This window comes from Erythrobacter westpacificensis, from assembly GCF_039542285.1.
GTDB classification, from domain to species: Bacteria; Pseudomonadota; Alphaproteobacteria; order Sphingomonadales; family Sphingomonadaceae; genus Alteraurantiacibacter; species Alteraurantiacibacter westpacificensis.
The window spans coordinates 224,124-278,682 of sequence record NZ_BAABHV010000021.1; the positions used below are offsets into that span (position 1 = coordinate 224,124).

General features: G+C 65.0%; 57 protein-coding genes (2 of these 57 only partly in view). 40 read left to right on the top strand and 17 right to left on the bottom strand.

From position 1 onward, the window contains the following. From ABFX23_RS13930 to ABFX23_RS13940, 3 genes are all read left to right on the top strand, one after another. On the top strand, window positions 1–1,007 hold the 3' portion of the coding sequence (locus ABFX23_RS13930) for a DUF885 domain-containing protein (protein WP_346033605.1). The gene continues 838 nt to the left of window position 1, outside the view; 1,007 of the gene's 1,845 nt are visible here — the last part of the coding sequence; the start codon falls outside the window, past its left edge; the stop codon is at window positions 1,005–1,007. A 242-nt stretch (window positions 1,008–1,249) separates the two neighbouring features. Next, window positions 1,250–2,197, top strand: a complete 948-nt coding sequence (locus ABFX23_RS13935) for a polysaccharide deacetylase family protein (protein WP_346033606.1) — start codon at window positions 1,250–1,252, stop codon at window positions 2,195–2,197. 139 nt (window positions 2,198–2,336) lie between these two features. Continuing rightward, window positions 2,337–2,495, top strand: coding sequence for a hypothetical protein (locus ABFX23_RS13940; protein ID WP_346033607.1), 159 nt, complete (start codon window positions 2,337–2,339; stop codon window positions 2,493–2,495). Window positions 2,496–2,518: 23 nt separating this feature from the next. On the opposite strand, the gene ABFX23_RS13945 is transcribed toward ABFX23_RS13940, so the two are convergent. Further along, a complete protein-coding gene (locus tag ABFX23_RS13945; protein WP_346033608.1) occupies window positions 2,519–2,839 on the bottom strand; it encodes a hypothetical protein in 321 nt (106 codons plus the stop codon). Window positions 2,840–2,958: 119 nt separating this feature from the next. After that, entirely contained in the window at window positions 2,959–4,569 is a 1,611-nt protein-coding gene (locus tag ABFX23_RS13950) for a phosphoenolpyruvate carboxykinase (RefSeq protein ID WP_346033609.1), read from the bottom strand. A gap of 220 nt (window positions 4,570–4,789) precedes the next feature. On the opposite strand from ABFX23_RS13950, the gene ABFX23_RS13955 reads away from it, so the two are divergent. From ABFX23_RS13955 to ABFX23_RS13985, 7 genes are all read left to right on the top strand, one after another. Further along, window positions 4,790–5,560 carry a response regulator transcription factor gene (locus ABFX23_RS13955; protein WP_346033610.1) on the top strand — a complete coding sequence of 257 codons (771 nt, stop codon included), beginning with the start codon at window positions 4,790–4,792 and terminating at the stop codon, window positions 5,558–5,560. Beyond that, window positions 5,553–7,121 carry a stimulus-sensing domain-containing protein gene (locus ABFX23_RS13960; protein WP_346033611.1) on the top strand — a complete coding sequence of 523 codons (1,569 nt, stop codon included), beginning with the start codon at window positions 5,553–5,555 and terminating at the stop codon, window positions 7,119–7,121. Before ABFX23_RS13955 ends, ABFX23_RS13960 begins: the two co-directional genes overlap by 8 nt. Window positions 7,122–7,132: 11 nt before the next feature. Continuing rightward, window positions 7,133–7,552 carry an HPr kinase/phosphorylase gene (locus ABFX23_RS13965; RefSeq protein WP_346033612.1) on the top strand — a complete coding sequence of 140 codons (420 nt, stop codon included), beginning with the start codon at window positions 7,133–7,135 and terminating at the stop codon, window positions 7,550–7,552. Window positions 7,553–7,620: 68 nt separating this feature from the next. After that, the gene (rapZ, locus tag ABFX23_RS13970; RefSeq protein WP_346033825.1) at window positions 7,621–8,544 is read left to right on the top strand and encodes an RNase adapter RapZ; all 924 of its coding nucleotides are present in this window, start codon (window positions 7,621–7,623) and stop codon (window positions 8,542–8,544) included. A 55-nt stretch (window positions 8,545–8,599) separates the two neighbouring features. Continuing rightward, window positions 8,600–9,004, top strand: coding sequence for a PTS sugar transporter subunit IIA (locus tag ABFX23_RS13975; RefSeq protein WP_346033613.1), 405 nt, complete (start codon window positions 8,600–8,602; stop codon window positions 9,002–9,004). A 13-nt stretch (window positions 9,005–9,017) separates the two neighbouring features. Beyond that, entirely contained in the window at window positions 9,018–9,293 is a 276-nt protein-coding gene (locus tag ABFX23_RS13980) for an HPr family phosphocarrier protein (protein ID WP_346033826.1), read from the top strand. Between the two features lie 18 nt (window positions 9,294–9,311). Continuing rightward, window positions 9,312–10,127, top strand: coding sequence for a TrmH family RNA methyltransferase (locus ABFX23_RS13985; protein ID WP_346033614.1), 816 nt, complete (start codon window positions 9,312–9,314; stop codon window positions 10,125–10,127). 31 nt (window positions 10,128–10,158) lie between these two features. Here ABFX23_RS13985 and ABFX23_RS13990 read toward each other — a convergent pair whose 3' ends face one another. From ABFX23_RS13990 to ABFX23_RS14000, 3 genes are all read right to left on the bottom strand, one after another. Beyond that, the gene (locus ABFX23_RS13990) at window positions 10,159–10,575 is read right to left on the bottom strand and encodes a hypothetical protein (RefSeq protein ID WP_346033615.1); all 417 of its coding nucleotides are present in this window, start codon (window positions 10,573–10,575) and stop codon (window positions 10,159–10,161) included. A 74-nt stretch (window positions 10,576–10,649) separates the two neighbouring features. Then, entirely contained in the window at window positions 10,650–11,375 is a 726-nt protein-coding gene (locus ABFX23_RS13995; RefSeq protein ID WP_346033616.1) for a hypothetical protein, read from the bottom strand. 28 nt (window positions 11,376–11,403) lie between these two features. Then, on the bottom strand, window positions 11,404–12,879 hold the full coding sequence (locus ABFX23_RS14000; protein ID WP_346033617.1) for a DNA recombination protein RmuC: 1,476 nt from the start codon (window positions 12,877–12,879) through the stop codon (window positions 11,404–11,406). A gap of 221 nt (window positions 12,880–13,100) precedes the next feature. Here ABFX23_RS14000 and ABFX23_RS14005 point away from each other — a divergent pair, with 221 nt between their 5' ends. The 3 genes from ABFX23_RS14005 (at window position 13,101) to ABFX23_RS14015 (ending at window position 15,546) form a co-directional block, all read left to right on the top strand. Next, window positions 13,101–14,765, top strand: a complete 1,665-nt coding sequence (locus ABFX23_RS14005) for a formate--tetrahydrofolate ligase (RefSeq protein WP_346033618.1) — start codon at window positions 13,101–13,103, stop codon at window positions 14,763–14,765. 144 nt (window positions 14,766–14,909) lie between these two features. Beyond that, window positions 14,910–15,314, top strand: coding sequence for a four-helix bundle copper-binding protein (locus ABFX23_RS14010; RefSeq protein ID WP_346033619.1), 405 nt, complete (start codon window positions 14,910–14,912; stop codon window positions 15,312–15,314). Window positions 15,315–15,411: 97 nt separating this feature from the next. Then, window positions 15,412–15,546 (top strand): Entericidin EcnA/B family protein, encoded by a 135-nt coding sequence (locus ABFX23_RS14015; RefSeq protein WP_346033620.1) that lies wholly within the window; start codon window positions 15,412–15,414, stop codon window positions 15,544–15,546. Between the two features lie 146 nt (window positions 15,547–15,692). Here ABFX23_RS14015 and def read toward each other — a convergent pair whose 3' ends face one another. Then, a complete protein-coding gene (gene def, locus ABFX23_RS14020; RefSeq protein WP_120076669.1) occupies window positions 15,693–16,256 on the bottom strand; it encodes a peptide deformylase in 564 nt (187 codons plus the stop codon). A 56-nt stretch (window positions 16,257–16,312) separates the two neighbouring features. Further along, complete coding sequence (gene recR / locus ABFX23_RS14025; RefSeq protein ID WP_346033621.1) at window positions 16,313–16,909, bottom strand: recombination mediator RecR; 597 nt, start codon at window positions 16,907–16,909, stop codon at window positions 16,313–16,315. A 44-nt stretch (window positions 16,910–16,953) separates the two neighbouring features. Between recR and fmt the strand changes: the two genes are divergently transcribed. Genes fmt through ABFX23_RS14040 form a run of 3 tightly spaced genes read left to right on the top strand, consistent with a single transcriptional unit; the run spans window position 16,954 to window position 19,723 of the window. Continuing rightward, window positions 16,954–17,859, top strand: coding sequence for a methionyl-tRNA formyltransferase (fmt, locus tag ABFX23_RS14030; RefSeq protein ID WP_346033622.1), 906 nt, complete (start codon window positions 16,954–16,956; stop codon window positions 17,857–17,859). Then, window positions 17,856–18,614, top strand: coding sequence for a tRNA pseudouridine(38-40) synthase TruA (gene truA / locus ABFX23_RS14035; RefSeq protein WP_346033623.1), 759 nt, complete (start codon window positions 17,856–17,858; stop codon window positions 18,612–18,614). The genes fmt and truA overlap by 4 nt, the downstream gene beginning before the upstream one ends. Beyond that, window positions 18,611–19,723: an alcohol dehydrogenase catalytic domain-containing protein gene (locus ABFX23_RS14040; protein WP_346033624.1), complete on the top strand. Its 1,113-nt coding sequence runs from the start codon at window positions 18,611–18,613 to the stop codon at window positions 19,721–19,723. The genes truA and ABFX23_RS14040 overlap by 4 nt, the downstream gene beginning before the upstream one ends. Window positions 19,724–19,735: 12 nt before the next feature. Here ABFX23_RS14040 and ABFX23_RS14045 read toward each other — a convergent pair whose 3' ends face one another. The 3 genes from ABFX23_RS14045 to ABFX23_RS14055 form a co-directional block, all read right to left on the bottom strand. Beyond that, complete coding sequence (locus ABFX23_RS14045; RefSeq protein ID WP_346033625.1) at window positions 19,736–21,901, bottom strand: transglycosylase domain-containing protein; 2,166 nt, start codon at window positions 21,899–21,901, stop codon at window positions 19,736–19,738. Between the two features lie 74 nt (window positions 21,902–21,975). Continuing rightward, a complete protein-coding gene (locus ABFX23_RS14050; RefSeq protein ID WP_346033626.1) occupies window positions 21,976–23,598 on the bottom strand; it encodes a M28 family peptidase in 1,623 nt (540 codons plus the stop codon). A 93-nt stretch (window positions 23,599–23,691) separates the two neighbouring features. Beyond that, complete coding sequence (locus ABFX23_RS14055) at window positions 23,692–24,675, bottom strand: AAA family ATPase (RefSeq protein ID WP_346033627.1); 984 nt, start codon at window positions 24,673–24,675, stop codon at window positions 23,692–23,694. 139 nt (window positions 24,676–24,814) lie between these two features. Here ABFX23_RS14055 and ABFX23_RS14060 point away from each other — a divergent pair, with 139 nt between their 5' ends. The 3 genes from ABFX23_RS14060 to ABFX23_RS14070 all read left to right on the top strand — a co-directional run bounded on the left by ABFX23_RS14060 (window position 24,815) and on the right by ABFX23_RS14070 (window position 26,749). Beyond that, window positions 24,815–25,171, top strand: a complete 357-nt coding sequence (locus ABFX23_RS14060) for a DUF1428 domain-containing protein (RefSeq protein WP_346033628.1) — start codon at window positions 24,815–24,817, stop codon at window positions 25,169–25,171. Window positions 25,172–25,245: 74 nt separating this feature from the next. Then, a complete protein-coding gene (locus ABFX23_RS14065) occupies window positions 25,246–25,848 on the top strand; it encodes a glutathione S-transferase family protein (protein ID WP_346033629.1) in 603 nt (200 codons plus the stop codon). A gap of 40 nt (window positions 25,849–25,888) precedes the next feature. Further along, window positions 25,889–26,749 (top strand): oxygenase MpaB family protein, encoded by an 861-nt coding sequence (locus tag ABFX23_RS14070; RefSeq protein WP_346033630.1) that lies wholly within the window; start codon window positions 25,889–25,891, stop codon window positions 26,747–26,749. Here the strand turns inward: ABFX23_RS14070 and ABFX23_RS14075 are convergent. Further along, window positions 26,746–27,336 (bottom strand): J domain-containing protein, encoded by a 591-nt coding sequence (locus ABFX23_RS14075; RefSeq protein WP_346033631.1) that lies wholly within the window; start codon window positions 27,334–27,336, stop codon window positions 26,746–26,748. The two genes, ABFX23_RS14070 and ABFX23_RS14075, sit on opposite strands and share 4 nt — an antisense overlap. A gap of 54 nt (window positions 27,337–27,390) precedes the next feature. Here ABFX23_RS14075 and ABFX23_RS14080 point away from each other — a divergent pair, with 54 nt between their 5' ends. From ABFX23_RS14080 to ABFX23_RS14090, 3 genes are read left to right on the top strand one after another with little or no spacing between them, the layout of a single operon-like run. After that, window positions 27,391–27,669, top strand: coding sequence for a BolA family protein (locus tag ABFX23_RS14080; RefSeq protein WP_346033632.1), 279 nt, complete (start codon window positions 27,391–27,393; stop codon window positions 27,667–27,669). Further along, a complete protein-coding gene (locus ABFX23_RS14085) occupies window positions 27,666–28,373 on the top strand; it encodes a glutathione S-transferase (protein WP_346033633.1) in 708 nt (235 codons plus the stop codon). The genes ABFX23_RS14080 and ABFX23_RS14085 overlap by 4 nt, the downstream gene beginning before the upstream one ends. 15 nt (window positions 28,374–28,388) lie before the next feature. Beyond that, window positions 28,389–29,291 (top strand): pirin family protein, encoded by a 903-nt coding sequence (locus tag ABFX23_RS14090; RefSeq protein ID WP_346033634.1) that lies wholly within the window; start codon window positions 28,389–28,391, stop codon window positions 29,289–29,291. Window positions 29,292–29,306: 15 nt separating this feature from the next. On the opposite strand, the gene ABFX23_RS14095 is transcribed toward ABFX23_RS14090, so the two are convergent. Continuing rightward, window positions 29,307–29,681, bottom strand: a complete 375-nt coding sequence (locus tag ABFX23_RS14095; RefSeq protein WP_346033635.1) for a DUF4168 domain-containing protein — start codon at window positions 29,679–29,681, stop codon at window positions 29,307–29,309. Between the two features lie 149 nt (window positions 29,682–29,830). Here ABFX23_RS14095 and ABFX23_RS14100 point away from each other — a divergent pair, with 149 nt between their 5' ends. Both ABFX23_RS14100 and ABFX23_RS14105 read left to right on the top strand, forming a co-directional pair. Beyond that, window positions 29,831–30,331 (top strand): FKBP-type peptidyl-prolyl cis-trans isomerase, encoded by a 501-nt coding sequence (locus tag ABFX23_RS14100; RefSeq protein WP_346033636.1) that lies wholly within the window; start codon window positions 29,831–29,833, stop codon window positions 30,329–30,331. Window positions 30,332–30,333: 2 nt separating this feature from the next. Next, a complete protein-coding gene (locus tag ABFX23_RS14105; RefSeq protein WP_346033637.1) occupies window positions 30,334–31,233 on the top strand; it encodes an alpha/beta fold hydrolase in 900 nt (299 codons plus the stop codon). Here ABFX23_RS14105 and ABFX23_RS14110 read toward each other — a convergent pair. Then, window positions 31,230–32,309, bottom strand: a complete 1,080-nt coding sequence (locus ABFX23_RS14110) for a DUF2332 domain-containing protein (protein ID WP_346033638.1) — start codon at window positions 32,307–32,309, stop codon at window positions 31,230–31,232. The genes ABFX23_RS14105 and ABFX23_RS14110 overlap by 4 nt on opposite strands. 42 nt (window positions 32,310–32,351) lie before the next feature. Here ABFX23_RS14110 and hisG point away from each other — a divergent pair, with 42 nt between their 5' ends. The 8 genes from hisG to ABFX23_RS14150 all read left to right on the top strand — a co-directional run bounded on the left by hisG (window position 32,352) and on the right by ABFX23_RS14150 (window position 41,114). Continuing rightward, on the top strand, window positions 32,352–33,032 hold the full coding sequence (gene hisG, locus ABFX23_RS14115) for an ATP phosphoribosyltransferase (protein ID WP_346033639.1): 681 nt from the start codon (window positions 32,352–32,354) through the stop codon (window positions 33,030–33,032). Next, window positions 33,032–34,324: a histidinol dehydrogenase gene (gene hisD / locus ABFX23_RS14120; protein ID WP_346033640.1), complete on the top strand. Its 1,293-nt coding sequence runs from the start codon at window positions 33,032–33,034 to the stop codon at window positions 34,322–34,324. The genes hisG and hisD overlap by 1 nt, the downstream gene beginning before the upstream one ends. Beyond that, window positions 34,324–34,776 (top strand): transcription antitermination factor NusB, encoded by a 453-nt coding sequence (nusB, locus tag ABFX23_RS14125; protein ID WP_346033641.1) that lies wholly within the window; start codon window positions 34,324–34,326, stop codon window positions 34,774–34,776. Before hisD ends, nusB begins: the two co-directional genes overlap by 1 nt. Window positions 34,777–34,797: 21 nt before the next feature. Next, entirely contained in the window at window positions 34,798–35,691 is an 894-nt protein-coding gene (gene thiL / locus ABFX23_RS14130; protein WP_346033642.1) for a thiamine-phosphate kinase, read from the top strand. 107 nt (window positions 35,692–35,798) lie between these two features. Beyond that, on the top strand, window positions 35,799–37,952 hold the full coding sequence (locus ABFX23_RS14135; protein ID WP_346033643.1) for a sodium-translocating pyrophosphatase: 2,154 nt from the start codon (window positions 35,799–35,801) through the stop codon (window positions 37,950–37,952). 161 nt (window positions 37,953–38,113) lie between these two features. Next, window positions 38,114–39,298 carry a GNAT family N-acetyltransferase gene (locus ABFX23_RS14140; protein WP_346033644.1) on the top strand — a complete coding sequence of 395 codons (1,185 nt, stop codon included), beginning with the start codon at window positions 38,114–38,116 and terminating at the stop codon, window positions 39,296–39,298. Next, a complete protein-coding gene (locus tag ABFX23_RS14145) occupies window positions 39,295–40,179 on the top strand; it encodes a cupin-like domain-containing protein (RefSeq protein WP_346033645.1) in 885 nt (294 codons plus the stop codon). The genes ABFX23_RS14140 and ABFX23_RS14145 overlap by 4 nt, the downstream gene beginning before the upstream one ends. A 47-nt stretch (window positions 40,180–40,226) precedes the next feature. Further along, complete coding sequence (locus ABFX23_RS14150) at window positions 40,227–41,114, top strand: acyl-CoA thioesterase (protein ID WP_346033646.1); 888 nt, start codon at window positions 40,227–40,229, stop codon at window positions 41,112–41,114. Between the two features lie 13 nt (window positions 41,115–41,127). On the opposite strand, the gene ABFX23_RS14155 is transcribed toward ABFX23_RS14150, so the two are convergent. After that, window positions 41,128–41,943 carry a universal stress protein gene (locus ABFX23_RS14155; RefSeq protein WP_346033647.1) on the bottom strand — a complete coding sequence of 272 codons (816 nt, stop codon included), beginning with the start codon at window positions 41,941–41,943 and terminating at the stop codon, window positions 41,128–41,130. Window positions 41,944–42,047: 104 nt separating this feature from the next. On the opposite strand from ABFX23_RS14155, the gene ABFX23_RS14160 reads away from it, so the two are divergent. Together ABFX23_RS14160 and ABFX23_RS14165 are read left to right on the top strand one after the other, a co-directional pair. Continuing rightward, window positions 42,048–42,791 (top strand): EcsC family protein, encoded by a 744-nt coding sequence (locus tag ABFX23_RS14160; RefSeq protein ID WP_346033648.1) that lies wholly within the window; start codon window positions 42,048–42,050, stop codon window positions 42,789–42,791. Next, window positions 42,788–43,471, top strand: coding sequence for a CDGSH iron-sulfur domain-containing protein (locus tag ABFX23_RS14165; RefSeq protein WP_346033649.1), 684 nt, complete (start codon window positions 42,788–42,790; stop codon window positions 43,469–43,471). Before ABFX23_RS14160 ends, ABFX23_RS14165 begins: the two co-directional genes overlap by 4 nt. Window positions 43,472–43,477: 6 nt before the next feature. Here ABFX23_RS14165 and uvrC read toward each other — a convergent pair whose 3' ends face one another. Continuing rightward, window positions 43,478–45,421 carry an excinuclease ABC subunit UvrC gene (gene uvrC / locus ABFX23_RS14170; RefSeq protein WP_346033650.1) on the bottom strand — a complete coding sequence of 648 codons (1,944 nt, stop codon included), beginning with the start codon at window positions 45,419–45,421 and terminating at the stop codon, window positions 43,478–43,480. Window positions 45,422–45,518: 97 nt separating this feature from the next. Between uvrC and ABFX23_RS14175 the strand changes: the two genes are divergently transcribed. Beyond that, window positions 45,519–46,796 (top strand): APC family permease, encoded by a 1,278-nt coding sequence (locus ABFX23_RS14175; RefSeq protein ID WP_346033651.1) that lies wholly within the window; start codon window positions 45,519–45,521, stop codon window positions 46,794–46,796. A 22-nt stretch (window positions 46,797–46,818) separates the two neighbouring features. Here the strand turns inward: ABFX23_RS14175 and ABFX23_RS14180 are convergent, their stop codons facing one another. After that, complete coding sequence (locus tag ABFX23_RS14180; RefSeq protein WP_346033652.1) at window positions 46,819–47,028, bottom strand: hypothetical protein; 210 nt, start codon at window positions 47,026–47,028, stop codon at window positions 46,819–46,821. A 9-nt stretch (window positions 47,029–47,037) separates the two neighbouring features. Here ABFX23_RS14180 and ABFX23_RS14185 point away from each other — a divergent pair, with 9 nt between their 5' ends. The 3 genes from ABFX23_RS14185 (at window position 47,038) to ABFX23_RS14195 (ending at window position 50,776) form a co-directional block, all read left to right on the top strand. Then, on the top strand, window positions 47,038–47,976 hold the full coding sequence (locus ABFX23_RS14185; protein WP_346033653.1) for a GGDEF domain-containing protein: 939 nt from the start codon (window positions 47,038–47,040) through the stop codon (window positions 47,974–47,976). Window positions 47,977–48,015: 39 nt separating this feature from the next. Then, on the top strand, window positions 48,016–49,197 hold the full coding sequence (locus ABFX23_RS14190; protein WP_346033654.1) for a BaiN/RdsA family NAD(P)/FAD-dependent oxidoreductase: 1,182 nt from the start codon (window positions 48,016–48,018) through the stop codon (window positions 49,195–49,197). A gap of 157 nt (window positions 49,198–49,354) precedes the next feature. Beyond that, window positions 49,355–50,776 (top strand): peroxidase family protein, encoded by a 1,422-nt coding sequence (locus ABFX23_RS14195; protein ID WP_346033655.1) that lies wholly within the window; start codon window positions 49,355–49,357, stop codon window positions 50,774–50,776. A gap of 46 nt (window positions 50,777–50,822) precedes the next feature. Here ABFX23_RS14195 and ABFX23_RS14200 read toward each other — a convergent pair whose 3' ends face one another. Beyond that, on the bottom strand, window positions 50,823–53,651 hold the full coding sequence (locus tag ABFX23_RS14200) for a TonB-dependent receptor (protein WP_346033656.1): 2,829 nt from the start codon (window positions 53,649–53,651) through the stop codon (window positions 50,823–50,825). A 254-nt stretch (window positions 53,652–53,905) separates the two neighbouring features. Between ABFX23_RS14200 and infA the strand changes: the two genes are divergently transcribed. Both infA and ABFX23_RS14210 read left to right on the top strand, forming a co-directional pair. After that, entirely contained in the window at window positions 53,906–54,157 is a 252-nt protein-coding gene (gene infA, locus ABFX23_RS14205; protein ID WP_119585286.1) for a translation initiation factor IF-1, read from the top strand. Window positions 54,158–54,203: 46 nt separating this feature from the next. Next, window positions 54,204–54,559: the 5' portion of a Maf family protein gene (locus tag ABFX23_RS14210; RefSeq protein ID WP_346033657.1), read on the top strand. The gene runs 199 nt beyond the window's last position; 356 of the gene's 555 nt are visible here — the first part of the coding sequence; it begins with the start codon at window positions 54,204–54,206; its stop codon lies off the right edge, out of view.

Consider the following 54,559-nt stretch of genomic DNA (forward strand, 5'->3'; position numbering starts at 1 on the left):
CCAGCGCGCCGGGAATGGATGCCCAGCCGCAGGGCGAGGAATGGTATCGCTGGTCGCTCAAATCCAGCACCACCACCAATATGTCGCCCGCCGAGATTCACCAGCTTGGACGCGATACGCTGGCCAGCATCGATGCCGAGATGGACCCGATCCTGCGCTCGCTCGGTTACACCGAGGGCACGCCGGGTCAGCGCATGATCCAGCTTTCGCAGGACGATCGCTTCAAGTTCGCCGAGGGCGATCCGGGCCGCGCGGAGATCATGACCTTCCTGAATGAGCGGATCGACTGGATTCGCGGCCAGATGCCGCGCGCCTTTGCCCGCGTGATCGATCCGGAAGTCGAAGTGCGCCGCATCCCGCCGAACGAGGAACTGGGCGCTCCCACGGCCTATGGCGGCGCGCCCGCCGTCGACGGCTCGCGCCCCGGCACCTTCTGGATCAACCTGCGCGATACGGACCTGCACCGCACCTACGATCTCGTCACCCTCGCCCACCACGAGGCCATTCCCGGCCACGTGTGGGAAGGTGAATATTCGAACCAGTTGCCGCTGATCCGCGCGATCCTGGCGTTCAACGCCTTCAGCGAAGGCTGGGCGCTTTATGCAGAGCAACTGGCAGACGAGCTGGGCGCCTATGACGACAACCCGGCGTGGCGATTGGGCTACCTTCAGGCCGCGGCCTACCGCGCGGTGCGGCTGGTGGTGGATACCGGTCTTCACGCTCAGGGGTGGCAGCGCCAGCAGGCGATCGACTACTTCCACACCAACACCGGCGTGGGCCTTGCCGAGACCACGAACGAGATCGACCGCTATTGCAGCTGGCCGGGACAGGCGACCGGCTACATGGTCGGCAAGCTGGAAATCCTGCGCCAGCGCGAACGCGCCCGCGCCGCGATGGGCACCGGGTACGACCTTCGCACATTCAACCAGGCGGTGGTGGAAGGCGGCAACGCGCCATTGGACGTGCTTGCCGGGAACATCGACCGCTATATCGGCACGAGCGGGTAAAGGTCGGGCCCTGTGCCCTTGCATACCGGGCCTTAACCTGCCTGCGCTAAGCGTTCACGACCAGGCCAGCCGCGCGGTGCGGCTCTTGCCTGTACGGAGACCGTCTGCAGGCGCCGGGCAGGGTTGCGCTCTACATAACCATCGATACCGAATACGAGTTCGGTTTCACCCGGCGTCACGGGCCGGAGTCGCGTGCGGAAAACTTCCGCCGCTCGATCCAGTGCGCCACGCCCGACGGCGACGTGGGCATCTTTCACCAGATGGACGTGTTCGAGCGGCACGGAATGAAAGGCGTGTTCTTCGTCGATCCCCTGCCCGCGCTGCTGTGGGGGACAGGTGCCATCGCCGACATCGTTGAGCCGATCGTTGCGCGCGGTCACGACGTGCAACTGCACCTGCATACCGAGTGGCTGGAGCTGGCAGGCTCCGCCAATCCGCTGGGCACGCGCACCGGCGCGAACGTCAAGGATTTTACGCAGGACGAACAGGCCGTGCTGCTGGAACTGGGCATCGACTTGCTGATGCAGGCCGGTGCGCCGCGTCCGGTGGCCTTTCGCGCAGGCAATTACGGCGCCAACGACGACACGCTGCGGGCAATGGCGCAAGTCGGCCTCTCCCACGATACCAGCCACCCGCCTGGACTGATGCACGGCGAATGCGAGATCGGCCTTGATGAACGGCATCGCCGCCCGCTGCGCCGTCATGGCGTGATCGAGGTGCCCATCGGCTGCATCGGCGATGCGCTGGGCGGGCTGCGCCATGCCCAGTTGACGGCGCTATCCTATCGCGAGATCGTTGCCGCCCTGCGCCACGCGCGGGCCAACGAACTGGCCTGCTTTACCGTGGTTTCCCACAGCTTCGAACTGCTGTGCCGCCAGCGCACCCGGATCAATCGCATCGTCGAGCGCCGGTTCGAAAAGGTCTGCGCCCATGTCGCGGGGATGGAAGGCGTGACCACCGCCACCTATGCCGATCGCCTGCCAAGGGTTGCCAAGCGCCCCGTAGGTGCGCCGGTGCTTGCACCTGCCCCGTTGCTCAACGGCACACGCATGGTGGAGCAGGCTGTCGCCAATGCCCTCTATGGCCGTGAGACCTCCGCCCATGTCGAGGGCGATGCCGCGAAAGAGCCTACCGCCGTCGCCAGAGCGGTTCGCTACCTGGAGATCGCCAACCAGGCGCGCGTTCGCTGATGGCGGCGCAGCCCGCCACGGAAAGTGGCAAGGATATTGAGGGCCTTGGCTGGCTAAGGCGCTGCTAACCAAATCCGGCAAGCCGGGCTTAACCAGCACGGTGCACTTTTCCTTCATTCGAGGAAGAAGGTTTGCCGCCATGATGAATTACGTGGTCGTGGGAGCCACCGGATTGCTGCTCCTGATGCTCGTGCCGGATTCAAAAGTGCGCTGGCAGCGCCTTTCCGCACGCGGCGGCGCTGCCATGCTGTTCGGCCTTGGCCTGTTCGGCACGGTCTACAAGGTGATGGCACCCTGAGAACGAGCCCGGCGGTACCGCGCCTATTTCTTGCCGAACAGGTTGCCCGCCATGCCCGCGATATCGTTCAACGGGTTGCCATCGTGGTCCTGGTCGAGGATCTGCATGAATGCGCCTAGCGAGCCCTCGCCGCCGACATGCTCCATCACTTGCGTGAGGATGTTCGCGTCGAGGCCGCTCTTCTGCTGCGCGACCTCTACGGTATCGCCGCTGGCCTGATGCCCTTCGGTAAGCGCAGCGATCGCCCTCTCCGCGGTCGCCTGGTCGATGCCCAGCTTGTCCGCCATGTTCTTTACGGTGGGGTGGTTGTGCGCTGCGCCCAGGATCTGGTCGAAAATGCTCATGGCGTATCCTACTGACTGTGGTTCCGCTCCCATGCTACGCCGCGAGCCCTGAAAGTAAAAGACCCCGCACCGGTCTTGCGCCGGGCGGGGCCTCTCCTCTCCAGCTGGGAAACTGGTTGTCAGGCGGCTTGCGGTGCCGCCTGGCGCACGCCTTCGTCAACGTGCTCGGCAAACTGGCGGAAGTTCTCGACGAAAAGTTCCACCAGCTTGTGCGCGGTGGCGTCGTATTCGTCCTTGTCGGCCCAGGTGCTGCGCGGATCGAGCACGGACTGGTCGATACCGGCCTCGTCCAGCGCGGGCACGTGCACCGGCACGTCGAAGCCGAAGTTCGGGTCCTTGCGGAATTCCACGTCGTCCATCTTGCCGTCGAGCACGGCATTCAGCAGGCCGCGCGTCGCCTTGATCGGCATGCGCTGTCCCACGCCGTACTTGCCGCCGGTCCAGCCGGTGTTGAACAGCCAGCACTGCACGTCGCCCTTGGCGATGCGTTCCTTCAGCAGGTTGCCGTAGACCGACGGGTGGCGCGGCATGAAGGCAGCGCCGAAGCAGGTGCTGAACGTCGCTTCGGGCTCGGTCACGCCGATTTCCGTTCCGGCCACCTTGGCGGTGTAGCCGGAGAGGAAGTAGTACATAGCCTGATCGGCGGTGAGACGCGCGATCGGGGGCAGGACGCCGAAAGCGTCGGCCGTCAGCATGATGACGTTGGACGGTGCCGGACCGAGGTTCTCTTCCGAAGTGTTCGGAGTGTACTCGATGGGATAGGCGCCGCGGGTGTTCTCCGTCTTGCTGCCATCGTTGAAGTCCAGCTCGCGCGTGTCCTCGTCCATGGTCACGTTCTCGATGATCGTGCCGAACATCTTGGTCGTGGCGTAGATTTCCGGCTCGCCCTCTGCCGAGAGGTTGATCATCTTGGCGTAGCAGCCGCCCTCGAAGTTGAAGACCGCATCGTCGGACCAGCCGTGCTCGTCATCGCCGATCAGCGTGCGGCTGGCATCGGCGGAAAGCGTGGTCTTGCCGGTGCCCGACAGGCCGAAGAAGATCGCCGTCTTGCCGTCGGGGCCGATGTTGGCGGAACAGTGCATGGGCATCACGCCCTGTTCGGGAAGCAGGTAGTTGAGAAGGCCGAACACGCCCTTCTTCATCTCGCCCGAGTATTCGGTGTTGCCGATCAGGATCAGCTTCTCGCTCAGGTTCACCGCGATCACCGTGTCGCTGCGGCAGCCGTGGCGTTCAGGGTCCGCCTTGAAGCTGGGCAGGTTGATGATGGTGTATTCGGGATCGAAGGAGCCGAGTTCTTCCGGAGTCGGGCGCACCAGCAGGGTGCGGGCGAACAGGTTGTGCCAGGCCATCTGCGTGATGACGCGCACGTTCACGCGGTATTCCGGCTGGCTGCCGCCGAACAGGTCCGCCACGTAAAGCTCGTCCTGCTCTTTCGTCGCGGCGAGGAAATCGGCCTTCAGGTTGTCCCAGTGCCGCTGGTCCATCGGCTGGTTGATCTTTCCCCAGTCGATCGTGTCTTCTGTCTTCGCGTCGCGGACGATAAACTTGTCCTTCACGCTGCGGCCGGTGAACTTGCCGGTATCGACCAGCAGCGCGCCGTGCTGCGTCAGCTGCCCTTCACCCTTGGCGATGGCATGTTCGACGAGGGCGGCAGTGCCCAGGTTCGGGTGAATGGTGGCGGTGGTCGCGATGCCCTGGTCGGACAGCGACTTGGAAAGTTCGTATGACACGTAGGCTCCTCGTTACGGTCAAGATGGCAATGGCGCATTCGTATGCACGCGATTGTGCGGCCCGCATAAGGTCGAATGCGTGGCGCGTCAATTTACCGGGACCGGTTTGACTTAGTCCGGAATTACTTGCGTTTGAGACCATTTTGGCGGGGCTATTGCGGCCCTGCCAGTTGTCACGCCGCGGGCAAGGGATTACCCCGCTTGTGGGACAAGGAGAAGCATGACGCAGGCACCCGACAATAACGCCACAGAAGCGCAGAATTCCGCGGCCGATGGCCAGCGAACGATCGCGCTGGTGGACGATGATCGCAACATCCTGACCACGCTTTCCATCGCCCTGCAGGCCGAAGGTTACGCCACCCGCGTCTACTCCGACGGTGAAGCTGCGCTCGCAGCGCTGCAACAAAATCCACCGGATCTCGCCGTGTTCGACATCAAGATGCCGCGCATGGATGGGATGGAACTGCTGCAGAAACTGCGCGAATCGTCGGACCTGCCGGTGATCTTCCTGACCAGCAAGGACCAGGAGGAGGACGAGGAAGCGGGCCTCGCCATGGGCGCGGACGATTACATCGCCAAGCCTTTCAGCCAGCGCCTGCTGCTGGCCCGCATTCGCGCCATCCTGCGCCGCGCAGCTCCCTTGCCCGAAGGCCACGAGGATACCTCGCCCACCCCTGCCCCCCACAGCGAAGTGATTGCTCGCGGACGCCTGGCGATGGACCCCGCGCGACACCAGGTCACATGGGACGGCAAGCCCGTCAGCCTCACTGTCACGGAATTCCTCATTCTCGAGGCGCTGGCCATTCGCCCCGGCGTCATCAAGAGCCGCAACCAGCTGATGGATGCGGCATACCCGGATGACGTGTTCGTGGACGATCGTACCGTCGATTCGCATATCAAGCGCCTGCGCCGAAAGTTCCGCGCGGTGGACCCGGAGTTCGGCGCGATCGAAACGCTGTACGGCGCGGGCTACAGCTTCTCCGATGGCTGACGACAGCGGTGACACGGCGCTGCAGGCGAGCCGCCTGGAACGGCTCGCCTTTCCCGTGGGCAAATCGCTCACGGCGCGCATCCTCGCTGTCAACCTGATCCCGCTGCTGGTGCTGGCGGGCAGCCTGTTCTTTCTCGATTCCTATCGTCGGCAGTTGCTGGACGAACGCTTCAAGCTCGCCCGGATCGAGGCGCAGATCACGGCCGAGGCGCTGGCCGGTGCCACGCGCGAGAGGCAGGAGGCGCTGCTGAGCCAGATCGGTCGTGAACAGCGCATGCGGATGCGGCTCTACGATGCATCGGGCGCGCTGATTGCCGACAGTTTCGAGCTGGACGCGCCCAGCTTCACCTTCGACGATCCGGTGGCCGAGCCGTTCCTGGAAGACCTCGCCCGCTGGACCGACACGGCCGTGAATATCGCCGTGGGCGCGCCATCCCCCCCGCCCTATGCCGAACCCGCGGACACAGCGGCCGACAACTGGCCCGAACTCGCCCGCGTGCGCCAGCAGGGTCTTTCGCAGATCGAACTGCGCCGTGCGCCCGACGGAACTCCGGTGATCAACGCGGCCGCGCCCGTCGGCGTCAACGGGGCCAGCCTGCTCACCACTCGCAACGCATCCGACATCACCCAGGCCGTTCGCAACGCGCGCAGCAGCCTGATGACGATCATCCTTCTCGCGCTGGCCGTTTCCATCGTCCTCTCGCTCTACCTCGCCAACACCATCATCCAGCCGCTGCGGCGCCTGGTGATTTCCACCCAGCGCGTGAGGCTGGGGCGCGACCGCGAAGTGGAAGTGCCACGCATGGACGAGCGCGCCGACGAGATCGGCCTGCTCGCCCGCGCCGTGTCCGACATGACCGCGACGCTGCGCCACCGCATCGACGCGGTGGAAACCTTTGCCGCCGATGTCGCGCACGAGATCAAGAACCCGCTGGCGTCGCTGCGCAGCGCGACGGAATCGCTGCCCCGCGTCAAGGAGCCGAAACTGCACGCCCAATTGGTGGAAGTCGCCGCTCACGACGTGCGCCGAATCGACCGCCTTGTCACCGAGATTTCCGAAGCCAGCCGCATCGACGCGGAACTCAGCCGCGCCACGTTCGAACCGGTGGAACTGGGCCAGTTGTTCGCCAACGTGGTCGCCCGCAAGATGGAGCGCAGCGAGAACCGCGGATGCGTGATCACCATCGACATGGAAACCAGCCGCGATCTGGTGATGGGCGTGCCGCTGCGTCTTGAACGGATCGCGGAGAACCTGATCGACAACGCCGTGTCGTTCTCTCCCGAAGGCGGGCGCATAACCGTGACCATCTCTCGCTCGGACAAGCGTGTGGCCGCCACAGTCTGCGACGAAGGGCCCGGCATTCCGGAGGGGGAGCGGGAGAAAGTTTTCCGCCGCTTCCATTCGCACCGACCCGAAGGCGAGGAATATGGCAACCATTCCGGGCTGGGCCTTGCCATCGGTCGCACCATTGCCGAAGCGCACGACGGCAGCCTGAGCGTGGCGGATCCCTCGGGGTCGCTCGGCGGGGCGTGCCTCGTCCTCGAACTGCCAGCCGCATAAGAGTTTTTCGAATGAGCGAAGTCCTGCCCAATGTCAGTTGCGTTACCCTGCGCGGGCGCGCCGTCCTGATCAGCGGGCCACCCGGAAGCGGCAAGTCCAGCCTTGCTCTCGCACTGATGGACCGGGGCGGCGAACTGGTCGGCGATGACGGTGTGACCCTGTCGCAAGTCGGGGAACTCGTGGTGGCGACGCCGCCGCCGCACACCGAGGGGCTGATAGAAATCCGCAACGTCGGCCTGCTGGAAGTGCCCACGGGCCGCGCGCCGGTAGCAATTGTCATCAACCTGACGAGCGACGCCGAACGCTTGCCGCTGGGCCACGGTTACAGGCTGCTGCTGGGGCATCAGATTCCGCAGGTCGATCTCTATCCCGAGACACCTTTTCTCGCCCTGCGCGCGGAAGCCGCGCTGGAAATGCACGGGCTGGACTGATTGCCATTTCGGGACTGCCCGCAAGTCCCTCTTCACATTTGGCCGACAAGCGCGCAAACCGCGTCGTCATGGGAGAACCGGACCAATCGAGCGAGCCCGCAAAGCCACAAAGCCGCATCCTGCTGGTAACGGGCATGCTGGGCGCGGGGAAAACCACCGCCCTGCGCGAACTGGAAGACCTCGGCTGGGAATCCATCGACAATTTCCCGATCCGCCTGCTCGACAGACTGGTGGGCGGCGATGGCAACGATCACCCGCTCGCCATCGGTTTCGATTGCCGCACGCGCGGGTTCGTTCCCGCCGAGATCATCGAGCAAGTGAAGCGCTGGGTGGAAGACGATGGCCTCGCCATCACCACCCTGTTTCTCGACTGCGCGGGGCACGAGCTGGAGCGGCGCTTCAACGAAACGCGCCGCCGCCATTTCCTGGCTGGAGACCTGCCCGTTTCTTCGGGCATTGCGGCGGAGCGCGAACTGCTGGCTCCCCTGCGGCGCTGGGCCGACGTGCTGATCGATACGACGGACTTTTCCACCAACGACCTGAAGCAGACGATTCGCGAGCAATTCCGCCAGACCGCGCCGCAACAGATGACGGTGACGGTATCCAGCTTCGGCTTCTCGCGCGGCAAGCCGCCCACGGCGGACCTGGTGTTCGACATGCGCTATCTCGACAACCCGCATTGGGAAGAGAGCTTGCGCGAACAGACCGGGCTGGATGCGCCGGTGGGCGAATTCATCGAACGCAGCGCGGTTTTCGCCTCCACGTTCGACAAGATTCGCGCCCTGCTGCTGGAATTGTTGCCCCGTTATGCCGAGCAGGGGAAGGCCTACGTCAACATCGCGTTCGGCTGTACCGGCGGGAGGCACCGGTCGGTTTATACGGCGGAGAAGATGGCGCAGGTCTTGCGCGAGGGCGGCTTTTCGCCCACCGTGCTGCACCGCAACCTGGGATCGCGGGCGGAAGACCTTGTCGAAGGGACACAGCAACCGTGACCGATCCCCTTGAACGCCTTGCGAAATTTGAGAGCCGGAAAAGCATCGCCCCCCAATGATCGGACTGATTCTCGTTACCCACGGCCGCCTGGCCGAGGAATTCGTTTCCGCCATGGAGCACGTGGTTGGCAAGCAGGATGCGATCGCCACGATCTGCATCGGCCCCAATGACGACATGGAAGACCGCCGCCAGGAGATCGCCGATGCCATCGAGACGGTGGACACCGGTTCCGGCGCGATCATGCTGACGGACCTGTTCGGCGGCACGCCCTCCAACCTCGCCATTTCCCTGCTGCAACAGGGCCGCACCGAAGTGATTGCCGGGATCAACCTGCCCATGCTGATCCGCCTTGCCGGGGCGCGCAAGGAGATGAAGCTGGGCGCCGCTGCCGCTGCCGCTCGGGAGGCGGGCCGCAATTACATCACGCTGGCTTCCGAATTCCTCGGCCAGGATGCCTGAGGAGACGCGCACGATGGGCGAAGCAAGCCAGCAGGTCGTCATTCCCAACAAGCGCGGCCTGCATGCACGCGCCAGCGCCAAGTTCGTCGCCGCAGTCACCGAAATGCAGGGCCATCACGTGTTCGTGGAGAAGGACGGGCAGGAGGCCGCCGGTGGCTCCATTCTCGGCCTGATGATGCTGGGCGCGGCCAAGGGGGACACGGTGAATATCCGCGTTGCCGGAGACGATGCCGAGGCGCGGCTGGCGGAGCTTGTCGCGCTGGTCGAAGGCAAGTTCGGCGAAGAGTGACCCTTCGACAGGCTCAGGATGAGCGGATTTATCATGCGGCGTGAAATTACCGGCTTTTCCAATCCCACGGTCAAGTACCTGCGCAGCTTGCGCGAGAAGAAGCACCGCAAGCGCGAGGGCGTGTTCCTTGCCGAGGGGCTGCGCCTGCTGACCGACGCGCGCGAATGCGGGCACGTGCCGCAGATGCTGGTGATGGCCAGGGGGCGCGATCCGCACCCGCTGATCGAGGCGCTGGAAAGTGCCGTCGCCGAAGCTGGCGGCGAAGTGATCGTCACCTCGCCCGACATCCTTTCCAAGATCACCGGCAAGGACAATCCGCAGAGCGTGGCGGGCGTATTTGCCGAATTCGATACCTCGCTGGCCGGGCTGGACAGGTCTGCGGCGAACATCTGGCTGGTGGCACAGGCGCTCCGCGATCCGGGCAACCTTGGCACCATGCTGCGCACCGGCGACGCGGTGGGCGCAGGCGGCCTCATCCTGATCGACGACTGCGCCGATCCGTTCAGCGTGGAAGCCGTGCGCGCCAGCATGGGCGCGGTCTTCACGCAGAAGATTGCCCGAGCCGGGTGGGACGAGTTCCTGCCGTGGCTGCGCGGCGAAGAGGGCCAATTGGTTGCCGCGTCGTTACGCGACGCGGTGCCCTATCGCGGCGCGCCCTATGCCGCGCCGTGCTTCGTGATGGTCGGCAACGAATCGCAGGGCCTCCCCGAAACCTACGAAATGGCCTGCGACCTGCGCGTCACCATGCCCATGCGCGGCCGCGCGGACAGCCTCAACGCTGCCATTGCGGCGGCGGTGCTGGCTTACGAGGTGCTGGACAGGCTGGAGGGATAGCGTTCGGTCTTGGGCGGGACATTGGCCCCACTCAATCTGTGTGTGGCACCTGCGGTTGAATATTGATGGGCGCACTTTCCCCGAAGGCGATCCTGATCACTCTGCCCTCGCGAACCCAAAAAGATGCGACCCGCTCTTCCCAACCACGCTTGCCTTCGACCTCGACAAATCTGCCACAGTCCCAAAGCACGCTTATTGGCAAGCTTCGATCAGACGAGGAGATCACCGAAATCTCGTCAATCGAGCACTCGCGCGCATATTCCAGAAAGTCCGACGTGCTGTTTTGCGTACGGGAGGATCGATTGATGAATTCGATCGCGCTCAGGTCGATGTCATCGCCCTCAGCCTCGGCAAGAAAATTTGCGACCACAGCGACTTCCGCGATGTGATCATAGCCAGGTTCGCCGGACAGGACCGCTGCGCCTTGCGCCAATAAAAGACTGATCATGCCATCTCCTTGATAAACAAGGATGGAGTATCAGGTTGTCAGGCAGCTGCAACCGGCCTGGATGCAAACGCCCCTCAATCCCCCGCCACCAGCGCGGTAATCCGCCAGCGGTCGTTCCGGCGGCTGGCGATAAGGCGGTAATCGATGATGGAGCGCAGGCTGGACTTGGCGATATAGCCTTCCTTGTCCTGCCGCGTTGCCGGGTCTGTCCAGCGCACGTGGGCGAAATCGCTCTCTCCGGTCTGCGGCAGGGTGACGACAGCCTCCCATGAAAGCTGCGCCTGCACCGGCGTGTCGCTGGCAGGCCCTTCGTAGAGCGGAATGCCGTTGCCGGTCACGATGGCCCCGGCGTAGGGATCGACCGGTATCTCCTGCGCGAAATACCACGGGATCGTCATGCCCGCGGTATCGTCCGCCGCGCAGCCGAATTCCAGCATCCGGGCGAGTTCGCGCCAGAACGTGCCGTTCTCGGCAGAGAGGCGCTCGCGCAGTTCGTCCTTGCCTGCGCCGCCGCCGAAATCGAGCTTGATGTCATCCGCCGCCAGCGCGAGGAATGCGTCGGTATCGCGCGTGTCGATGGCGGCCTGTACGCTGGCGAGGAAGTCCACGCCGCCCGGCAGGTCCCGGCATTCGTTGCGCGGAGCCCACTTGCCGGCAGGCTCCGGCACGGCAGCAGCGGTGTTCTCAACCTCGGAAACCAGTTCCTCCGCCGCACGCTCCAGCCGGTCAGACGGCGGATCGCTGCGATCGCAGGCGCTCAGGCTGACCGCCAGGGCCACGGTGACACCGATGGCGCGCACCCTCGAAAAACTTCCCGCTGCCGACAACTTACTGATCCTCCGCACTCTCTCCTTCGACATGCATAAGTTGTCTTGGCTCTATTTCCAGAGGCGACAGCGATTCCAGTGCTGCGGCGTTGGTGTCGACAGACAGATCCTGGAACTTGCGTCCGGTCGGGACAAGGCGGCTCTCGAAGCTGGCGACCGCCGCGTTGAAGCTCTTGTTCGTCCGCGCCAGGTCCGTGCCGACCTTGCCCAGCAACGTGCCCATGCGCGCCAGCCTGTCATAAAGCTCCTTGCCGAGCTCCGCGATTTCCTTCGCGTCGGCCTGAACGCCCGCCTGCCGCCAGATCGTCGCCACGGTCAGCGCGATGGACATGAAATTGAGCGGCGAAGACAGGACAACCTGCCGTTTCAGGGCATACTCCAGCAAGCCGCTGTCCTGCGTCAGGGCAGAATAGAGCACGTGCTCGCCGGGGACGAACATCACGACGAAATCCGCCGATCCTTCGACGAAATCCTGATACCGCTTTGCCGACAGTTCATCGATGTGGCCCCGCAGGTCGCGCGCGTGGGCCCGCAGCAATTCGGCCCGTTCTTCTTCGCTGGTCGCTTCGTTGGCAGCCGCGTAAGTGTTGAACACGTTCTTCACGTCCACGATCAACTTGCGCCCGCCGGGAATGTTGATGACGCCGTCCGGGCGCAGGATGCCGTCGCTGCCCGGTACGCTGACCTGGAAATCGAAATCCGTCTGGCCGAGCAGGCCGCAGCTTTCGAGCAGGTTCTCGAACTGCAATTCACCCCAGTCGCCCCGAGCCTTCGTCGCACCGCGCAGCGTAGTGGAAATGCGATTGGCGCCCTCCAGCACGCGCTCCTGCCCGGCCCGCACCTCGCCGATCACGCCCTGCAATTGGTGCCAGGCCTCCGCGCGGCTCTTCTCCAGTTCCTCCACGCGCTTGCGATAACGCTCCAGCGTCTCGCCGACGGGGCCGACTTTCTTCTCCAGCGCCGCGAGGCTTTCCTTGTTGAGAGCTTCCAGCCTGTTGTGAGCGCCTTCGAGGAACTGGGCGTTCGCACCGTCCAGCAGCTTCTTGCCGATCGCGTCGAACTTGGTCTGCAGCTTCTCTTCCGCTTCGGTGAGCCGCGCCAGTTCACGCTCGAACTGCTTTTCACGCTCCGCGTAGCGCTCCTCCAGGGCACGTTCGCGCGCTTCGGCCCCGCTTTCGAGAGAGGCGAGCCGTCCCGCGACTTCGGCATGGGTGCCGCGAAGCTTTTCCAGTTCTTCCGCAAGCGCATCCGCTCGCCTCGCCCGTTCGCTTTCCGATGCGAGATCGCGCACCATGTCGCGCAGCTTTTCATCGAGCGCCTTCGCCTCGGCATCGCGCGCTGCATGCCGCTCGCGCCATTCGGTGTCGTTCGCGGTATAGCGTTCGCACAACTCGGTTACGGGACGCTGGCCGAGCCAGTAGCCAAGCCCTCCTAAGACGAGAGCCAGCACGATCAGGGCGAGAACAACGGGATCCATAAACAGCCTTCACACGACAAGAACGAAACGCGAACCTAACCGAGCCTGCACTTGCGGACAAGCACCGCAACAGGCTCATCCCCAGCCGCTGGCAAAAATTGTATGCGTCACTTACAATTCGGAATTGCGAAATTTTCGCAATTGTGAAACAAGGCTGGCCGAACACGCGTGCGCAGCGAATCGCGCCTGCGCAAGAACATGACATCGAGAGAGGATCATCCATGCCCACAGATATCGAGATTGCCCGCCAGGCCAAGCTTATCCCGATCACCGAGGTTGCCGCCAATGCCGGCGTGCCGGACGATGCGCTGATCCCCTACGGCAAGTACAAGGCGAAGGTCGATACCGACCAGCTGCCCGATAATCCCAACGGCAAGCTGATTCTCGTCACCGCGATCAATCCCACCCCGGCCGGTGAAGGCAAGACCACGACCTCCGTCGGCCTGTCGGACGCGCTGCACCGCATCGGCAAGAAGACCATGCTGTGCCTTCGCGAACCCTCGCTCGGCCCCTGCTTCGGCATGAAGGGCGGCGGGGCCGGTGGCGGCAAGAGCCAGGTGATGCCGATGGACGAGATCAACCTGCACTTCACGGGTGACTTCCACGCCATCACCAGCGCGCACAACCTGCTCTCTGCCATGATCGACAACTCGATCTACTGGGGCAACCCGAACGATATCGACGTGCGCCGCGTGACGTGGAAGCGCGTGCTGGACATGAATGACCGCGCGCTGCGCCAGATCGTCGGCCCGCTGGGCGGCGTTGCCAACGGCTTCCCGCGCGAAAGCGGCTTCGACATTACCGTGGCCTCCGAGATCATGGCGATCCTGTGCCTCGCCAGCGACCTGAAGGACCTGCAGAAGCGCCTTGGCGACATCATCATCGGCTACAAGCGCGACCGTAGCCCGGTCTACTGCCGCGACGTGAAGGCCGACAGCGCGATGACTGTGCTGCTGAAGGACGCGATCCTGCCCAACCTCGTGCAAACGCTGGAAAACCGCCCTGCCTTCCTGCACGGCGGCCCCTTCGCCAACATCGCCCACGGCTGCAACTCGGTGATCGCCACCAAGACCGCGCTGAAGATGGCCGACTACGTCGTGACCGAAGCCGGTTTCGGTGCCGACCTCGGGGCCGAGAAGTTCCTCGACATCAAGTGCCGCATGGCGGGCCTGAGGCCCGATGCCATCGTGCTGGTGGCCACCGTGCGCTCGCTCAAGATGAATGGCGGCGTGCCCAAGAACCAGCTGACCGAAGGCGAGAACGTGGAAGCGGTCCGCGCAGGTGCGGTAAACCTGAAGCGTCACATCGAGAATCTGAAGAAGTTCGGCGTGACCCCGACGATCGCCATCAACCACTTCTATCTCGACACAGACGCCGAAATCGCCGTGATCCAGGAAATGGCCAAGGAATTCGGTGCCGAGGCCGTGATCTGCAAGCACTGGGCTGAAGGCGGCGCAGGCGCGGAGGAACTGGCGAAGATCGTCTCGGCCAAGGCCGACGCAGGGGCACCCGATTTCGACCAGCTCTACCCCAGCGACATGCCGCTGGCGGACAAGATCACCACGGTCGCGACGGAAATCTATCGCGCGGGCGAGGTGAGCATTTCGCCAGCCATTCGCAAGCAGCTGAAGCAGTGGGAAGAGATGGGCTACGGCAACTACCCCATCTGCATGGCGAAGACGCAGTACAGCTTCTCCACCGATCCCACGGCGCTTGGTGCCCCGGAAGATCATACCGTGGAGATCAACGAAGTTCGCCTCTCGGCAGGCGCTGGCTTCGTGGTCGCCATTGCCGGTGGCATCATGACCATGCCGGGCCTGCCCAAGGTGCCCAGCGCGGAGAACATCTACCTCGACGAGAACGGCCAGATCGAAGGCCTTTTCTAAAGGTTACCTACCCCCCCGCAGCGAACATCCCCCCCAAACGTGTTCGCTCGAGAGAGGGCCGTCCAGCCGGGCGGCCCTTTTTTCATGCGCGGTCTCGGAACCCCTGCGCCCCCTCGCCCGTCGATAAGGCGAAGGAGAAATGCCATGTCGATCAGGGAAATGATCAAGGAACACCCGCAGGTAGGGTCCGATTACAACGAACAGCTGGGTGAAGCTGTGAAGCACGCGATGTATTGCGCGGCGATCTGCAATTCGTGCGCCGATGCCTGCAACGCCGAAGAAGGCGACATGAGCGAATGCATTCGCAAGTGCCTCGATTGCTCGGACATCTGCCATGCCGTCAGCCGCGTGGCTGCCCGCCGCACGCACGGCAACACCGTGGTGATCAAGTCGCTGCTGGAAGCCTGCATCATCGCCTGCAAGGTCTGCGCGGAAGAATGCGCGAAGCATGACAACCCCCACTGCCGCCGCTGTGAGAAAATGTGCCGCGAATGCATGGAAGATTGCGTGAAGGCGCTGCAGGGCATGCAGGCAGAAGCCGCCGCGTAATTCCGGTTTCGTTCAGATAGACGAGGGCAGGGTTTAGGCTTAACGTCTACCCGTGGCGCGACACGCAACCGCGCCCGCTAACTGGATTGGAACGACGATGCGATTGAAGACCGCCCTTATCGGATTGCTGCTGGGCAGCGCCGTGCTGGGACTTTCCGCCTGCAACACCGTGCGCGGCATGGGGCAGGATCTGGAATCCGTTGCCAACACTGGCGAAGAAGCCATCAACTGATACGAAAAAGGGCGCCGATCCGGCGCCCTTTTTATTTCGCCGGAAACCGCAGCCTGTGGCTGCGCAAGGCCGAACGGCCGCCCGAGCTCTTGCGAGGAGCCAGGCGAGCCGGATGGCTCGTGCCCGGCGCCTGAGAACCGATCAAACTAGGCCGCGCGCGCCTTCTGCAGCTTCTTCAGCGCCATGTTGCGCTTCAGGCGGCTGAGGTGGTCGATGAACAGGATGCCGTTCAGGTGATCCATCTCGTGCTGGATGCAGACCGCCAGCATCCCGTCCATTTCCTCTTCGTGGGTATTCCCCTCAAGGTCCTGCCAGCGCACGCGGCACTTGGCCGGGCGTTCCACGTCGGCAAAGATATCGGGCACCGAAAGGCAGCCTTCCTGGTAGCTCTTCGTATCGTCCGACGGATCGAGGATTTCCGGGTTCACGAACACGCGCGGGTCGTTCTTCACCGGCTGGTGCGTGTGGGCGTGGCCGTCGTGGTTGCACTCCACAGGCTCGGCATCGGGGTCCTCTTCCTGGAGGTCGATCACCAGCAGGCGCAGCGGCTCACCCACCTGAATTGCGGCGAGGCCGATGCCGTGGGCATCGTACATCGTCTCGAACATGTCCTCGACGAGGGTCTTCAGATTGTCGTCGAACGTCTCGACAGGAGACGACACGACTTTCAGCCGGGGGTCCGGCGCTTCCAGGATTTCACGAATAGCCATGCGCGCAATATAGGCTCAACCGGCTGAACCTTCAATTGCTGTAAACTGGCCAGCGTTCAGCCGAGTGGCCTGCGTGCCCGGAGTGCCTGCGCCAAGGTGCCTTCGTCGAGGTAATCGAGTTCCCCGCCGACAGGCAGGCCGTGGGCCAATTGGGTAATACGCACCGCGCGATCTTCCAGCCGCTCGGCGATGTAGTGGGCCGTGGTCTGCCCCTCCAGCGTGGCGTTCATGGCGAGGACTACCTCGTCCACCCCGCCCTGCTCCAGGCGGCCCAGCAGGCTATCAATGGCGAGGTCTTCCGGGCGAATCCCGTCCAGCGCGGAAAGCCGCCCGCCCAGCACGTGGAACGTGCCGGTGAATAGCCGCGCACGGTCCAGCGCCCACAGGTCGGCCACGTCCTCCACTACGCAGATGCTTTTCGCATCGCGCCTGGGATCGGCACAGATGGTGCAGGGATTCTGGGTGTCGACATTGCCGCAGGTGTCGCACTCCACCAGCTTGTCCTTCACCGTGCCAAGCGCGTCCAGCACCTGCTCCAGCGCGGTCTCGCGGTGTTTCACCAGCCACAGCACGGCACGGCGCGCGGAGCGCGGGCCGAGGCCCGGCAAGCGCGCCAGGGCAGAGGCCAGGTTCTCGATCTCTTGCGATGCCATGCACTGCCAGATAGGGCGGCGCGCAAGGAATAGAAAGGCTGGCAATGCGCCTTGTTTTCATGGGAACGCCCGATTTCGCCGTGCCGACGCTGGATGCGCTGGTAGAGGCGGGGCATGATGTGGTGGCCGTCTACAGCCAGCCGCCCAGCCGTGCGGGACGCGGCAAGAAGGAAAGGCCCTCCCCCGTCCACACCCGCGCCGAGGAACTCGGCATCGAAGTGCGCCACCCCGTCAGCCTGAAAGGCGCGGACGAGCAGGCCGCCTTCGCTGCGCTGGAGGCCGACGCAGCGGTCGTGGCCGCTTACGGCCTGTTGTTGCCGCAGGCCGTGCTGGATGCGCCCAAACACGGCTGCCTGAACGTCCACGGATCGCTGCTGCCGCGCTGGCGCGGCGCCGCGCCTATTCACCGGGCGATCGAGGCCGGTGACGAGCAGACCGGCATCACCATCATGCGTATGGAGAAAGGGCTGGATACCGGCCCGATGCTGCTGAAAGGCGCAACACCCGTCGATCACAAGACCACCGGCGAATTGCATGACGAACTCGCCGCGATGGGTGCAGCCCTGATGGTGGAGGCCCTCGCGCAGATCGAAACGCTGGAAGACGAAGTTCAGGACGATGCCCTCGCCACTTATGCCCCCAAGATCAGCAAGGACGAGGCGAAACTCGATTTCACCAAGCCGGCCGGAGTGCTGGAGCGCGAAGTACGCGCGTTCTCGCCCTTCCCCGGTAGCTGGTTCGAACTGGACGGCGCTCGGATCAAGCTGCTGCGGGCGGAAATGGTGGATGCTGACGGCGCACCCGGCACGGTGCTGGACGATCGGCTCACCATCGCCTGCGGCAAAGCTGCGATCCGCCCAGTCACCCTGCAACGCGCCGGCAAGCCCGCGATGGCGCTGGACGACTTCCTGCGCGGAAACACGATTGCGGCAGGCATGATGGCCGGATGACCCGCTTCGCCCTCACCATCGAATTCGACGGCGGCCCGTTCTTCGGCCTGCAACGGCAGGACAACGGCCCCAGCGTGCAGCAGAGCATCGAGGATGCGGCCCACGCCATAACCGGTGAAACGGTAACGCTGCACAGCGCCGGGCGCACCGACAGCGGCGTGCACGCTCTCGCCATGCGCAGCCATCTCGATATCGAGAAGGACATCGAGCCGTTCCGCCTGATGGAAGCGCTGAACGCGAAACTGCGGCCCGATCCCGTCGCCATCATCCATTGCGAGGTAAAGCCCGACGATTGGCACGCCCGTTTTTCCTGCATCGGCCGGTCTTACGAATACCGGATACGCAATCGCCGCGCGCCGCTGACGCTGGAAAAGGGCCGCGCCTGGCATGTCGCCCGCCCGCTTGATGCCGATGCCATGCACGAGGCCGCGCAGGCGCTGGTCGGCCAGCACGACTTCACGACGTTCCGCAGCGCCCACTGCCAGGCCGCAAGTCCCTTGAAGACGCTCGACCGGCTGGATGTCAGCCGCGAGGGCGATGCCGTCATCGTCCGTACCGCCGCGCGCAGTTTCCTGCACCATCAGGTCCGCTCGATGGTGGGCTGCCTTGCCCTTGTGGGACAGGGCACCTGGGGGATAGATCGGATGGCTGAGGCGTTGGAAGCGAAAGACCGCTCCGCGCTGGGCCTGAATGCCCCGCCAGAGGGCCTGTATTTCGTCAAAGCCACCTATCCGGAAGAGGAACAAGCCGCATGACCACCACTGGACGCCAGCTCATCTCCACGCTCAATTCCGACAACACCATGGTGCTGTCTCTGGAGGAAAAGACTTTTCCGGAGCCCAAGGGCAATCAGGTGCTGGTGAAGATGGAAGCGGCGCCCATCAACCCCTCGGACCTGTTCCTGATGACCACCGGGGTGGACTTCGAAAACGCCACGTTCGAGGCGGGCAAGGTCACGATGCCGATCGCCCCGCAAGTCGCAGCCGGGCAGGCCGCACGCATGGGCAAGCCGCAAACCGTCGGTAACGAGGGCGCGGGTGAAGTGATCGCGGCGGGCGACGGCGAAATGGCGCAATCGCTGCTGGGCCAGCGGGTCGCCTGCGTGCCGGGCAGCGCCTTCGGCGAATATGCCATCGCCGATGCCATGATGTGCCTGCCGCTGGGCGATCACTCTTCGGAAGATGGTGCAAGTTCCTTCGTCAACCCCATGACGGCGCTGGGTTTTGCGGAGACTGCGAAGCGCGAGGGGCACAAGGCGATCATCCATGCGGCTGCCGCCTCGAACCTTGGCCAGATGCTCAACCGCATCTGCCAGGAAGACGGCCTCGGCCTCGTCAACATCGTGCGCAAGCACGAGCAGGCGCAGCTGCTGAAAGACCAGGGCGCGGCACACGTGGTGAACAGCTCTGACGACGATTTCGAGGCAAAGCTGGCCGAGGCCATTGGCGCGACCGGGGCTTTCCTTGGCTTCGATCCCATCGGCGGCGGGCGCACCACCGACACCTGCCTGCGCGCGATGGAGCGCGTGGCGGCAAAGGAGATGACCGAATACAGCCGCTACGGCTCCAACAAGCAGAAGAAGATGTATATCTACGGCCGCCTGGAACTGGCGCCCACCATCCTCACGCCAAGCTACGGCTTTGCCTGGACGGTGTCGGGCTGGCTGCTGATGCCGTTCCTGGAAAGCTGCGACCTGCAGACCCTGATGGGCCTGCGCCAGCGCGTTAAGGACGGCCTCAAGACGACGTTCGCCAGCTCCTACAAGACCCGGGTCGACCTGGAGGAGATGCTGACCAAGGACGCGATGATGGATTACGCGCAGATGGCGACGGGCGAGAAATACCTCGTCACGCCGCACGGCTAACGACCGCGCGCGTTACTGCTGCGCCGCTTCTTCCACCCGCCGCTCCAGCTCGCGCTGGGCGGCGGCTTCGTCGATATCGAGCGAAAACTCGCCGTCGCGTATGCGCATTTCCAGCGGCACGCCCTCGATATCGGTCGACAGCACCGCCTCGTCATCGTTGATGATCAGGCGGCGACCGTCACCCAGCGGGATATCCTGCAGGTCCGGCACGTCCTGCGGCTGCACGGGGCCGCTGGGATCGGGAGACGGCGTGGGACGCGGCGGCGCGGCGCTGGCGCCCAGGGCAGCCTGCATGAAATCGCGCCAGATGCGCGCGGGCAGCCCGCCGCCGGAAATGTTGCCGAGCGGCGAGTTGTCGTCGTTGCCGATCCATACTCCCACCACCAGCCGGCTATCCCCCTCGCCCGCGTAGCCGACGAACAGCGCGTCGCGGTTGTCCTGCGTGGTGCCGGTCTTGCCGTAGTTGGCGATGGAAAGCGTCGCCGCGCGACCGGTGCCGGAATTGATCGCGCTGCGCAGCATGCCCTCGATCTCGCGCCGATCGCTCGACGACAGGTTGCCGCGTCCGTCCAGCAGCCAGTCGAACCATCCGCCTTCCCCTGCGGGAAAGGCGTGCGGCTCCACCGGGAAGCTGTTGGCGGCAACGCCCGCATAGGCGGTGGTAAGTTCCAGCAAGCTCATGGTGGAGGTGCCCAGCGCCATGCTCGGATCGCCCTCCGGCAAGGGCGAGGTCACGCCCAGTTCGCGCGCGGTCTCGATCACCGCCTTGCTGCCCACCTCGTTCAGCAGCCGCACGGCCGCCACGTTGGAGGACTGGGCGAAGGCTTCGCGCAGGCTGATGCTTTCCGAATAGCGTCCATTGGCATTGCTCGGCCGGTAGCTGCCTTCGGTGAAGGGCTGGTTCGAGATACGGTCGTCCGGGCTCCACCCGTTACGCAGCGCGGCGAGATAGACGAACAGCTTGAAGGTGGAACCCGGCTGGCGGCGCGCCTGCGTGGCGCGGTTGAAGGGGCTTTGCGAATAGTCTTTGCCGCCAACCATGGCGACAACCTCCCCGTTGGGACGCATCGCCACCAGCGCCACCTGCGCTCCGCCCAGCGGCGCGCGCTGGATCACGCGGTTGGCAGCGGCCTGTAACTGGCTGTCGAGCGTGGTGGTGATGGTCTGGCGCGAATAGCTCATTTCGCTGTCGGCACGCGCGGCAGGCAGCGCCCAGTCGGCGAAATAGGTGCCGGTGGGCAGGTCGTTGCGGGTGCGCACGTCCGTCTGCGGCACGGCCATCGCATCGGCCTGCGCCTGCGTGATGTAGCCGGCGGCCACCATCGCGCCTTTGACGAGGTTATAGCGCTGCGCCGCAAGGTCCGGGTTGCGCGTGGGGGCAAGACGGCTGGGAGCCTGCAACAGCCCCGCCAGCATCGCCGCCTGCTCCGGACGCAGGTTCTCCGGCTGACGGTAGAAATAGTGCAGCGATGCAGCGCGCAGGCCGTACATGTTATCGCCGAAATAGGCGTTGGAGAGGTAACGCTCGAGAATCTCGTCCTTTGTCAGCCACGCCTCCAGCCAGAAGGCGATCAGCGCCTCTCGCGCCTTGCGCGTCAGGGTCTGCTCGGGCGTGAGGAAGGTAAACTTGGCGAGCTGCTGCGTGATGGTGGAGCCGCCGCCCACACCGGTGAACAGCGCCCGCGCCACGCCGCGCGGGTCGACGCCCCAGTGATTGTAGAACCGCCTGTCCTCGATCGCGAGGAACGGCTGCGTCACGTGGGCGGGCAGATCTGAAACCTGCACGGGTTCGTCCACCACGGCCCCGTTGCGCGCAATCGGCGTACCGTCGGCGGCCAGCAGCGTGATTTGTGGCGGAGCAATCGGCTCCAGGCTCTTGGAAAGCGGCGCGGTGATCGCCAGCCACGCGACCAGCAGGATGAATATGCCGGTCAGCGCCGCGACGATGCGGCTGCCCCACCACAGCTTGCCGCGCCCCCTCGCCCTTTCGGGCAGGAAACGACGCCAGCCGCTGCGATAGCGTTCGCGATCGTAATACCGTGGCGGCGCGGCGCGCGGGCCGTAATCATCGTCGTCGAGGTCGGACAGCGGCGTCCACGGCGCGGACTCGAGCGCGAGGTCGCGCTCGGTCCAGCGAGTGTAGTCCGGCTTCCGCCGCCTGAAGGGATTGCGCCACATGCGATTCACAATGGTGTATTAGCAGAACAATACACGTTATGCGAGGGTGGAGATGAGCCTGCGATGAAGCAGCCCTACTCTTGCCCGATGAGCCTTCCGCCGAAGGTCTCACCGAAGAAATCGCCCGGCTGCCACGCCGGCGTCTCCTCCATGTTCGCAACATTGCGGGCGATGGCGTGGTTCACCGCCACGAACCGTTCGAGCGCGCCGAAGTCGATCAGGCTCACTTCGTCCGAAGGCTTGTGATAGTGGTTGTCGAAGACCACGCCCTGCGCGTCCTCGCCGCCATTGGCGAAACCAAGGTCGAGATAGACCGCGGGCACGCCCTGCCGGACGTAGGAATACTGGTCCGACCGGGTGAAGAAGCCTTGCTCGGGTTGCGGATCGGGGCTGAGCGTCAGGCCATGGGCTTCGGTCGCCGCAACCACCTGCGGGTATAGGTTGGAACGTTCCGCCCCGAAGGCGACCACGTCTGCGAAGTCGTAGGTGATGACCGGCATGTCCAGATTGACGTTCGCCACCACTTGCTCTGCGGGCACGGTGGGATGGGCGGCGTTGTAGCTGGAGCCGAGCAGGCCCTTTTCCTCTGCCGTGAGAGCAATCACCAGCACCGGGCGGCGCGGCGGTTCCTCGCCCAGCAGGCGGGCAACCTCGATCATGCTGGCAACGCCCACGGCATTGTCGAGCGCGCCGTTGTAGATCTCGTCGTCGCCTTCTTCCTCGGTCGGCTGGATACCGACATGGTCGAGGTGCGCGGTCAGCACCACGTATTCGTCGGCCACCGAAGGATCGGTGCCGGGAAGCCTGCCGATCACGTTGGGCGTGTCGATCTCCTCGAAACTGCTGGCGAACTCGATGGTAACGTCGCGGCCAAGCGCGAAGCTGGGCAGGCGCGCTTCGGGCGTGGCTTCGGCAGCGGCGAGATCGTCGTAATCGAACGCCTGGCCTTCAAGCAGTTGGCGCGAGACTTCGGGCGAGAGCGAGCCCGAAGCAAGGATGCCCGGACCGCTGGAATATGCCACCCCGTCCGGCCCCACCCAGGTCATCGAACTGCCGTGGCTGGAAATTTCGACCAGACGATCCCAGTCGTAGATCTGCCCCAGCTTGGGCGTGTGCATCAGCAGCACCCCGATGGCACCGCGATCGGAAAGGCGCTGGTTGAGGGTGGAGCGCAGGTGCGCGTTCTCTTCCGTGTTCAAGCCATCCGGCCCGCCGTAAGCGCGGATGGCCACCGCCCCCTCGAGGTCCACCCCGGCAAAATCGTCGCGTCCCTCAATGTCGAGGCCGTAGCCGATGAACACCAGCGGCGCGGTGATCGTGCCGCTTTCCTGCTGGGCCGTGCCGGAGACGACGTAATCCTCGAACAACTCCAGTTCGCCCAGCCCTTCGATGGCAATGCTGTTTCCGTCCTCGGCGCGCGTATAGCGACGCATGGGCACGTGCTGGAAATAGGTGCCGTCGTCTCCCGCAGGCTCCAGCCCCATCGCGGCGAAGCGTCCGGCAACGTAGCCCGCCGCCCGTTCGTGCCCGCGCGTACCGGCCTCGCGTCCTTCCATGTCGTCGGCAGACAGGATCGTGGTGTCACGCTCCAGTGCCTCGCGGTCGACGGTTTTGGCAGCGGCGGCAGTGGAAATCGCAAGCGTGGCGGCCAGCGATGTGGCAAGGGCCAGCGCGCCAGCGGAAAGTCGGTTGATCAAGCGAAAAGTCCCCGTTTCAGGTGAAAGCGCCTTGCTACCGCCAGGCGCGTGGCTGGCAAGTGAACAATCGACGAAACGCGAACAGCCTTGGATTTACGCCTTGTGGACGACGCTTTCAGGCAGGTCCTCGCCCATCACGCGCTGGTAGTATTCCGCCACCAGCATCCGCTCCGCCTCGTCGCACTTGTTGAGGAAGCTGAGCCGGAACGCATAGCCTGCGTTGCCGAAGATCTCGGTGTTCTGCGCCCAGGTGATGACGGTACGCGGGCTCATGACGGTGGAGATATCGCCGTTCATGAAGCCCTGCCGCGTCAGGTCCGCCACGCGGATCATGTCGGCCACCATCTTCTCGTCCAGCGTGGTCTTGGCGCCGACGATCTCGCGCTCGGTCTCCGCCGGCAGGTAGTTCAGGCCGACGACGATGTTCCAGCGGTCCATCTGGCCCTGGTTGATCGCCTGCGTGCCGTGATACATGCCGCTGGTATCGCCCAGGCCCACGGTGTTGGCGGTGGCGAACAAACGGAAGAACGGATCGGGCCGGATCACGCGGTTCTGGTCCAGCAGGGTCAGCTTGCCCTGCTGCTCCAGCACGCGCTGGATCACGAACATCACGTCCGGACGGCCCGCATCGTATTCGTCGAACACCAGCGCGACGGGGTGCTGCAGCGCCCATGGCAGCAGGCCCTCGCGGAATTCCGTTACCTGCAAACCGTCGCGCAGCACGATGGCGTCGCGCCCGACCAGGTCGATACGGCTGATATGCGCATCGAGGTTGATGCGTATCAGCGGCCATTTCAGGCGGGCGGCGACCTGTTCGATATGGGTCGACTTGCCAGTGCCGTGATAGCCCTGCACCATGACGCGGCGATTGTGGGCAAAGCCCGCCAGGATCGCCAGCGTGGTGTCGGGATCGAACACGTAGCTCTTGTCGATATCGGGAACGCGGTCGTCCGGAATGCTGAAGGCCGGGACTTTCATGTCCACGTCGATGCCGAAGGTTTCACGAACGTCGAGTTCGATGTCCGGCGCCTCCATTTCGGTGTCGTCGTTCTGGTGGGTCTTGAGAAGTTCGTTCATGTCGGGTGCTGCCTATACGGGTGGCCACCTGCCTGCAACACAGATGTGCGGCGATACGGCCCAAGGTCCGCACACGCTGTCTTGACGGTTTCACGCAAAAGGCAGAGCGTGATGCCTTTCCGGGGAAGGAGAATGGCCGATGTACGTGCAGGGTTTCCTGATCGCCGTGCCCGAAGGCAACAAGGACGCCTACCGCGACCTTGCCGCGCGCGCTGCGGAGAAGTTCGCCGAATACGGCGTCACCGAAATCATGGAGGCGTGGGAGGAGGACGTGAGCGACGGCAAGCTCACCGATTTCCGCAAGGCTACCCAGGCCGAGGACGGGGAGCGGATCGTGTTCTCGTGGATGATCTGGCCCGACAAGCAGACCTGCGATGCCGCGCACCAGAGGATGCAGGACGACGAGTTCTGGTCGCAGGACATGGAAATGCCGTTCGACGGGATGCGCATGATCTGGGGCGGCTTTTCTCCGCTGTTCACGATGGGTCGAGATTGAACCGGGCCCGCGATTGACGGGATCGCTTGTGTTCGCCTAATGTTCTTGCCCGATTCGCCGGGATGGAGGGACCGATGGGCTACACACTTTTCTTCAACCCGCTGAGCCGTGCGCTGATAGTGCAATGGGCCTTTGCCGAAGCGGGGGTGGAGCCGGAACTCGCCCTGGTGGAGTGGGAGGACAAGCCCGCCGCCCTGTTCGAGGCGAACCCGATGGGCAAGGTCCCGACCGTCGTCCATCACCACGAAACCGGCGACAAGGTGGTGAGCGAATGCGCTGCGATTTGCCACTACCTTGCCGAAATGGAAGCGCCCGGCCTGCTCCCGCGCGACGAGGAAAAGGCCGCCTATTTCCGCTGGCTGTTCTTCGCCGCTGGACCGATGGAAGCCGCCATCACCAACCGCGCGATGGGGTGGGAACCCAAGGACGCCAAGCAGCAGATGACATCCGGCTTCGGCAGCTTCGACCGCGTGGTGGATGCGCTGGACACGTGGTTCCAGAACAACGATTTCACTTGCGGCGACCGGTTCACCATGGCCGATGTCTATGTCGGCAGCCAGGTCGACTGGGGCCTTCGTTTCGGCAGCCTGACGGACCGGCCCTCCTTCCGCGCCTATCAGTCGCGACTGCAGGCCCGCGATGCATACAAGGCAACGCTGGGCAGTCCGGGCGGCTAAGCCCCTCGCATTTCGTTGCACCCTGACCCACATTGCAAGCATGGCGAGGCCCGATCCTATCGAGTTTGCCCGGCTCAAGCTGGTTGAAAGCGTGCGCGCGGCTTTCAACGATACGGCAAGGGGCGAAACCCCGGTGCCGCCTTCGGACGAGGCGTTGTTCGAGAAGGACACGCCAATCCGCATGGTGCACGCCGACGTGGTCAGCATGATGGTGGGCGGCATGGCCGCTCTGCTGTTGCAGATGCTCCACCCCCATGCCCTGCGTGGCGTACTGGATTTCTCCAACTTCCGCGCCGACATGCATGGCCGTCTGCGCCGCACCGCGCGTTTCATCGCTGTCACCACCTATGGCCACCGCGACGATGCCCTTGCGGCGATTGCGCGGGTGAACACCATTCACGCAAAGGTGCAAGGCACACTGCCCGACGGAACGCCTTACTCCGCCACCAATCCTCGCACGTTGGCCTGGGTCCACGTCACCGAATCGCTGATGTTCCTCGAGGCCTGGCTCACCCACGTGCGCCCGGACATGCCGCTGGCTGAGCAGGACGAATATTTCCGCCAGTTCGCCCTCATCGCCCGCCGCCTTGGTGCAGACCCGGTGCCCGAAACGAAGGCGGAGGCGCAGGCGATCTTCCGCGAGATGCGCGGCGACCTGCGCACATCGCCCGAAGCGCGCGAGGTGGCGCAGTTGATCGTCAACAAGCGGATCGAGGGCGCGACAGGCGCGGTGCAGCCATTCCTGGCGAACGCGGCGGTGGACCTTGTCCCGCCCTTCGCCCGCACCATGCTGGCGCTGGAGCGCCCCGGCTGGCAGGCCACGCCGTCAAAGCTCGTGACAAACGCTTTGGGCGGCACCCTGCGCTGGGCCTTCCGGCAGAAGCCCGGCGGTTCGCCCTAGGCGAACGCATCGGCGCGGCGGAGAAGCTGGTAGGCTTCCACCACGCGTTGCAGGCGGTACTCGTAGGCCCGGTCCCCGCCGTTGCGATCGGGGTGATAGCGCCGCACCAGTTCCGAATAGCGCCGCCGCAGTTCCGGCCGGTCGGCTTTCGGGCCGAGCCCCATCACGTTCAGCGCCTCGCGCTCTTTCGGGGTGAAGCGGCTGTGCTCGGCATAGGTGCGCCCCTGCGCCGCCTTGCGAATGTCAGCCGCGCGCGCGCCGATCGCGTCCAGCGGATCGTGGAAATCCGCCCAGCGCGGCATCCCGTCCATCCCCGCCGTCGGCCTGAATGCCGGGCTCTCGCTGTTCCACCCGGCACCGGGCGCCTGCGCTGCGTAGATTTCATCGGCATTCATGCCCTCGAACCAGTCGTAGCCCGCGTTGAATTCGCGCACGTGCTCCAGGCAGAACCAGCGCCATTCGCCCGGCCCGTCGAAAGAGTTGCCGCGTGTGCCCGGTGCGCGGAATTCGCCCGGTTCGCGGCAGGTGGGGTGCTCGCACACCCTTCCCTCGCTCTCGTAGCGGCCGTGGAATCGCTGGTTACGCATGAACGCCCCTTGATCGGGATTGCACCGCGCGATTGGAACCCCCAATTGGGGCGCATGAGCGGACCTGTTGCACAAGAAATCGAAACGCTGCTGCGCGGCGCCCTTGCCCCCACGCGGCTGGAAGTCATCAACGATAGCGCGAAGCACTATGGCCATGCCGGAGACGATGGCAGCGGCGAATCGCACTTCACCGTGATCGTCGAAAGCCCCCACTTCGAAGGCAAGAACCGCCTAGCCCGCCAGCGCATGGTGCTGGGCGCGCTGGGCGATATTCCGGGCGAGCGCGTCCATGCCTTTGCAATGAAGTGCTACGCCCCCGGAGAGGCTGCATGAGCATCGAACTGTGGTACTGGCCGCATATCCCCGGCCGCGGCGAATTCGTGCGCCTGTTCTGCGAAGCGTTCCAGCTCGAATACACCGACATGGCGCGAGAGCAGAACGCCGATGCGCTGGTGGAACACATGCATTCGTTGGAAGGCATCCGCCCTTTCGCCCCACCCTATATCGTCGATGACGAGGTGGTGATCGGCCAGACCGCGCTGATCCTGCAATACCTCTCCGACAAGGAAGGGCTTGGCTCGGGCGAGATGGAAGTCGATCTCGGGCTGTTCCAGTTGCAACTCGACATCGCCGATTTCGTGGAAGAGATTCACTCCGTCCACCACCCCGTCGCCAGCGAGCTCTACTACGCCGACCAGATGGAAGCCGCTTTCGAGAAAGCCGGCTATTTCCGCGGCCAGCGCATCCCCAAATACCTCATCCATTTCGACAACGCGCTTGCCGCCAACGGCGGGCCGTTCATGCTGGGGCAGCAGCCCACCCACGTCGACACCAGCCTGTTCCAGATCATGGAGGGGCTGGATTACATGTTCCCGAACTACATGAAGGAAATGCAAGGCACCTGGGCCAACCTGGAAGGGTTGCAGGGCGCTGTGCCGGAGATCGAGCCGCTGGCCGATTACCTCGCCAGCGAGCGGCGCATGGAGTTCAACGAGGACGGCATCTTCCGCCATTACGAGGAACTGGACGAGCAGTAGGAGCGTCTTCCCACCATGAGCACCGCATCGGACAACATCCTCAAGACCGTCACCCCCGTCAGCCACGACCTTGGCGACTTTACCGTCCGGCGCGCCGTGCCGTCGAAGGAATGCCGCATGGTCGGCCCCTTCGTCTTCGTGGACCAGTTCGGTCCTGCCCAGCTTGACCTTGGCAGCGGCATGGACGTGCGCCCGCACCCGCACATCAACCTCGCCACCGTCACCTGGCTGTTCGACGGCGCGATCGACCACCGCGATTCCATCGGCACTTTCTCCACCATCCACCCGGGCACGGTGAACCTGATGACGGCGGGCAGCGGCATCGTCCATTCGGAGCGCAGCCCGCAAGTCGAGCGCGCCAAGGGGCCGAGCCTCTACGGCATGCAGACGTGGCTGGCCCTGCCCGATGGCAAGGAAGAGATCGACCCGGCTTTCGAGGCAATCAGAGACCTGCCGTGGATCGACGCCGACGGCGCGCGCGCGCAGGTCATCATGGGCCAACTCTGGGGCGAACGCGCGCCCACCACCTGTCATGCCGAAACGATCTACGCCGAGATATTACTGCAAGGGGGCAGCTCCATCCCCATCGACGCCGAGGCGGACGAGCGCGCGGTTATGCTGGTGGGCGGCGATGCCACCATCGATGGTGTGCCCTTGCAGCTTTATGACCTCGTCGTCCTAAAACCCGGCGTTGCCATGACGCTCGCCAGCCGCAGTGGCGGGCGCGTGATGCTGCTGGGCGGCGAAGCCTTCGCCACGAAGCGCCATGTGTGGTGGAACTTCGTCAGCTCAGACAGGGACCGCATCAACCAGGCGAAGGAAGACTGGCGCGAAGGGCGCTTTGCCAAGGTGCCGGGCGACGAGGCGGAATGGATCCCCCTGCCCAACGGCCAGCCCAAGACCGTCAGCTATCCCTGACGGGCGCGATCAGCCTTACTGGCTGGATTGCGCCACTTCGATGTGCGCATTGGCGGCAAGGTTTACCCTCTCTGCCAGGGCCGGATCGTTCTGCGTTGCGCGGGCAAGCGTGTTATAACGCTGCGGGGCGACGCCGATCTGCTCCACTGCCTGCTGGACCGTCGCCTGCTTCTCTTCCTGCGGGATAGCCTCGTCGGCGGCAATCTGCTGCACGATCAGGGCAGCAAGAGCGAACTGCGAGACTTCCTCATCCGAGATGTCCGCCGAAGAGGGGAGCGCCTGCTGCGGTGCCTGGGTGGCGGACGGGGCCGTATCGGCACTGTCCTGCGCTGCCACTCCGACCGGCGCGGCCAGGGCAATTGCGGCAAGGCTCAAGCAAATAAAACGCATAAATAATCTCCGTTTGCGTGGCGTCGGGCCTAAATTGCGTGAACTCCCACGCAATTCGAGATGGGCGGACCGTGGCACCTTCAGGTTGGGCCGTGCCGCGATCCGCAATTCGACTTCGCACTGCGACCGAAAGTGATTAAGGCAGGGTCATGCACAAGATTCCCCTGTTTCTCGCCGCCCTCTTCCTCTCCGCCCCCGCCATCGCGCAGGACGCGCCGCCGCAGCCCGAACCGGGTGCGCCCGCCACGATCGAATGGCACAATGAACAGCAGGCCGCGCTGCATTCGCGCACCCGCGCGGATGGCTGGGCGACGCTGGAAGGCGGCATCAAGTTCCGCCGCATCGAGGGCGACGGCAGCGGCCCTGCCCCGACCGTGCGCGACCAGATCACCATCCACTACACCGGCAGCTTCATCGATGGCGAAGTGTTCGACAGCTCGGTGGAGCGCGGCGAACCGGCAACCTTTCCGCTCTCCGGCCTGATCCGCGGCTGGCAGGTCGCCATCCCCTACATGGGCGTGGGCGACACGGTTGAGATCGCCATTCCCGCCACGTCCGCCTACGGCCTGCAGGGTCGCGGGCCGATCCCCGGCGGCGCGACGCTGCTGTTCACCATCGAATTGCTCGGCATCCCCAGCAAGGGCGTGTGATCGTGAGCGATCTCACCCGCGTGAAGCTGCCCACCGGCATCGAACTGGACGTTTGGGACACCGGCCCGCGCGATGCGCCTGCGCTGATGTTCCTGCACGGTTTTCCGGAAAACCACCGCACCTGGCGCAACCAGATCGCGCACCTGAATGGCCGCTACCGCTGCATCGCGCCCGACCAGCGCGGCTACGGCAATTCGTCAAAGCCCAAAGGGGCCGAGCATTACGAGACGATGGCGCTGGTGCAGGACATTTTCGGCCTTGCCAAGGTGCTGGAGGTCGAGACTTTCACGATCGTCGGCCACGACTGGGGCGGCGCGCTGGCTTGGCTTGTTGCCGCGTTCGGACAGTCGACCGGCGCCGTTACCCGCGCGGTAATTGCCAATGCCCCGCACCCGGTCATCTTCCAGCGCCTGCTGCTGACCGATCCGGACCAGCGCGAGGCCAGCCAGTACATGCGCACCTTCCGCGATCCGGCGCACGACGCTATGATCGCCGAACACGGCCTTGCCGGTCTGTTGCATACCGCGCTGACGTGGAACGATCGCCCGCAATACGATCCCGACGAACTGCCCTTGCTGATGCAGCAATGGCGCGATCCGCAAACCAGCTTCGCCATGCTCAACTGGTATCGCGCCAGCGGCATCTCCGTGCCGTCGATGGACGATCCCTTCGGCCTGCCGCCTGAATATGCGCCGCCGCCGCTGCCGAAGATCGCGATACCCACGCTGGTCGTCTGGGGCACGGGGGACGAAGCGCTACTCCCGGCCAATATCAACGGACTGGACGAGGTGGTGTCGGACCTTACCCTCGAAAAAATCGCAGGCGTCGGCCATTTCGTGCCCTGGGAAGCGCCCGACGCCGTCAGTGCGGCGATGGACGGGTTCCTCGAGCGGACAAACTAACCCTCCCCTTGCCACTCCACCCATGCGCCGTGCGGGTGTGCCTCGGCCAGTTTCACTTCCTCGGAACCGCCGGGCCAGTATCGGACGCGTAACTCGTGCTTGAAGGTGGCGCGGTTTGTCTCGACCTTGATCCAGGCCAGCGGTTTTCCCGCCGTTGCCCGCTCGCCCGCAGCCTCCATCGCAGCGGTAATTCGCTCACGCGTCACCTGAGGCATGTATTGCCACATTACGGTGTGGAACAGCACGCGGGTGACGCCTACCTCCTGCGGCGCGGCTAGGCGTTCTTCCACGAAGTCGCCGGCATCCATCTGCACGAGGTCGGGTGCGGCGCGTTCGGCCATCGCGATGGCGGCATCCATCCGGGCGAGGCGCTCCATAGCCTCGGGCCAGATATAGCTTTTCAGCCGGATCGCCTGCCGCTCGTCGGTCAGGTCGATCGGCTTGATGTCGCAGCCCTTGATCCCGACGATCTCGACCGGGTTCGCGGGCGGCGGATCGCCGCGCCACTCGGGCGCGATCGTGATCGAGGACAGGCTTGGCCCGACCTTCACGCCGCCAAGGTTGTAGAAATAGCGCGCCATCATGGTGTTCACGCCCGCGCTCGCGCCGATCTCGGTCAACTCGAATTTCGGGCCGAGCTTGCCCGACAGCCACAAAAGCCCAGCCATCACGCTGGCGCTGCGCCCGGCCTCGTTGGTCTGCGGCGGGCCGTCGAGCCACGGCAGCAGGGTGTGATCGTGCCGCTGGACGATCTCCACGATAAGGTCATCCACTTGCCCCTGATCGGTGATCGCGCCGCGGTAGACATCGGCCAGCCGCTCTTCCTCGCCCGTCAGCAGCAGGTAGTGAAACCCGCCCGCCACCCGCAGCGGCATGGCATCTTCCAGCGTCAGCCCCTGCCAGTTGGCGATGCGGCGCCCGGTGGCGGTCTGCGTTTCCATCACCGCCAGCAAGGAACGCAATATGCGCGCATTGTTTGGAGAGCCGGCACGCTCCATGTGTTGCGCCTGCCACTCGATCGCTTCTGCCACGCTGGCGATCTCCATGACGTTGCCGGTTTCGCTTTCACTCGCCATTCGCATTGCCCTTTTTGCCTCGTGCCCCTAAATCGCGCGGCGATGACCGACAGTTCCGACGAAAACCGCTATGGGCCGCTGATCTTTGCCGTGCCCAAGGGCCGCATCCTCGATGAAGCCCTGCCCGTGATGGCCGATGCCGGCGTCGTGCCGGAAAGCGCCTTTCACGACAAGATGGATCGCTCGCTCAGTTTCGCAGACGAGACGGGCACCATGCGCATCCTGCGCGTGCGCGCATTCGACGTGGCGACTTTCGTGGCCTTCGGCGCGGCGCAGGTGGGCATCGTGGGGTCCGACGTGATCGAGGAGTTCGACTATTCCGAACTCTACGCACCCGTCGACCTCGGCATCGGCGCCTGCCGCCTTTCCGTGGCCGAGCCGAAGGAACCCGTCGAATACAAGTACGGCAATGCCAGCCACCTGCGCGTTGCGACCAAGTATCCCAATATCACCAGCCGCTATTTCGAGGCGAAGGGCATCCAGGCCGAGTGCATCAAGCTGAACGGCGCGATGGAACTGGCCCCCTCCACGGGCCTCGCGGGCCGGATCGTGGACCTCGTTTCCACCGGCGGCACGCTCAAGTCCAACGGCCTGGTTGAGAAAGACACCATCATGCAGGTCAGCGCCAGGCTGATCGTCAACCGCGCCGCGATGAAGACAGACCCGCGCGTTGCCGCGCTGGTGGAGCGTTTTCGCGCGGGCGCCGAAAGGAAGGCAGCCTGATGCGCCGCCTCGATGCCAAGGCCGAAGATTTCGAAACGCAATTTGCCCGGATCGTGAACGATCGGCGCGAAAGCGACGAGAATGTTGCCACCGATGTGCGCAGCATCATCCAGCAGGTGCGCCAGAAGGGCGACGAGGCGCTGGTCGACCTGACCATGCGTTACGACAAGCACGCGCTGACCGCTGACCTCGCCAGCTGGCGCATCGGCAAGGACCAGTGCAAGGCCGCCTTCGACATGCTGATGCCGGACGTGCGCAAGGCGCTCGTGATGGCGGCAGAGCGCATCCGCGCCTACCACGAGGGGCAACTCCCCAAGGACCGCGACTATCGCGACGAGACGAATGTGCGCCTCGGCGCGCGGTGGAGTGCTGTCGAGGCTGCCGGCCTCTACGTTCCGGGTGGCCGCGCCGCCTATCCCTCCAGCCTGCTGATGAACGCCATCCCGGCCAAGGTCGCGGGCGTCGAACGCCTCGTCGTCACCACGCCCACCCCGCGCGGGGAGATGAACGACCTGGTGCTGGCCGCCGCGCACATCTGCGGCGTGGACGAGGTGTGGCGCGTCGGCGGCGCGCAGGCCGTTGCCGCCCTCGCCTATGGCACGCAGCGCATCCAGCCGGTCGACGTCATCACCGGCCCAGGCAACGCCTGGGTCGCCGAAGCCAAGCGCCAGCTTTACGGCGTGGTCGGCATCGACATGGTGGCAGGCCCCAGCGAAATCCTGGTGATCTCCGACGACAAGAACGACCCCGACTGGATCGCCGCCGACCTGCTGAGCCAGGCCGAACACGATCCCTCCAGCCAGTCCATCCTCATCGCCGACAGCGAAGGCTACGCCGCCGCCGTGGAAGACGCGGTGGACGTGCTGCTGGCGCAGCTCGACACCAGGGACGTGGCCCGGCAGAGCTGGGAGAACCACGGCGTCGTGATCGTGGTGGACAGCCTGCTGGACGATGCGCCCGCACTGGCAGACCGCCTTGCCGCAGAACACGTGCAGATCGCCACCGACGATCCCGAGGCCATCTTCGACCGCATTCGCCACGCAGGCAGCGTCTTCCTCGGCCGTCACACGCCCGAGGCCATCGGCGATTACGTCGCCGGGCCGAACCACGTTCTTCCCACGGGTCGCCGCGCACGCTTTTCCAGCGGGCTGTCGGTGCTCGATTTCATGAAACGCACCAGCTTCATCTCGCTGGACGAAAAGGCGCTGGGCGAAATCGGGCCCGCCGCCGTGGCACTGGCCGAGATCGAAGGCCTGCCTGCCCATGCCGCCAGCGTAAAGGTCAGATTGTAATGAACACCCCCGCCCGCTCACGCGCCCGCTCAGCGTCGCGCCTCGCCGCCGTGCAGGCGCTCTACCAGCGCCACATGGAAAAGACGCCGACGGCCCGCCTGCTGGACGAATTCCACCAGCACCGCCTCGGCAAGGAAATCGAGGAGGAGCAGTACGAGGAAGCCGAAGTCGATTTCTTCGATGACATCGTATCGGGCGTGATCGCCCGCGACGAGGAGATCGACGCGGCATTGACGGCAAAGCTGGCCGAGGGGTGGACGCTGGCGCGGCTCGACAAGACCATGCTTCAGATCCTGCGCTGCGGCACCTACGAACTGATGGCCCGGCAGGACGTGCCAGTTGGCACCGCGATCAGCGAATATGTGGACGTTGCCCATGCCTTCTTCGACGAGCGTGAGGCGAAATTCGTGAACGGCGTGCTCGATGCCGTGGCGAAGGACGTGCGTTCCTGAGCCACGACGGGGGGTAACGGCGTGAACGAGACCGATTTCATCGCCGCCCTGCGCCGCCTTCCTCTCCACGCCGGGGCGCGCGGGCTGGAGGATGACGCTGCCGTTCTCGAAATTGGCGGTGAGACGCTGGTGCTTACCCACGATACGATGGTCGAGGGGGTCCATTTCCTGTCGACGCAGGACATGGCCGACGTAGCGTGGAAGCTGGTTGCCACCAACCTGTCCGACCTTGCCGCCATGGGCGCATCGCCTGTAGGCGTGCTGCTGAGTCACACTCTTGGCGACGGGGACGAAGCTTTCCTTGCCGGCCTGGATGATGTGTTGACGCACTACGGCGTGGGCATCCTCGGCGGCGATACCGTGCGCGGCAACGGCATGCGCACGCTGGGCCTCACCGCCATCGGTCGTGCCACCCATACCCCCGTGCCCAGCCGCGCAGGCGCGCAAGTGGGCCACGGCCTCTACGTCACCGGCACGCTGGGCGAAGCGATGCTGGGTTTCGAGGCGATGCGCGACGGCACCGAAGCAGACCCTGCCGCCTACACTCGTCCGCTGGCCCGCGTGGCTGAAGGGGAAGCGCTCGCCCCGCATGTCAGCGCGATGATGGACGTGTCGGACGGCCTGCTGCTCGACGCGTTCCGCTTGGCTGAGGCAAGCGCGTTGAGCATTGCCATCGATATGTCTGCCTGCCCCGTGGCAGAACCTGAGCGCATGATGGAATGCCTCACCTGGGGCGACGATTACGAACTGCTGTTCACCCTGCCCGAAGGGACCAAGCCCCCGGTGCAAGCCACCCGCATCGGCACGGTGGAGCCGCGCGGCTTCGCACCGCTGTTCGTGGATGGAGAGCCTGTGACCAACCGCGAGGGCCTCGGCTACACCCACGAACAGGCTGCACCGCCCCCAAGTGGATAACGTTCTTTCACGCTTGTGAAAGCCCGGCATTGTGTTAGCCCTATGCCCCTAGGCGGACCCGGCAGAACCGGGCCGCTTTCATAATGGGAAGAGGGGAATAGCAGGTCATGGACCTAATCATCATCGCTATTGTCCTGGGACTGCTGGCCGTCGTCTACGGCTTCATCACCAGTCGCCAGGTTCTCGGGGCCGATGCCGGTAACGAGAAAATGCAGGAAATCGCCGGTGCCATCCAGGAAGGTGCCAAGGCTTATCTCAACCGCCAGTACACCACCATCGGCATCGTCGGCGTGGTCGTCGCCGTGCTTGTCGGCGTGTTCCTCGGCCCGATCTCCGCCGTGGGCTTCGTGATCGGGGCCGTGCTTTCGGGCGTTGCCGGATACATCGGGATGAATATCTCGGTGAAATCGAACGTGCGCACCGCGCAGGCTGCCAGCAAGGGGCTGCAACAGGGCCTGACGCTGGCCTTCCGCGCCGGCGCGATCACCGGCATGCTGGTGGCGGGCCTCGCCCTGCTGGCTATTGCCGTGTTCTTCTACGTGCTGGTCGGCCCGATGCAACTTGCAGCCAACAGCCGCACCGTGGTGGACGCGCTGGTGGCACTGGCCTTCGGTGCCTCGCTCATCTCCATCTTCGCGCGTCTTGGCGGCGGTATCTTCACCAAGGCCGCAGACGTGGGCGCAGACCTTGTCGGCAAGGTGGAAGCCGGTATTCCGGAAGATGATCCCCGCAACCCCGCCGTGATCGCGGACAACGTGGGTGACAACGTGGGCGACTGCGCCGGCATGGCTGCCGACCTGTTCGAGACCTACGTCGTGACCGTTGGCGCAACCATGGTGCTCACCGCGCTGCTGCTGACCGCCGCCGGAGACCTGCTGCTGCCGCTGATGGCCCTGCCGCTGCTGATCGGCGGTGCCTGCATCGTCACCAGCATCATCGGCACCTACTTCGTCCGCCTTGGCGGCGGCACGAACGTGATGGCCGCGATGTACAAGGGCTTCCTCGTCACCGCCGTGCTGGCCGTGCCGCTGATCTACGTCGTCATGCAGATGGCCCTGGGCGACATGGGCGCATCCATCGGGGGCGAGAACCTCGGCGCGGTCGATCCCGGCGCTCCGCTGGCGGAGGAAGGCACGGCCTCGCTCGCGCCCTTCACCGGCATGGACCTGTTCATCTGTTCGGTGATCGGCCTGCTGCTGACCGGCATAATCATCTGGATCACCGAGTACTACACCGGCACGAATTTCCGTCCGGTCCGCTCGATCGCCAAAAGCTCGGAAACGGGCCACGGCACCAACGTGATCCAGGGCCTCGCCATCAGCCTTGAATCGACCGCCCTGCCCACGCTGGCGATCGTCACCGCGATCATCGCCACCTATCAGCTGGCGGGTCTCATGGGCATTGCCTATGCGGCAACCTCGATGCTGGCGCTGGCCGGCATGGTCGTGGCGCTGGACGCCTACGGTCCGGTGACGGACAACGCGGGCGGCATCGCCGAAATGGCGGGTCTGGACGATTCCGTGCGCGAGAAGACCGACCTGCTCGATGCCGTGGGCAACACCACCAAGGCCGTGACCAAGGGCTATGCCATCGGCTCTGCCGGTCTGGCCGCACTGGTGCTGTTCGCCGCCTACACCACCGACCTTGCCGAGTTCTTCCCGGACGCGGACGTCGATTTCAGTCTGGAAAATCCATACGTGATCGTCGGCCTGCTGCTGGGCGCTCTGCTGCCCTACCTGTTCGGGGCCATGGGCATGACTGCCGTGGGCCGCGCAGCGGGTGACGTGGTGAAGGACGTGCGCGAGCAGTTCGCCGCGGACAAGGGCATCATGGCCGGCACCAGCCGCCCGAACTATGCCCGCACGGTGGACCTCGTCACCAAGGCCGCGATCAAGGAAATGATCGTGCCCTCGCTGCTGCCGGTGCTGGCCCCCATCGTGGTCTACTTCGTCATCACTTTCGTGGCGGGCGAGGAGAACGGCTTTGCCGCTCTCGGCGCGCTGCTGCTGGGCGTGATCGTGGGCGGCCTGTTCGTCGCGCTTTCCATGACTGCCGGTGGCGGTGCGTGGGACAACGCGAAAAAGTACATCGAGGACGGCAACCACGGCGGCAAGGGCTCCGAAGCCCACAAGGCTGCCGTGACCGGCGATACCGTGGGCGATCCCTACAAGGATACCGCGGGTCCGGCCGTGAACCCGATGATCAAGATCACCAACATCGTGGCGCTGCTGCTGCTCGCCGCACTGGCCGGAGGGGCGTAAGCCCCTCCCCAGTCTGCCCGAAGGGGTTAACGGAAACCCTGCCCGGTTCGCGCCGGGCAGGGTTTTCTTTACCTTTGCGCTTAATCCTTCCTTGTCGCCCTGCCCCCTAGAAGGCGCAATGTCCTTCGACCGATTCCGCGACGAGAGGTTAACCTTTTTCCTTGGCCTATGACGCACCCCTTCCCCGGCTCGGCGCTTTCAACGGCGGCACCATCGCCGCTGTCGGGCGCCTTGCCGCCCCGCGCGTGAGGATGCAGCGTCGGGCCTGGCGCGAGTTCGACCGCCGGGACCGGATCGCGGCATGGGACGCGCTGGCCGAGTGGGCGAGCGAGCCGAACCCGTTTTACGAGAGCTGGTACCTGCTCCCCTCCCTGCGAGCGCTGGACAAGGCCGGGAACGTGACCATCCTCACCTTCGAGACTGACGGCCAGTTGGCGGGCCTGATGCCCGTGATCCAGTCAGGAAATTACTACGGCCATCCCATTCCCCACCTTGCCAACTGGGTTCATCCCAATGTCTTTCTCGGCCAGCCACTGGTGGCGCAGGGGTTCGAACACGAGTTCTGGCGCGCGTTGCTGGCATGGTGCGATCGGCACACGCGCCTCTCGCTTTTCCTCCACCTCGCCCATGTGCCCACCCGAGGCCGCCTGCACGATGCACTCGCCGCCGTGCTGCGTGAAGACGCGCGCCCGGCTGCCACGGTTTTCGAGGAGGAGCGCGCCATGCTGCGCTCGGCCCAGGCTTCCGAAAGCTACTTCGAAGCCGCACTTTCCGCCAAGAAGCGCAAGGAACTGCGGCGCCAGCAGCGCCGCCTGTGCGAGGAAGGCGAGGTTACTTTCGAACGCCTGACGGACTACAGCCAGATTGCCGAATGGACGGCAGAGTTCCTCGATCTGGAGGCGCGTGGCTGGAAAGGCGAAAGCGGCTCCGCCATGCGCAGCCACGCTGCCACGCGGGAACTGTTCCGGTTCGCGATTGCCGGTTCTGCGGCGCGCGGGCGGCTGGAACGCCTCGCCCTGCGCCTCGACGGCAAGCCTATCGCCATGCTCGCGAACTTCCTCACCGCGCCGGGCGCCTATTCCTTCAAGACCGCGTTCGACGAGGACTATGCCCGCTTCTCCCCCGGCGTCCTGCTGCAACAACAGAACCTCGCGCTGCTGGACCGCGAAGACATCGACTGGGCCGATAGCTGCGCCGCGCAGGATCACCCCATGATCGATCACCTGTGGCGCGAGCGCCGGGCGATCCAGCGCCGTTCCATCGGCATCGGAGGCGGCCTGCGCCGGGCGGCCTTCAGGACACTGATCCGGCTCGAGACCGGACGCGGCGCGAGAGGACTGCAATGAGCCACTACGTCGGCAACCTTCACGGCCGCTCCATCGGCGGCAAGCAGATCTTTCCGGCACGCAGCCGCGCCTATTTCGCCGCGTCCTATCCCGAAGGGCCGCACAAGCTGACGCACGACATGGTCGAACATCCGCTGCTCGAACTCGATGCGCTGGCCCTGCTGGGTGAGAGCCTGCCTGCCGCCAGCGTCGAATACAATCGCGGCGACCTGCCCATCGGCGTGACGGAAAAGCCCGCCGCGCCCTCGCGCAGCATCGGTGAAACCATCCGCGAGATCGACGCCGCGAACAGCTGGGCCGTGCTCAAGAACATCGAACAGGATGCCGCCTACGCCGGGCTGCTGCACGAACTGCTGGACGAACTGCGCGAGGAGATAGAGCGCGCCACGGGCGAGCTGCTGACGCCGCAGGGCTTCATCTTCGTCTCCAGTCCCGACGCCGTCACACCCTATCATTTCGACCCGGAGCACAACATCCTGCTGCAATTGCGCGGCAGCAAGGCGATGACGGTGTTCCCCGCAGGCGACAACCGCTTCGCTCCGGACAAGGTGCACGAAACCTATCACACCGGGGGCGGGCGCGAACTCGGCTGGCGCGAGGATTTTTCGGATTACGGACTGACCTTCCAGTTGCATCCCGGCGACGCGATCTACGTGCCGGTGATGGCCCCGCATTACGTGCGCAACGGGCCGGAACCCTCGATTTCCCTGTCGATCACCTGGCGCTCTGCGTGGAGTTACGAAGAGGCCGACGCGCGGGCTTTCAATCACCTCTTGCGCCGCTGTGGCCTGACGCCCGCGTCGACCCGCCGCTGGCCCAGGCGCAACACGGTGAAGGCTTTCGGCGCGCGCATTGCCCGGCGGATACCCGGCCTGCTTTAGCCTGCCCGCGCTTGACGAAGGCAGGCGGAAGGGTAATGGCGCAGGCAATGGCATCGCAATCAGCCCTCACTCCCGAACAACTCGTTGCAGACCTCGTCCTGCTGCTGGATCTCGAACCCAAGGGCGGGGACCGCTTCATCGGCCGCCGCCGTCCGGATGGCACGGGCCGCGTTTTCGGCGGGCAGGCCATTGCGCAGGCGCTGGGCGCAGCGCGGCGCACGGTGGATGACGCGCGCGAGGCGCATTCGCTGCACGCCTATTTCCTGCGTCCCGGCAGCGACGACCTGCCGATCGAATACCGGGTGAAGCGCGACCTCGACGGGCGCAGCTTCTCCAACCGCCGGGTGGTGGCCAGCCAGGAAGGCAAGCCCATCCTGAACCTGACCGTGTCTTTCCAGTTGCCGGTGGACGGTCCTTCCCACCAGGCGCCGCAGATGCCCGACGTGCCGGGGCCGGAAGATCTCGTTTCGGACGCAGAAGTTCGCCAAGAGATTGCCGCAGCGCTTCCCGAAGGGCAGTTGCGCACTCTCGCCATGCGCCCCTCACCCGTCGATTTCCGCTCGGTAGAGCCGCGCGACTGGGCACGCCCGGAGCGACGTGACCCGATCAGCCACGTGTGGTTCCGTACCGTGGCGAACCTTCCGGCAGAAGCCGCCGTCCACCGCGCGGTTCTGGCCTACATCTCCGATTTCCAGCTTCTGGCGACGGCTCTCCAGCCGCACGGGAAGAACATCTTCAATCCCTCCATCAAGGGCGCAAGCCTCGACCACGCGATCTGGTTCCACGAAGCTTTCCGCGCAGACGAATGGATGCTCTACGTCACCGAAGGGCCGTGGTCGGGCCACGCTCGCGGACTGGGGCGCGGGCAGATCTTCACCCGCGACGGCAGGCTGGTGGCCAGCGTGGCGCAGGAAGGCATGCTGCGCCACACCTGACCCTCAGCGCGCGTCAGTGCGCCATGAGAACCGGCATCGGCGGCTCTGCCAGCACGTTGCGCGTCACTCCGCCGAACAGCGTCTCGACAATGCGCGGCTGGCCATAGGCACCCATTACCATGAAGCCCGCCTTGCGCGCCTCAGCCGCCTTTCGCAACATTTCGTGAACCGGCTCCTTTCCTGCCGGCAGCTGCACGATCTCGCAGTCGATGTCGTGCCGTTCCAGGTAATCGGCGGCCGAGACTGCGGGAAGCTTCTCGTCCCCTTCCTCGGCCGGATCGCCCACGCAAAGGATATGCACAGCGCTCGCCGCCGACAGCAGCGGCACGGCGGCGCGCATCGCGCGGGCCGCTTCCATCGAGCCGTTCCAGCACAGCGCCGCTGCCGTATCGGCGGGAAATCCGTTTGCCGTATGCGGCACGGCCATGATGGGCGTGCGGCAATGGATGGCCAGCGTGCCTGCCAGCGAGAAGGACCGGCGTCCTTCGCTGCCGTCGGGCGTGCCGCCCAGCAGGACCAGGTCGTTCAGGGCGGCATGACGGATCAGGCATTGCACCTGGTATCCGGCCTCGACGTGCCAGTCCCAGCGCACATCCTCCTGCTTCAGCTTGCTCTCGACCTTCTCCCGAAACTCCTCGGCCAGCTTCATGCTCGCCTGCGATACCTCTACCGCCGAGACACCGAAGGGATCGGTGGGCACGACGAGGTCGTAGGTGATCGTCTGCAGGACGGTAAGGTGGGCGTTGAACCGTCGGCACAGGTCCAGCCCCACCTGCAGGCGGGCATCGAAACCGGCATCGTTCATCGCGTGGACCAGAATAGAGCGCATCGTGTCTTCCTCCTCGATACACTCGTATAACAGAGATTGGGCGGCCCGGTCATTGATGCGCGTCAACAAGGGGAACGCGCTTCGTTCACCCTCGTTATTCCGCCATGGATTTCGCAAAAGAGCAGGCGCGCTTCCGCCGCAGCAAGCCCTCGCGCCTCGGACGGGGTATCGAGCGGCTGACCCATCCCTTCGGCAAGGCGATTGCCGGCGTGGTGCCGAAATGGCTGGTAGAGGCGGTCCTGAAAGGTCTCGACACGGCCGTGGCCATGCCGCCGCTGGTGAAATTCACCCACGATCCGGCAGACCTCGAAGCAGCACGCAAGGCCGCGAAGACCGTTGCTCGCGCGGCCAGCGGCATCAGCGGCGCCAGCGGCGCGGCAGCGGGTTTCGGCGGCGTGGTGACGGCCGGGCTGGATATCCCCGCCACCATCGCCATCGCGCTGCGCGTCATCCGCGATACGGGCAAGGCCTATGGCTACCCCGGCGACGGCCCGCGCGAAAAGCTGTTCCGCCTGCAGGTGCTGGAACTCGCCGCGCTCGACGAGACGGAAGAGCGCGATCGGCGCATCGCCGCGCTGGAGGCTGCCATCGGCCCCGACGGTGAACTGATCAAGGCGGACCACGAGGAGATCACCCCGGTGATCGACCAGGCGGTGGAACGCGTCTCGCGCGCCATCGCGCTCACGTCCTTCCGCAGCCGCGCGGGCATGATCGTGCCCGTCGTCGGTTCGGCCATCGGCGGCATCGTGAACTCGTCGTTCCAGAGCGACGTCGGCAAGGCCGCCCGCTTCGCATTTCAGGAACGGCGGCTGAAGGCACAGGCCGGCACCCCGGGGAGTGCGACATGAGCGACGACGCAAAGATCACCGTCACCGAAGATGGGCCCTACAAGGTCGAAGGCCGCGTGCCGCTGGGCGAGCAGAGCATCGCCGTGAACGAGCGCGGCGAATCCATCGAATGGCAGCCGACCGGCGATTTCGAGCAGAGGAAGACCTACTTCCTCTGCCGCTGCGGCATGAGCGGCAACAAGCCCTTCTGCGACAACAGCCATGCCGAGGGCTTCGACGGCACCGAAGTGGCGGACCGCGCGCCCTACGCGGAGCAGGCCAAGCGCCTGGAAGGCCCGCGCTTCACCCTGCTCGATCAGGAAGACCTCTGCGCCCTCGCCCGCTTCTGCGACACGCACCAGACCGTGTGGGACGAGGTGGAGAAGACCGGCGATCCCGAAGTTGCGGCGATTTTCCTCGACCAGGTATCGAACTGCGTCTCCGGTCGCCTGGTGGCGATCGATAATGTTACCGGGGAACCGGTTCACCCGCAGCGCGATCCGCGCATCTCCACCACGCAGGACCCGGCGGAGGAATGCTCCGGCCCGCTCTACGTTGAAGGCGGCGTGCGCATGGTTTCCGCCCACGGCGAGAATTACGAACGGCGCAACCGCATGGCCCTGTGCCGCTGCGGCCAGAGCGGCAACAAGCCGTTCTGCGACGGCACCCACGTGAAAATCGGCTGGTCCGACAAGGACTGATCAGAGTTATCCGCCAGCGTGATAAAAGTCGTAGATCGTCTGCGCCACGCTTTCGCTGACGCCGGGTACCCGCTTGAGATCGTCCAGCGCCGCGGCGCGCACCTTGCTGGCCGTGCCGAAGTGCAGCAGCAGCGCGCGCTTGCGGCTCGGGCCGATGCCCGGAATCTCGTCCAGCGGTGAGGCGGAAATGGCGCGACTGCGCTTGGCCCGGTGCGCGCCGATGGCGAAGCGGTGCACCTCGTCGCGCAGGCGTTGCAGGTAGAACAGCACCGGCGAATTGGTGGGCAGCATCTTTTCGCGCCCGTCGGGGAAGTGGAACACCTCGCGCCCCTCACGCCCGTGGTGCGGCCCCTTGGCAATGCCGATCAGCGGCACATCCTCAATGCCCAGCTCCTCCAGCGTATCGCGCACGGAGGACATCTGCCCCTTGCCGCCGTCGATCAGCACGAGGTCGGGCCACATGCCCCCTTCGCGGTCCGGGTCTTCCTTCATCACGCGGCTGAACCGGCGGGACATGACCTCGCGCATCATGGCGAAATCGTCGTTCGTCTGCGCCTCGCGGATGTTGAACTTGCGATACTGGTTTTTCATGAAGCCTTCCGGCCCCGCCACCACCATCGCGCCCACGGCCTTGCTACCCTGGATGTGCGAGTTGTCGTAGATCTCGATACGCGCGGGAATATCGGGCAGTTCGAGGAAATCCGCCATCTCGCGCATGATCTTCGCCTGCGTGCCGCTTTCCGCCAGCCGTCGGTCGAGCGCCTCCGTCGCGTTGCGGCTGGCCTGCTGCATCAGCTTGCGCCGGTCGCCGCGCTGCGGGACGCTGATTTCAACCTTGCGCCCTGCAAGCTCGCCGAAGGCTTCTTCCAGCAAGGACTGCTCCGGCAATTCTCGGTCCACAAGGATGGTGCGCGGGGGCGGCACTTCCTCGTAGAATTGCGCCAGCACGCGGGCCAGCACCTCGTCGAGGTCGGTGTCCTGCGTGTGAGTGGGGAAGAAGGCCTTGTGACCCCAGTTCTGCCCGCCGCGCACGAAGAAGCCCTGGATGCCGATCTGCCCTCCCTTGGCCGCCAGCGCGAAAACGTCGGCATCGCCCACGCCATCGGCGTTCACGGCCTGCGAGCCCTGAATGAACGTCGCGGCGCGCAAGCGGTCGCGCAGCAGGGCGGCGGTCTCGAAGTCGAGGTCTTCTGCCGCCTTCTGCATCTGCTGCTCGATCCGTGCCTGCACCGCGCCGGACTTGCCGCCGAGGAAGTCCTTCGCCTCTCGCAAAAGTTCGTCGTAACCTTCCTTGTCGATCCGCCCGACGCACGGGGCGCTGCACCGCTTGATCTGGTAGAGCAGGCAGGGCCTGTCCCGACGGGAGAAAAAGCTGTCCGTGCAGGATCTTAGCAGGAACAGCTTCTGCAGCGCGTTAATCGTGGTGTTCACCGATCCGGCACTGGCGAAAGGGCCATAATAGCTGCCCTTGGCCTTGCGCGCGCCGCGATGCTTCATGATGCGCGGGAAATCGTGCCCCTCGCGCAGCAGGATGAAGGGGAAGCTTTTGTCGTCGCGCAAGAGCACATTGTAGGGCGGGCGAAAGCGCTTGATGAACTGCGCTTCCAGCAGCAGCGCCTCGGCCTCTGAATTGGTGGTGACGATTTCCATGCCGCGGCACTGGCTGACCATGCGTTGCAGCCGGTTCGTCAGGTTCTTCACCTGCGTGTAATTCGCCACCCGCGCTTTCAGGCTGCGCGCCTTGCCGACATAAAGCACGTCGCCGCGCGCATCGAGCATCCGGTAGACGCCGGGCTTGGGCTTCAGCGTCTTCACCACTTCGCGGATCGCCGTCACGCCCGCCTCGATATCGGGCTGCGTGCTGCCCTTTACGGTGTAGGTGGCGCGCTCCTCGTTGAAACGCTCTGCACCGCGGGGGTCTGAAGGGGATCCGGCTTCGGTTCGCGACATGGGCTTCAGATAGGTGGTGAGAGGGCGATTGGCAAAGCTTGCGCTGGCCGTGCCCACAAGGCAGCGTGGCGTTTTCGCAGACTGACGGGAACGCTGCATGGAAAACAAGTCTGCCACCTTGCCGCGAACGGTAGGCTTCTGGGGCACGGCGCTGTTCCCGGTCAACGGGATGATCGGATCGGGCATCTTCGCCATGCCCGCCATCCTGGTGGCTGCCGTGGGCAATTTCGCGCCGTGGATGATGCTGCTGGGCGCGCTGCTGATCCTGCCGCTGGCCTGGGTCTTCGCGGCGCTGGCCATGCGGTTCGACGGGCACGGCGGGCCGGTACTCTATGCAAATGCCGCGTTCGGCAAGTTCTTCGGCTTCCAGTCCGGCTGGATGCGCTATGCCAGCGCGGTGGTGGCCGTGGCGGCGAACACGCATGTCGCCATCGCCTACCTCGCCGTGCTGTTCCCGGTGCTGGAAGACCCGCTGATCGGCTCTGCCGCAGTGATCGCCTTCATCGCCTTCGTCACGATCATCAACCTTGTCGGCATGCGCGCTTCGGTGGGCGCGCTGGGCCTGATGACCGTGATGAAGCTTGCCCCGCTGGCCGTACTCGTGGTCTGGGGGCTGGCAACGCGCGATCCCGCGATCGGCTTCAGCCTACCCGAGTTCAGCGATTTCGAAAGCGTCGTGCTGCTGACGTTCTATGCCTACATGGCCTTCGAGAACGGCAACTTCCCCGCTGGCGAACTGAAGAACCCGCGCCGCACCATCCCGCTGGCGCTGATGACCACGCTGGCGGCGGTCGCGCTGTTCTACATGGCGGTGATCTGGGCCTACCTCGCCATCGCTCCCGATGCAGGCGGCGGAGAAAGCGCGCTGGCCGCAGCGGCGAACGAGGTAGCGGGGCAAGCGGGCGTGGTCGTCATTTCGCTGGCGGCAGCGTTCTCGGTCGCAGCCAACATCCTCAACGGCGGTATCGTGGTTCCGCGCATGACCTTCGGCATGGCGGAACAGGGCACTCTGCCCGCGGCTTTCGCCCATGTTTCTCCCCGCTTCCTGACCCCCGATGTCTCTGTGCTGTTCTATGGCGGGGCGGCGATCCTGTTCAGCCTGTGGGGCGGGTTCGCCGCACTGGCGGTGGCAAGCACCCTTTCACGGCTGGTCATGTACCTGCTCTCCGCCCTCGCCCTGCCGGTGCTGGAACGCCGCGACGGCGGCAAGGCGCCATGGTGGCACCTGCCCGCAGCCTTGCTGGCCGTGATCGCGACGGTCTGGGTGTCCACCCATGCCAGTGCCGAGGCCTATCAGATGCTCGGCCTGATCTTCGTGGTGGGCACCGGCCTCTATTTCCTTGCCGTTCGGCAGAACGCGGCGATCGAGACCTGAATGTCCGCCTAGGTGCTGATCCCTAGGTGAAGGCGGCGCGCCCGCAGCCGTTCTCGGCCGTATGAGTTTTCATGGCAGACCTATATCCAACGGTGCCGGCAATGGGTTGCTCGGCTGGTTTGGCCTTGGCCGAAACGATCATGGCAGAGAAGAGCGGCGATCGCGCGAAAATCTGGCACGACAGGCCCGTGCGCGCCTGCTGAAGAAAATCGGCGCATTCCTGCTGGATCACGACCTGGAGGTGACGCAAGCCAACCTTGCCACCGCGCACAGCGCGTTCGCGGGCCTCAATCCGGGGCTGGAGCGGCGCATCCGGCGGCAACTGGAGTGCGGCGAACGTATCAGCCAGTCATGGCTGGACCGCGCGATCGCGGTCGAAATGCCCGTTGCGGACGACGCGGTAGACCAGTTGGCGCAGCAACTCGAAGCCGGGATCAGCCATTTCTCCCGCAGCACCCGCAGCGCACGCGATGCCAACAGCGACTATGGCAATGCGCTGGCCGAACACGTCGATGCGCTGGATGCGACGCCCGATACGAACGACGTGATCGCCAGCCTGGCGGACTATGCCCGCGCCATGCTGGAACGCTCGCGCAAGGCGGAAGAGGAGCTGCGCATGGCGGAGGACGAAGCCGCCTCGCTGCGCCGCAATCTCGATCGGGCACGGCGCGACGCGGAAGTGGACTTCCTGACCGGTCTGCCCAACAGGCGGGCGTTCGAGGCCCTTCTGGAAAAGGAATATCGCGAGGCGCAGGCGACCGTCGAACAGCTGTGCGTCGCCTTCTGCGATATCGACCTGTTCAAGCAGGTAAACGACACCCACGGCCACGACGCAGGCGACAGGGTGATCTGCGTGGTGGCGGATTTGCTGCGCGCGATATCCGGCGAAAAATGCCACATCGCGCGGCACGGCGGAGAGGAATTCGTCTTGCTGATGCGCGGGTGCGGACCGAAGGAAGCCCTAACCCGGCTAGATACGGAGCGTGAAGCGCTGGCCTCTCGCAAGCTGGTGAACAGGCGCACGAAAGAGCCGTTCGGCCTGATCACCTTCAGCGGCGGCGTGGCGGACGTGTTCGCCTATCCCGATACGCGTTCCGCGCTGGCAGCCGCGGACGAGGCGCTTTACGAGGCGAAGCAGTCGGGCCGCGATCGCATCGTGCTGGCAAGACCGTCTGCATAGGCTTGGACGCGCGCCCTTTTCGCGCCTAACGCGGGGGCCATGAATGCAGGCTACGATGCGATAATCCTGGGTGGCGGCGCTGCAGGGCTGTTCTGCGCGGCGGTTGCCGGCCAGCGCGAACGCAAGGTGCTGGTGCTGGAACGCGCCGCCTCGGTCGGCAAGAAGATCCTCATTTCCGGCGGCGGGCGCTGCAATTTCACCAACATCGGTGCAGGTCCTGCCAATTACCTTTCCGCCAACCCGCATTTCGCCAAGTCGGCGCTAAGCCGTTACACCGCGCGCGATTTCCTCTCGCTGGTGGAAAAGCACGGGATCGCCTGGCACGAAAAGACACTGGGCCAATTGTTCTGCGATGGCTCTGCGAAACAGATCGTGCAGATGCTGCTGGACGAGTGCGCCGCCGATCCCGGCACGGTGGATATCCGCTGCACCGAGGATGTTCGCCAGGTGCAACGCGAGGGCGAAAGCTTCGCCGTCACCACGCAGAACGGCACCTTCGCCGCCCCCTCGCTGGTGATTGCCACGGGCGGTCCGTCAATTCCCAAGATGGGCGCGAGCGACTTCGCCTACGGTCTCGCTCGCCAGTTTGGCCTCAAAGTGGTCGAGCCGCGCCCCGCGCTCGTGCCGCTGACGCTGGGCGGCGAAGACTTGCTGTTCCGCGAATTGTCCGGCGTCTCCGCAGATGTTGAGGCGACGGCGAACAAAGCCACGTTTCGCGAGGCCGCGCTCCTCACCCACCGCGGGCTTTCTGGCCCCGCCATCCTGCAGGTCAGCAGTTACTGGAAGCCCGGCGATCCGGTGACGATTTGCTTCCTGCCAGATGCCCGGCCCGGCTGGCTGCTGGAGGAAAAGCGCGCGCGGCCCTCCCTTCCCTTGCGCGCCGTGCTGCGCGATCGCCTGCCGGATCGGCTGGCCGATGTGCTGGCAGAGCGGCTGGGTATAGAAGGCGATCTGGGCAACGTGCCCGACAAGGCCCTGCGCGCGGGCGAGGAGAAGCTGGCGGCGTGGTCTTTCCGCCCCAGCGGCACCGAAGGCTTCGCCAAGGCCGAGGTGACCGTGGGCGGCATCGACACCCGCGAGCTTTCGTCAAAGACGATGGAAGCGCGCAAGGTGCCGGGCTTGTTCGCCATTGGCGAAGCGGTGGATGTCACGGGCTGGCTGGGCGGCTACAATTTTCAGTGGGCGTGGGCCAGCGCCCACGCCTGCGCGCAAGGGTTATAGTTAATTTCCGCCAAACGTGCCGCGTTCACGCCCAAATACGGTTAACGTCGTTGTTTTGTCTCCCGAAACTGATCCACTCCGGGACAGGTCGCCAACAATCGCAATTCCCCTGAGTCGAACACCCAGCTCGCGAAGAGCGGGTTCGAGGAGATTGGCAATGACTGACCACGAACATCATGGAATGAAGCCGCTGGAAGGCATGTCTGCCTACTGCGTCCGCGGCCATTACGAAACGCAACAGCGGGACGACCGGTTCGGACGCCTGTTCGGCAACCTGCACCCGGCCTACACCCCGCCCGCCACCTTGCGAGAGATCGGCGCCAAGAACGGGCCGATGGATGGCAAGTCCGCCAACGACCGGACCGATAGCGTGCCCGTGGGCATGGTCTTCTTCGGCCAGTTCGTTGACCACGACATCACGCTGGATGCTTCCACCACGTTCGATAGCGTGGTCGACAACCCCGGCGAAATCGCCAACGTGCGCACGCCCACGCTGGATCTCGATTGCATCTACGGCCTCGGGCCCGAAGCGCAGCCCTATCTTTATATGCAGGGCGGCGCATTCGGAGGCGCGAAACTGCTGACCGGCGCCGACAATCCCGGACAGGCGGGCCTGAGCGACAGCGACCTGCTGCGCAGTCCCAATGGCCGGGCGATCATCGGCGATCCGCGCAACGACGAGAACCGCGTGATCAGCCAGCTGCAACTCGCCATCATCCGCTTTCACAACCACGTGTGCGACACGCTGCACGCCGAGGACGGCTACGAGGGGCACGATCTTTACGAAAAGGCCCGCAGGCAGACCACCTGGCACTACCAGTGGGCCGTGGTGAACGATTTCCTCGTGGCCATGTGCGGTGCGCCGGTGGTGCACAGGATCCTTGGCTGCGGGCGGCAGCACTACTGCGGCAGCGTGCCCTATATCCCCATCGAGTTTTCCGTCGCGGCCTACCGCTTCGGCCACTCGATGATCCCGATGAAGGTGCAGGTGCAGAAGGGACAGTCCGCGCTAGAGCTGTTCGGTACGATCCTTGGCAGCGGCTTCGATCCGCTGACCGACCCCAAGGGCGTAGTCGACTGGCACGAATTGCTCTTCACCCCGGAGAACCGGCAGGTGGAGCGCGCGCAGAAGCTGGACACGAAGCTGGCGGGCGACCTGCTTGCGCTGCCATTCATCACCCCACCGGACGAGAACTCGCTAGCCACGCGAAACCTGCTGCGCGGCAATACCTTCCTGCTACCGGGCGGTGAAAAGGTGGCCGAGGCGATCGGCTGCGAGCAGAAGACCATCGACAGGGTGCTGAAGAAGGTTGCCAAGCTCAGCAAGACCCTGCCCGCCGACGGCGTACCGCTGTGGCTGTATATCCTCGCCGAGGCCGAAGCGATCGGCCGCGCGGAGCAAGACGGCAGCACGAAGGAAGGCGAGGCGCTGGGACCGGTGGGCGCGACCATCGTGGCAGAGACGATCATCGGCCTGCTGGAACTGGACGATCACTCCTACCTGGGCGCGAACCGTAACTGGACGCCGCGCGCCGAGTGGGACACGCTGGGCAAGCTGGTGACGGTCGCGCAGCCGTAATACAGCATTGCAGGGAGGCAGGTGCTTCCTGCCTCCCCGCCCTGCATCAGAACATTTTGCGGAACTCGATCTCGAAGCTGCGCCCGCGCGGGTCGACGAGGAACGGCTGGTAGCGCAGCGGCACGAGACCGTTGCTGTCGGTTACTGTCTGACGCGCGTCGAACAGGTTGTCGATGCTGAGTCCCACACGCGATCCCTTCAGGAACGGCACGTCTTCCACCAGGCTTGCGCGCTGACCCAGGTCGGCAAAGGCGCGCAGGTTGACGGTGATGTAATCGTCGAAGAACAGATCCGTGCTGTCTGCAAGGCCCGTTCCGTCGAGGCGGGACGAACCGGTGTAGTTGGCAAAGGCGATGAGGCCGTAGCCATCGTAGAACACCCCGCCGCGCGCCCGTACGCCGTGGCGCGGATCGCCGCCGCCCGACAGTGCATCGCCGTCCAGCAGGTCGAGCCGGGGCAGGCCGTCCGCGATCAGCACGGTGTTTTCCAGTTCCAGCGTGTAGTCGAGATTGAAGAACCAGCGTCCGGTTGGCGGGCCGTCGTTGCCGCCGCCCATCATCCGCCCGAAGCGGCCACCCCCACGAGCGCCTCTGCCGCCACGACCGCCCTCGCCGCGCGCTTGCTGCGGGTCTGCGGCGTCGGTGCTGCACACGCGCTCCCGCACGGCGGCGAAGCGTTCGGGATCGACCTGGCCGTTCTCGCCCGCCAGCCGCTCCAGCATGCGCGGCGGGATGCTGATCGGTTCGCCATCGGGGCCGAGCGGCGGTTCCTCGCCCGCTGCCTGGGCCGCCAGAGCGCGGTTGAACAGGTCCACCAGTTCGCCCGGTTCGCGCTCGCAGAACGTCGCGCGCATCTGCGCCATGCGTTCTGCATCGGGCGGACCGCCTACCGGCCCACCAGCGGGACCGCCTCGCGCCGCGCCCGAAGGGGGTCCGCCGCGACCACCGCCTTCTTCATCGTCGCCGCCGATGCGGCCCGAAAGGTTCAGCCCGAATTGCAGGCGCCGCTGGTCGCGCGCGGCGAAGGTCACGAAACGGTCGTCCAGTTCGACAAGGCGCCCTGTCGCATCGCGCGTGACGCGGTCCGGAAATGCCGCCTCGATCTCTGGCGACAGCGTCGGCAGGCCATTGGTCACGTCGGTGGAATGGTTGTCGTAGTAGTCGATCGAAACGCTGCCGCGCTCGATGAAGGGCAGTTCCCAGTTCACGCCGAACGACCAGTCGCTCTGGTCCTGCGCAGGCAGGTTCGGATTGCCACCGCTGATGACGGTCGCCAGCACGGTCTCGTTATTGGCAATGTCGAACACCGGCACGTTGGGCGTCGCAATCGCCGGACTGCCGAGCTGGCTGAGCGAGGGGGCGACCTCGCGGTTGATGTGGTTTGCACTGAAGGTCAGCGTATCGGTCACACCCCAGGTCAGGCCCACGGTCCAGTCCTGCAGGGTGCCGAAATCCGAAAGGTAATCGACGCCTGCGTTCAGGTTCAGCGTCAGATCACCGACCGCACCGAGAAAGTCCTCGCGGCGGCTGGTCAGCGGGATGGAGACATTGGCCCCGCCGGTAACGCGACCGCGCGTCAGCTGCGTATCGCCGGTAAGCGAGCGCGTGTCGCTGCTCTCGATGCGGTTCCAGTTGTATCCTCCGCGCAGCGTCACCGACACGTCGCCTGCGGGAAGGTAGACGGGGTTTCCGCGCGCGGTGGCCAGCGCATTGACGGTGTACGTATCGAGCAGCGCCTCATCGAAACCTGCATCGGCAAAGGTGCCGAGCGGACCGTCGATCGCCACCAGCCCTGCGGCAGCGTCCTCGACCAGTTGGGTGGTATCCACGCGTTCGCCCGTGCGGGTGATGCCGTCGACATAGGTGCCGTCCAGCGTGCCGGTCACTTCCCAGTCGCCAATGCCGAGGTTCAGCGTGCTGCCGAAGGAATAGTTTTTCGTGCGGGCATCCACCGTCAGCGGATCGGCGGCGTTGAACGTGCGCAGCAGCGAATTGCCCTCGTCATCGGTTAGCACCACGGAATCGAGGCCCTGTAGTCGCAGAGAATCCTCGCGTTCATAGGTGGCGTTGAGGGACAGCGAATTGCCGCTATCGCCCAACCGCGTAGTCCAGTTCGCGGTCGCCTCCACGCCGGAGCTGTCCGACACCAGGCTGCGGAACTGCGCCGGGTTCGGGTCTCCCGCCAGCCGCTGCTCGCTGTCGTCGGCCTGGATGATGCCGCGTTCGGCTTCGGTCAGCGTGCTGGAGTTCTCCCACTCGACATTGAGATTGAGGCGGCTCGGCCCGTCGATGCGCAGGTAGGTGCCCTCCACCTCCTGCTGCGAGAAGCCGCCGCGGAAGGGCTGGCCGTACTCCAGCTCGATTTCCTTGCTGGCGAAATTGTCCTTGAGGATGAAGTTCACCACGCGCTGGTCCGGCGAATAACCGTAGCGCTGGGCCACGTCCTCGCTGAACACCTCGGTCCGCTCGATGGCCTCGGGCGGATAGCTGCGCAGTTCCCGGAAGGACGAGATGCGCACGCCGTTCACCAGGATCACGGGTCCGCCCCCGCCGCCGCGACCGCGCGAGGAATTCACCTGCGGGCCGAGCGCCTGCAGCAGTTCCTCGATGGAGCCGGCGCCGTAGGCCGCAATGTCCTCGCTATCGAGTTCCAGGATCGGCGGTTCGGGCGCATCGACCCCGTCCACCAGCCGCGCGCCCAGCACGACGATGGTGTTGATGTCGTCATCGCCGGATGGCGCTGCGGGATCGTTGCCGTCCTGCGCGGTGGCAGGAGCAGGCTCAGGCGATACTTCCTGGGCATGGGCGGGACTTGCAAAACCGGCGCAAAGCGAGGCAGCGATGGCGAGCGCGCTGCAGGACTGAAACTTGGGCAACTCGTGGAATCTCCGGGTAAAACAGCGTCCGTCCCCGGCGCGCCTATGCTGGGCAACGCGCGAACTGGCAATACGGGCCCTTGTCGTATTTTGTCGCAGATGTATCGCAGCTTGCGGGCCATTTCAGGCCATGTGCATGGCGCATCTTCCATTTTGCGCCCGGTATCGCTACATGGCGCGCCCAAGGATACGAGTAGCAGCATTGTTCCGCGCTCGTGAAAGCACTCAAGCAGAAACAAGGACCGGATTACTGGATGGCTAAGGAAGAACTTCTCGAAATGCGCGGCAAGGTGGTGGAACTGCTGCCCAACGCAATGTTCCGCGTCGAGCTCGAGAACGGCCACGAAGTCCTGGGCCACACTGCCGGCCGCATGCGCAAGAACCGCATCCGCGTGCTGGTGGGCGACGAAGTGCTGTGCGAACTGACGCCTTACGACCTGACGAAGGCGCGCATCACTTATCGCTTCATGCCGGGCCGCAGCGGCCCTCCGGGATACAACGGCTAAGGCGCCGTCTTGCGCGCCCGTGGCTGACGCCTCCCCAAACCTTACATTGGCATCGGCAAGCCCGCGCCGCCGTGAATGGCTGGCGCGCCTCGGCGTTGCGCCCGATGCCGTGGCTCCTGCCGATATCGACGAAACGCCCCGCAAGGCCGAACTGCCGCGCGCCTATGCCCAGCGCATGGCGCGGGAGAAGGCACAGGCTGTCGACGGCGCGGGAAATTACGTGCTGGCGGGCGACACCGTGGTCGCTGCCGGGCGCCGCATCCTGCCCAAGGCCGAGGACGAGGCAACCGCACGCGAATGCCTGTCGCTGCTGTCGGGCCGCCGCCACCGCGTGCTTTCCGCCGTCGCCCTCGCCCATCCCGATGGCACGATCCGCGAACGGCTGAGCGAGACGCAACTGAA

What these genes read in the sequence shown, in the direction of transcription:
- ABFX23_RS14165 (WP_346033649.1), top strand. Translation starts at nt 42,788, where the DNA reads ATGAGCGACGACGCAAAGATCACCGTCACCGAAGATGGGCCCTACAAG.
- ABFX23_RS13975 (WP_346033613.1), top strand. Translation starts at nt 8,600, where the DNA reads ATGATCGGACTGATTCTCGTTACCCACGGCCGCCTGGCCGAGGAATTC.
- ABFX23_RS13985 (WP_346033614.1), top strand. Translation starts at nt 9,312, where the DNA reads ATGAGCGGATTTATCATGCGGCGTGAAATTACCGGCTTTTCCAATCCC.
- ABFX23_RS14100 (WP_346033636.1), top strand. Translation starts at nt 29,831, where the DNA reads ATGCACAAGATTCCCCTGTTTCTCGCCGCCCTCTTCCTCTCCGCCCCC.
- ABFX23_RS14110 (WP_346033638.1), bottom strand. Translation starts at nt 32,309, where the DNA reads ATGGCGAGTGAAAGCGAAACCGGCAACGTCATGGAGATCGCCAGCGTG.
- ABFX23_RS14045 (WP_346033625.1), bottom strand. Translation starts at nt 21,901, where the DNA reads ATGTGGCGCAATCCCTTCAGGCGGCGGAAGCCGGACTACACTCGCTGG.
- ABFX23_RS14010 (WP_346033619.1), top strand. Translation starts at nt 14,910, where the DNA reads ATGTCGATCAGGGAAATGATCAAGGAACACCCGCAGGTAGGGTCCGAT.
- ABFX23_RS13980 (WP_346033826.1), top strand. Translation starts at nt 9,018, where the DNA reads ATGGGCGAAGCAAGCCAGCAGGTCGTCATTCCCAACAAGCGCGGCCTG.
- ABFX23_RS14195 (WP_346033655.1), top strand. Translation starts at nt 49,355, where the DNA reads ATGACTGACCACGAACATCATGGAATGAAGCCGCTGGAAGGCATGTCT.
- ABFX23_RS14145 (WP_346033645.1), top strand. Translation starts at nt 39,295, where the DNA reads ATGAGCCACTACGTCGGCAACCTTCACGGCCGCTCCATCGGCGGCAAG.
- ABFX23_RS14060 (WP_346033628.1), top strand. Translation starts at nt 24,815, where the DNA reads ATGTACGTGCAGGGTTTCCTGATCGCCGTGCCCGAAGGCAACAAGGAC.
- def (WP_120076669.1), bottom strand. Translation starts at nt 16,256, where the DNA reads ATGGCTATTCGTGAAATCCTGGAAGCGCCGGACCCCCGGCTGAAAGTC.
- nusB (WP_346033641.1), top strand. Translation starts at nt 34,324, where the DNA reads ATGAACACCCCCGCCCGCTCACGCGCCCGCTCAGCGTCGCGCCTCGCC.
- ABFX23_RS13945 (WP_346033608.1), bottom strand. Translation starts at nt 2,839, where the DNA reads ATGAGCATTTTCGACCAGATCCTGGGCGCAGCGCACAACCACCCCACC.
- ABFX23_RS13940 (WP_346033607.1), top strand. Translation starts at nt 2,337, where the DNA reads ATGATGAATTACGTGGTCGTGGGAGCCACCGGATTGCTGCTCCTGATG.
- ABFX23_RS14095 (WP_346033635.1), bottom strand. Translation starts at nt 29,681, where the DNA reads ATGCGTTTTATTTGCTTGAGCCTTGCCGCAATTGCCCTGGCCGCGCCG.
- ABFX23_RS14000 (WP_346033617.1), bottom strand. Translation starts at nt 12,879, where the DNA reads ATGGATCCCGTTGTTCTCGCCCTGATCGTGCTGGCTCTCGTCTTAGGA.
- ABFX23_RS14065 (WP_346033629.1), top strand. Translation starts at nt 25,246, where the DNA reads ATGGGCTACACACTTTTCTTCAACCCGCTGAGCCGTGCGCTGATAGTG.
- ABFX23_RS14015 (WP_346033620.1), top strand. Translation starts at nt 15,412, where the DNA reads ATGCGATTGAAGACCGCCCTTATCGGATTGCTGCTGGGCAGCGCCGTG.
- ABFX23_RS14070 (WP_346033630.1), top strand. Translation starts at nt 25,889, where the DNA reads ATGGCGAGGCCCGATCCTATCGAGTTTGCCCGGCTCAAGCTGGTTGAA.
- ABFX23_RS14190 (WP_346033654.1), top strand. Translation starts at nt 48,016, where the DNA reads ATGAATGCAGGCTACGATGCGATAATCCTGGGTGGCGGCGCTGCAGGG.
- truA (WP_346033623.1), top strand. Translation starts at nt 17,856, where the DNA reads ATGACCCGCTTCGCCCTCACCATCGAATTCGACGGCGGCCCGTTCTTC.
- ABFX23_RS14005 (WP_346033618.1), top strand. Translation starts at nt 13,101, where the DNA reads ATGCCCACAGATATCGAGATTGCCCGCCAGGCCAAGCTTATCCCGATC.
- recR (WP_346033621.1), bottom strand. Translation starts at nt 16,909, where the DNA reads ATGGCATCGCAAGAGATCGAGAACCTGGCCTCTGCCCTGGCGCGCTTG.
- ABFX23_RS14075 (WP_346033631.1), bottom strand. Translation starts at nt 27,336, where the DNA reads ATGCGTAACCAGCGATTCCACGGCCGCTACGAGAGCGAGGGAAGGGTG.
- hisG (WP_346033639.1), top strand. Translation starts at nt 32,352, where the DNA reads ATGACCGACAGTTCCGACGAAAACCGCTATGGGCCGCTGATCTTTGCC.
- ABFX23_RS13960 (WP_346033611.1), top strand. Translation starts at nt 5,553, where the DNA reads ATGGCTGACGACAGCGGTGACACGGCGCTGCAGGCGAGCCGCCTGGAA.
- ABFX23_RS13990 (WP_346033615.1), bottom strand. Translation starts at nt 10,575, where the DNA reads ATGATCAGTCTTTTATTGGCGCAAGGCGCAGCGGTCCTGTCCGGCGAA.
- ABFX23_RS14085 (WP_346033633.1), top strand. Translation starts at nt 27,666, where the DNA reads ATGAGCATCGAACTGTGGTACTGGCCGCATATCCCCGGCCGCGGCGAA.
- ABFX23_RS13965 (WP_346033612.1), top strand. Translation starts at nt 7,133, where the DNA reads ATGAGCGAAGTCCTGCCCAATGTCAGTTGCGTTACCCTGCGCGGGCGC.
- ABFX23_RS13955 (WP_346033610.1), top strand. Translation starts at nt 4,790, where the DNA reads ATGACGCAGGCACCCGACAATAACGCCACAGAAGCGCAGAATTCCGCG.
- ABFX23_RS14090 (WP_346033634.1), top strand. Translation starts at nt 28,389, where the DNA reads ATGAGCACCGCATCGGACAACATCCTCAAGACCGTCACCCCCGTCAGC.
- ABFX23_RS14135 (WP_346033643.1), top strand. Translation starts at nt 35,799, where the DNA reads ATGGACCTAATCATCATCGCTATTGTCCTGGGACTGCTGGCCGTCGTC.
- uvrC (WP_346033650.1), bottom strand. Translation starts at nt 45,421, where the DNA reads ATGTCGCGAACCGAAGCCGGATCCCCTTCAGACCCCCGCGGTGCAGAG.
- ABFX23_RS14160 (WP_346033648.1), top strand. Translation starts at nt 42,048, where the DNA reads ATGGATTTCGCAAAAGAGCAGGCGCGCTTCCGCCGCAGCAAGCCCTCG.
- ABFX23_RS14155 (WP_346033647.1), bottom strand. Translation starts at nt 41,943, where the DNA reads ATGCGCTCTATTCTGGTCCACGCGATGAACGATGCCGGTTTCGATGCC.
- rapZ (WP_346033825.1), top strand. Translation starts at nt 7,621, where the DNA reads ATGGGAGAACCGGACCAATCGAGCGAGCCCGCAAAGCCACAAAGCCGC.
- ABFX23_RS14175 (WP_346033651.1), top strand. Translation starts at nt 45,519, where the DNA reads ATGGAAAACAAGTCTGCCACCTTGCCGCGAACGGTAGGCTTCTGGGGC.
- fmt (WP_346033622.1), top strand. Translation starts at nt 16,954, where the DNA reads ATGCGCCTTGTTTTCATGGGAACGCCCGATTTCGCCGTGCCGACGCTG.
- hisD (WP_346033640.1), top strand. Translation starts at nt 33,032, where the DNA reads ATGCGCCGCCTCGATGCCAAGGCCGAAGATTTCGAAACGCAATTTGCC.
- infA (WP_119585286.1), top strand. Translation starts at nt 53,906, where the DNA reads ATGGCTAAGGAAGAACTTCTCGAAATGCGCGGCAAGGTGGTGGAACTG.
- ABFX23_RS14040 (WP_346033624.1), top strand. Translation starts at nt 18,611, where the DNA reads ATGACCACCACTGGACGCCAGCTCATCTCCACGCTCAATTCCGACAAC.
- ABFX23_RS14080 (WP_346033632.1), top strand. Translation starts at nt 27,391, where the DNA reads ATGAGCGGACCTGTTGCACAAGAAATCGAAACGCTGCTGCGCGGCGCC.
- ABFX23_RS14055 (WP_346033627.1), bottom strand. Translation starts at nt 24,675, where the DNA reads ATGAACGAACTTCTCAAGACCCACCAGAACGACGACACCGAAATGGAG.
- ABFX23_RS14150 (WP_346033646.1), top strand. Translation starts at nt 40,227, where the DNA reads ATGGCATCGCAATCAGCCCTCACTCCCGAACAACTCGTTGCAGACCTC.